The organism is Falsiroseomonas sp., assembly GCF_051859025.1.
Lineage (GTDB): Bacteria > Pseudomonadota > Alphaproteobacteria > Acetobacterales > Acetobacteraceae > Falsiroseomonas.
In genome coordinates this window covers 86,728-141,933 of sequence record NZ_JBHYGL010000007.1, presented here as the reverse complement: position 1 = coordinate 141,933, position 55,206 = coordinate 86,728, and the positions used below count along the sequence as shown (strand labels likewise).

General features: G+C 69.5%; 53 protein-coding genes and 1 other RNA gene (1 of these 54 only partly in view). 32 read left to right on the top strand and 22 right to left on the bottom strand.

What is annotated here, in order from left to right; genetic code table 11:
• On the top strand, positions 1–1,298 hold the 3' portion of the coding sequence (bchE, locus tag ACTIE5_RS09800; RefSeq protein WP_439549513.1) for a magnesium-protoporphyrin IX monomethyl ester anaerobic oxidative cyclase. The gene continues 415 nt to the left of window position 1, outside the view; 1,298 of the gene's 1,713 nt are visible here — the last part of the coding sequence; the start codon falls outside the window, past its left edge; its stop codon occupies positions 1,296–1,298.
• 4 nt (positions 1,299–1,302) lie between these two features.
• On the top strand, positions 1,303–1,905 hold the full coding sequence (gene bchJ, locus ACTIE5_RS09795; protein WP_439549512.1) for a bacteriochlorophyll 4-vinyl reductase: 603 nt from the start codon (positions 1,303–1,305) through the stop codon (positions 1,903–1,905).
• Between the two features lie 29 nt (positions 1,906–1,934).
• On the opposite strand, the gene ACTIE5_RS09790 is transcribed toward bchJ, so the two are convergent.
• The gene (locus ACTIE5_RS09790) at positions 1,935–2,726 is read right to left on the bottom strand and encodes a DUF2189 domain-containing protein (RefSeq protein ID WP_439549511.1); all 792 of its coding nucleotides are present in this window, start codon (positions 2,724–2,726) and stop codon (positions 1,935–1,937) included.
• 116 nt (positions 2,727–2,842) lie between these two features.
• Entirely contained in the window at positions 2,843–4,222 is a 1,380-nt protein-coding gene (locus tag ACTIE5_RS09785) for an NAD(P)/FAD-dependent oxidoreductase (RefSeq protein ID WP_439549510.1), read from the bottom strand.
• A 207-nt stretch (positions 4,223–4,429) separates the two neighbouring features.
• Here ACTIE5_RS09785 and ACTIE5_RS09780 point away from each other — a divergent pair, with 207 nt between their 5' ends.
• The 13 genes from ACTIE5_RS09780 to ACTIE5_RS09720 all read left to right on the top strand — a co-directional run bounded on the left by ACTIE5_RS09780 (position 4,430) and on the right by ACTIE5_RS09720 (position 17,267).
• A complete protein-coding gene (locus tag ACTIE5_RS09780; protein ID WP_439549509.1) occupies positions 4,430–5,293 on the top strand; it encodes a polyprenyl synthetase family protein in 864 nt (287 codons plus the stop codon).
• An 8-nt stretch (positions 5,294–5,301) separates the two neighbouring features.
• On the top strand, positions 5,302–6,444 hold the full coding sequence (locus ACTIE5_RS09775) for a methyltransferase (RefSeq protein ID WP_439549508.1): 1,143 nt from the start codon (positions 5,302–5,304) through the stop codon (positions 6,442–6,444).
• A 103-nt stretch (positions 6,445–6,547) separates the two neighbouring features.
• A complete protein-coding gene (gene bchC / locus ACTIE5_RS09770; RefSeq protein ID WP_439549507.1) occupies positions 6,548–7,486 on the top strand; it encodes a chlorophyll synthesis pathway protein BchC in 939 nt (312 codons plus the stop codon).
• A complete protein-coding gene (locus ACTIE5_RS09765; RefSeq protein ID WP_439549506.1) occupies positions 7,483–8,502 on the top strand; it encodes a chlorophyllide a reductase iron protein subunit X in 1,020 nt (339 codons plus the stop codon). Before bchC ends, ACTIE5_RS09765 begins: the two co-directional genes overlap by 4 nt.
• A gap of 3 nt (positions 8,503–8,505) precedes the next feature.
• Entirely contained in the window at positions 8,506–10,032 is a 1,527-nt protein-coding gene (gene bchY, locus ACTIE5_RS09760) for a chlorophyllide a reductase subunit Y (RefSeq protein ID WP_439549505.1), read from the top strand.
• A 4-nt stretch (positions 10,033–10,036) separates the two neighbouring features.
• The gene (gene bchZ, locus ACTIE5_RS09755) at positions 10,037–11,548 is read left to right on the top strand and encodes a chlorophyllide a reductase subunit Z (RefSeq protein ID WP_439549504.1); all 1,512 of its coding nucleotides are present in this window, start codon (positions 10,037–10,039) and stop codon (positions 11,546–11,548) included.
• Positions 11,549–11,711: 163 nt separating this feature from the next.
• On the top strand, positions 11,712–11,891 hold the full coding sequence (locus tag ACTIE5_RS09750) for a hypothetical protein (protein ID WP_439549503.1): 180 nt from the start codon (positions 11,712–11,714) through the stop codon (positions 11,889–11,891).
• A 66-nt stretch (positions 11,892–11,957) separates the two neighbouring features.
• Complete coding sequence (gene pufA, locus ACTIE5_RS09745; RefSeq protein ID WP_092954578.1) at positions 11,958–12,137, top strand: light-harvesting antenna LH1, alpha subunit; 180 nt, start codon at positions 11,958–11,960, stop codon at positions 12,135–12,137.
• Positions 12,138–12,257: 120 nt separating this feature from the next.
• The gene (gene pufL / locus ACTIE5_RS09740) at positions 12,258–13,082 is read left to right on the top strand and encodes a photosynthetic reaction center subunit L (RefSeq protein WP_092954581.1); all 825 of its coding nucleotides are present in this window, start codon (positions 12,258–12,260) and stop codon (positions 13,080–13,082) included.
• An 18-nt stretch (positions 13,083–13,100) separates the two neighbouring features.
• Complete coding sequence (gene pufM, locus ACTIE5_RS09735; protein ID WP_439549502.1) at positions 13,101–14,081, top strand: photosynthetic reaction center subunit M; 981 nt, start codon at positions 13,101–13,103, stop codon at positions 14,079–14,081.
• Entirely contained in the window at positions 14,078–15,145 is a 1,068-nt protein-coding gene (pufC, locus tag ACTIE5_RS09730) for a photosynthetic reaction center cytochrome PufC (protein WP_439549501.1), read from the top strand. Before pufM ends, pufC begins: the two co-directional genes overlap by 4 nt.
• Before the next feature lie 129 nt (positions 15,146–15,274).
• Complete coding sequence (locus ACTIE5_RS09725) at positions 15,275–15,712, top strand: YqaA family protein (protein WP_439549500.1); 438 nt, start codon at positions 15,275–15,277, stop codon at positions 15,710–15,712.
• A gap of 22 nt (positions 15,713–15,734) precedes the next feature.
• The gene (locus ACTIE5_RS09720; RefSeq protein WP_439549499.1) at positions 15,735–17,267 is read left to right on the top strand and encodes a phytoene desaturase; all 1,533 of its coding nucleotides are present in this window, start codon (positions 15,735–15,737) and stop codon (positions 17,265–17,267) included.
• Here the strand turns inward: ACTIE5_RS09720 and crtD are convergent.
• On the bottom strand, positions 17,260–18,741 hold the full coding sequence (gene crtD, locus ACTIE5_RS09715) for a 1-hydroxycarotenoid 3,4-desaturase CrtD (RefSeq protein ID WP_439549498.1): 1,482 nt from the start codon (positions 18,739–18,741) through the stop codon (positions 17,260–17,262). The two genes, ACTIE5_RS09720 and crtD, sit on opposite strands and share 8 nt — an antisense overlap.
• 5 nt (positions 18,742–18,746) lie before the next feature.
• Positions 18,747–19,493, bottom strand: coding sequence for a hypothetical protein (locus ACTIE5_RS09710; protein WP_439549497.1), 747 nt, complete (start codon positions 19,491–19,493; stop codon positions 18,747–18,749).
• A gap of 73 nt (positions 19,494–19,566) precedes the next feature.
• Here ACTIE5_RS09710 and ACTIE5_RS09705 point away from each other — a divergent pair, with 73 nt between their 5' ends.
• Both ACTIE5_RS09705 and ACTIE5_RS09700 read left to right on the top strand, forming a co-directional pair.
• Positions 19,567–20,946, top strand: a complete 1,380-nt coding sequence (locus ACTIE5_RS09705; RefSeq protein WP_439549496.1) for a cytochrome P450 — start codon at positions 19,567–19,569, stop codon at positions 20,944–20,946.
• Positions 20,943–22,073 carry an ATP-grasp domain-containing protein gene (locus tag ACTIE5_RS09700; protein ID WP_439549495.1) on the top strand — a complete coding sequence of 377 codons (1,131 nt, stop codon included), beginning with the start codon at positions 20,943–20,945 and terminating at the stop codon, positions 22,071–22,073. The genes ACTIE5_RS09705 and ACTIE5_RS09700 overlap by 4 nt, the downstream gene beginning before the upstream one ends.
• Here the strand turns inward: ACTIE5_RS09700 and ACTIE5_RS09695 are convergent.
• The 5 genes from ACTIE5_RS09695 to phnC all read right to left on the bottom strand — a co-directional run bounded on the left by ACTIE5_RS09695 (position 22,066) and on the right by phnC (position 26,144).
• On the bottom strand, positions 22,066–22,344 hold the full coding sequence (locus ACTIE5_RS09695; protein WP_439549494.1) for a hypothetical protein: 279 nt from the start codon (positions 22,342–22,344) through the stop codon (positions 22,066–22,068). The two genes, ACTIE5_RS09700 and ACTIE5_RS09695, sit on opposite strands and share 8 nt — an antisense overlap.
• 47 nt (positions 22,345–22,391) lie before the next feature.
• Positions 22,392–23,255, bottom strand: a complete 864-nt coding sequence (gene phnE / locus ACTIE5_RS09690) for a phosphonate ABC transporter, permease protein PhnE (RefSeq protein WP_439549493.1) — start codon at positions 23,253–23,255, stop codon at positions 22,392–22,394.
• Between the two features lie 5 nt (positions 23,256–23,260).
• Complete coding sequence (gene phnE / locus ACTIE5_RS09685) at positions 23,261–24,187, bottom strand: phosphonate ABC transporter, permease protein PhnE (protein WP_439549492.1); 927 nt, start codon at positions 24,185–24,187, stop codon at positions 23,261–23,263.
• Positions 24,188–24,189: 2 nt separating this feature from the next.
• Positions 24,190–25,173, bottom strand: coding sequence for a phosphate/phosphite/phosphonate ABC transporter substrate-binding protein (gene phnD / locus ACTIE5_RS09680; protein ID WP_439549491.1), 984 nt, complete (start codon positions 25,171–25,173; stop codon positions 24,190–24,192).
• 143 nt (positions 25,174–25,316) lie between these two features.
• Positions 25,317–26,144, bottom strand: a complete 828-nt coding sequence (gene phnC, locus ACTIE5_RS09675; RefSeq protein ID WP_439549490.1) for a phosphonate ABC transporter ATP-binding protein — start codon at positions 26,142–26,144, stop codon at positions 25,317–25,319.
• A gap of 168 nt (positions 26,145–26,312) precedes the next feature.
• Between phnC and ACTIE5_RS09670 the strand changes: the two genes are divergently transcribed.
• A complete protein-coding gene (locus ACTIE5_RS09670; RefSeq protein ID WP_092954618.1) occupies positions 26,313–26,642 on the top strand; it encodes an NIPSNAP family protein in 330 nt (109 codons plus the stop codon).
• A 291-nt stretch (positions 26,643–26,933) separates the two neighbouring features.
• Here ACTIE5_RS09670 and recR read toward each other — a convergent pair whose 3' ends face one another.
• The 4 genes from recR to ffs all read right to left on the bottom strand — a co-directional run bounded on the left by recR (position 26,934) and on the right by ffs (position 30,012).
• Entirely contained in the window at positions 26,934–27,533 is a 600-nt protein-coding gene (recR, locus tag ACTIE5_RS09665) for a recombination mediator RecR (RefSeq protein WP_439549489.1), read from the bottom strand.
• 33 nt (positions 27,534–27,566) lie between these two features.
• Positions 27,567–27,893, bottom strand: coding sequence for a YbaB/EbfC family nucleoid-associated protein (locus ACTIE5_RS09660; RefSeq protein ID WP_439549488.1), 327 nt, complete (start codon positions 27,891–27,893; stop codon positions 27,567–27,569).
• Positions 27,894–27,901: 8 nt separating this feature from the next.
• The gene (locus tag ACTIE5_RS09655) at positions 27,902–29,854 is read right to left on the bottom strand and encodes a DNA polymerase III subunit gamma/tau (protein WP_439549487.1); all 1,953 of its coding nucleotides are present in this window, start codon (positions 29,852–29,854) and stop codon (positions 27,902–27,904) included.
• 67 nt (positions 29,855–29,921) lie between these two features.
• Positions 29,922–30,012, bottom strand: an RNA gene (gene ffs / locus ACTIE5_RS09650) — signal recognition particle sRNA small type.
• A 125-nt stretch (positions 30,013–30,137) separates the two neighbouring features.
• Here ffs and nudC point away from each other — a divergent pair.
• The 3 genes from nudC to ACTIE5_RS09635 are packed head-to-tail and all read left to right on the top strand — an operon-like array spanning position 30,138 to position 32,653.
• Positions 30,138–31,067, top strand: coding sequence for an NAD(+) diphosphatase (nudC, locus tag ACTIE5_RS09645; protein ID WP_439549486.1), 930 nt, complete (start codon positions 30,138–30,140; stop codon positions 31,065–31,067).
• A complete protein-coding gene (locus ACTIE5_RS09640; protein WP_439549485.1) occupies positions 31,064–31,354 on the top strand; it encodes a phosphoribosylamine--glycine ligase in 291 nt (96 codons plus the stop codon). The genes nudC and ACTIE5_RS09640 overlap by 4 nt, the downstream gene beginning before the upstream one ends.
• Before the next feature lie 3 nt (positions 31,355–31,357).
• Positions 31,358–32,653 carry a hypothetical protein gene (locus ACTIE5_RS09635; protein ID WP_439549484.1) on the top strand — a complete coding sequence of 432 codons (1,296 nt, stop codon included), beginning with the start codon at positions 31,358–31,360 and terminating at the stop codon, positions 32,651–32,653.
• Positions 32,654–32,660: 7 nt separating this feature from the next.
• Here the strand turns inward: ACTIE5_RS09635 and ACTIE5_RS09630 are convergent, their stop codons facing one another.
• A complete protein-coding gene (locus tag ACTIE5_RS09630) occupies positions 32,661–33,524 on the bottom strand; it encodes a prephenate dehydratase (RefSeq protein ID WP_439549483.1) in 864 nt (287 codons plus the stop codon).
• Positions 33,525–33,747: 223 nt separating this feature from the next.
• Between ACTIE5_RS09630 and ACTIE5_RS09625 the strand changes: the two genes are divergently transcribed.
• The 8 genes from ACTIE5_RS09625 (at position 33,748) to ACTIE5_RS09590 (ending at position 42,400) form a co-directional block, all read left to right on the top strand.
• Positions 33,748–34,284 (top strand): c-type cytochrome, encoded by a 537-nt coding sequence (locus tag ACTIE5_RS09625; protein ID WP_439549482.1) that lies wholly within the window; start codon positions 33,748–33,750, stop codon positions 34,282–34,284.
• Positions 34,284–35,075 (top strand): histidinol-phosphatase, encoded by a 792-nt coding sequence (gene hisN, locus ACTIE5_RS09620; protein WP_439549520.1) that lies wholly within the window; start codon positions 34,284–34,286, stop codon positions 35,073–35,075. Before ACTIE5_RS09625 ends, hisN begins: the two co-directional genes overlap by 1 nt.
• Positions 35,076–35,143: 68 nt before the next feature.
• On the top strand, positions 35,144–37,000 hold the full coding sequence (locus ACTIE5_RS09615; protein WP_439549481.1) for an extracellular solute-binding protein: 1,857 nt from the start codon (positions 35,144–35,146) through the stop codon (positions 36,998–37,000).
• A gap of 14 nt (positions 37,001–37,014) precedes the next feature.
• Entirely contained in the window at positions 37,015–38,136 is a 1,122-nt protein-coding gene (locus ACTIE5_RS09610; RefSeq protein ID WP_439549480.1) for a microcin C ABC transporter permease YejB, read from the top strand.
• Between the two features lie 217 nt (positions 38,137–38,353).
• On the top strand, positions 38,354–39,388 hold the full coding sequence (locus ACTIE5_RS09605; RefSeq protein WP_439549479.1) for an ABC transporter permease: 1,035 nt from the start codon (positions 38,354–38,356) through the stop codon (positions 39,386–39,388).
• Positions 39,385–40,998: an ABC transporter ATP-binding protein gene (locus ACTIE5_RS09600; protein ID WP_439549478.1), complete on the top strand. Its 1,614-nt coding sequence runs from the start codon at positions 39,385–39,387 to the stop codon at positions 40,996–40,998. The genes ACTIE5_RS09605 and ACTIE5_RS09600 overlap by 4 nt, the downstream gene beginning before the upstream one ends.
• The gene (locus tag ACTIE5_RS09595; protein WP_439549477.1) at positions 40,995–41,468 is read left to right on the top strand and encodes a hypothetical protein; all 474 of its coding nucleotides are present in this window, start codon (positions 40,995–40,997) and stop codon (positions 41,466–41,468) included. Before ACTIE5_RS09600 ends, ACTIE5_RS09595 begins: the two co-directional genes overlap by 4 nt.
• A complete protein-coding gene (locus ACTIE5_RS09590) occupies positions 41,468–42,400 on the top strand; it encodes a 2-hydroxyacid dehydrogenase (protein ID WP_439549476.1) in 933 nt (310 codons plus the stop codon). Before ACTIE5_RS09595 ends, ACTIE5_RS09590 begins: the two co-directional genes overlap by 1 nt.
• Positions 42,401–42,474: 74 nt before the next feature.
• Here ACTIE5_RS09590 and ACTIE5_RS09585 read toward each other — a convergent pair whose 3' ends face one another.
• Complete coding sequence (locus ACTIE5_RS09585) at positions 42,475–42,870, bottom strand: MarR family transcriptional regulator (RefSeq protein WP_439549475.1); 396 nt, start codon at positions 42,868–42,870, stop codon at positions 42,475–42,477.
• A gap of 178 nt (positions 42,871–43,048) precedes the next feature.
• A complete protein-coding gene (locus ACTIE5_RS09580) occupies positions 43,049–44,461 on the bottom strand; it encodes a leucyl aminopeptidase family protein (protein WP_439549474.1) in 1,413 nt (470 codons plus the stop codon).
• 192 nt (positions 44,462–44,653) lie between these two features.
• Here ACTIE5_RS09580 and ACTIE5_RS09575 point away from each other — a divergent pair, with 192 nt between their 5' ends.
• Positions 44,654–45,742, top strand: a complete 1,089-nt coding sequence (locus ACTIE5_RS09575) for a glycosyltransferase family 4 protein (protein ID WP_439549473.1) — start codon at positions 44,654–44,656, stop codon at positions 45,740–45,742.
• Here ACTIE5_RS09575 and ACTIE5_RS09570 read toward each other — a convergent pair.
• From ACTIE5_RS09570 to ACTIE5_RS09550, 5 genes are all read right to left on the bottom strand, one after another.
• On the bottom strand, positions 45,729–45,944 hold the full coding sequence (locus ACTIE5_RS09570) for a hypothetical protein (RefSeq protein WP_439549472.1): 216 nt from the start codon (positions 45,942–45,944) through the stop codon (positions 45,729–45,731). The genes ACTIE5_RS09575 and ACTIE5_RS09570 overlap by 14 nt on opposite strands.
• Before the next feature lie 87 nt (positions 45,945–46,031).
• On the bottom strand, positions 46,032–48,914 hold the full coding sequence (locus tag ACTIE5_RS09565) for a hypothetical protein (RefSeq protein WP_439549471.1): 2,883 nt from the start codon (positions 48,912–48,914) through the stop codon (positions 46,032–46,034).
• A gap of 113 nt (positions 48,915–49,027) precedes the next feature.
• On the bottom strand, positions 49,028–50,038 hold the full coding sequence (locus tag ACTIE5_RS09560; RefSeq protein WP_439549470.1) for a class I SAM-dependent methyltransferase: 1,011 nt from the start codon (positions 50,036–50,038) through the stop codon (positions 49,028–49,030).
• Positions 50,039–50,084: 46 nt separating this feature from the next.
• On the bottom strand, positions 50,085–51,293 hold the full coding sequence (locus tag ACTIE5_RS09555; protein WP_439549469.1) for an FkbM family methyltransferase: 1,209 nt from the start codon (positions 51,291–51,293) through the stop codon (positions 50,085–50,087).
• A gap of 144 nt (positions 51,294–51,437) precedes the next feature.
• A complete protein-coding gene (locus ACTIE5_RS09550; protein ID WP_439549468.1) occupies positions 51,438–52,454 on the bottom strand; it encodes a class I SAM-dependent methyltransferase in 1,017 nt (338 codons plus the stop codon).
• Between the two features lie 248 nt (positions 52,455–52,702).
• On the opposite strand from ACTIE5_RS09550, the gene rffA reads away from it, so the two are divergent.
• Together rffA and ACTIE5_RS09540 are read left to right on the top strand one after the other, a co-directional pair.
• Positions 52,703–53,890 carry a dTDP-4-amino-4,6-dideoxygalactose transaminase gene (rffA, locus tag ACTIE5_RS09545; protein ID WP_439549467.1) on the top strand — a complete coding sequence of 396 codons (1,188 nt, stop codon included), beginning with the start codon at positions 52,703–52,705 and terminating at the stop codon, positions 53,888–53,890.
• Positions 53,887–54,606, top strand: coding sequence for a WbqC family protein (locus ACTIE5_RS09540; RefSeq protein ID WP_439549466.1), 720 nt, complete (start codon positions 53,887–53,889; stop codon positions 54,604–54,606). The genes rffA and ACTIE5_RS09540 overlap by 4 nt, the downstream gene beginning before the upstream one ends.
• A 19-nt stretch (positions 54,607–54,625) precedes the next feature.
• Here ACTIE5_RS09540 and ACTIE5_RS09535 read toward each other — a convergent pair.
• Positions 54,626–55,206: FG-GAP repeat domain-containing protein (locus ACTIE5_RS09535; protein WP_439549465.1), on the bottom strand; the 581-nt coding region annotated here is incomplete at its 5' end.

The window sequence follows — 55,206 nt, the reverse complement described above, 5'->3', positions numbered from 1 at the left end:
GCGCCTGGCCGGCGGAACGCGGATCGGTGAAGGGCATCGCCTATCTCCAGGACGGCCAGGTCACGGCGACACCGGCCGCGAAGCCCATCGCGGATCTCGATCTGATCCAGCCGGATTGGGGCATCCTCGACTGGAAGAAATACATCTACATCCCGACGGGCAAGCGCGTCGCCATCCCCAACATGGCGCGCGGCTGCCCCTTCACCTGTTCCTTCTGCAGCCAGTGGAAATTCTGGCGGGACTACCGGGTGCGCGACCCGAAGAAGGTGGTGGATGAGATCGAGACGCTGGTCCGCGACCATGAGGTCGGCTTCTTCATCCTGGCCGATGAGGAACCGACCATCCACAAGAAGAAGTTCATCCAGTTCTGCGAGGAGATGATCGCCCGCGGCCTGCCCGAGAAGGTCCAGTGGGGCATCAACACCCGCGTCACGGACATCCTGCGGGACGAGGCGCTGCTGCCCTTCTACCGCAAGGCCGGGCTGGTCCATGTCTCGCTCGGCACCGAAGCCGCCGCGCAACTCAAGCTCGACCGCTTCAACAAGGAAACCACTGTCGCCCAGAACAAGCGCGCCATCCAACTGCTGCGCGAAGCCGGCATCGTGACCGAGGCCCAGTTCATCGTGGGGCTCGAGAACGAGACGGTGGAGACGCTGGAGGAAACCTACCGGATGGCGCTGGACTGGAACCCGGACATGGCGAATTGGGCGATGTACACGCCCTGGCCCTTCAGCGACCTGTTCCAGGAACTCGGCGACAAGGTGGAGGTCTTCGACTTCTCCAAATACAATTTCGTCACGCCCATCATGAAGCCCGATGCGATGGACCGCGCCACGCTGCTGGACCGGACCATGGCGAACTACCGCCGCTTCTACATGCGCAAGGCGTTTCTCGGTTACCCCTGGGAGAGGGACAAGCGGCGGCGCAGCTACCTCGTCGGCTGTCTCAAGGCCTTTCTCAAATCCGGCTTCCAGCGGACCTTCTACGACCTCGGCAAGGTTGGATACTGGGGCCCGCAATCGAAGAAGCAGGTGGATTTCCACTTCGACGAAAGCCGCACCCTCGCCGCCCGCAACCCCGTCGCCATTCCGCACAACGCCATGTGGAAGACGATGCACCGCCCGAAGGTGAAGCTGCCCGCGGCCAACGCCGCCGACATGACCCGCGCGGCGAACGCCGTGATGGCCTGCGGCGGCGGCAAGGAACAGTTTGAGGAAGACGAGGCGCCGCGCATGAAGGCCTGCGGCGGTGGCACGCAGCAACTGCCGGCATCCGTCCCCTCCGCGGCGCGGGATTAGCGCCATGGGTGGCGGGGTTGCGATGGCGGGCGGGCGAATCGGCCCCAACGCCATCACCCGCATGGCGGAGGCCATGCGCCATTCAATCGGCGATGCCCGCACCCACGCGGTCTTCGCCACGGCGGGGCTGGGAGAACGGCTCGACCACCCGCCCGAGGCGATGGTGCCGGAGCAGGAGGTCACGCTGCTGCACCGCGCGGCGCGCGATGCGCTCGGCACCGCCCATGCCACGCAACTCGCGCGCCGCGCGGGGATGCTGACCGGCCAGTACCTGCTGGCCCATCGCATCCCGAAGCCGGCGCAATGGCTGATGCGCGCCTTGCCCGCGCCCATCGCCGCCAGGCTGCTCGTTGCCGCCATCGCGCGCCATGCCTGGACCTTCGCCGGCAGCGGCCGCTTCAGCGCGCGGCACGGCAACCCCCTGGTGCTGGAGATCGCCGGCGGCCCCATCGCCCTCGCGGGCCCCGCGGAGCAGCCGGTCTGCGATTTCTACACCGCCACCTTCGGCACGCTGTTCCGCGCCCTGATCAACGAGCAGGCGCAGGTCGAGGAAACCCATTGCATCGCCATGGGCGCCCCCGCCTGCATCTTCGAGGTCCGCTGGTAGCGCGCTATCGCGCCGGCACACCCCTCGCGCTATCGCGCGACCACCATCCGATAGAGATGCCAGGTCGCATGCCCCAGCACCGGCAGCACCACCGCCAGCCCGATGAACAGCGGCAGCGACCCCAGCAGCAGCAGCACCGCGACCACCAGGCCCCAGGCCAGCATCGGCACCGGATTCGCCGCGAAGGCCCGCAGCGATGTGCCGACCGCCCGCGCCACCCCGCCATCGCGGTCCAGCAGCATGGGGAAGGACACCACCGTCAGCACCAGCACCGCCATCGCGAAGCCGAGCCCCGCCAGGTTGCCCCACAGCAGCAGCCGGTGCCCCTCCGCCGTGCCGAACACGACCTGCATCGCGCCGGAGAAATCCCCCGGCAGCGTGCCGACCGTGCGGGTGAAGATCATGTCCGCCACCCAGAGCCAGGCGAGAAAGATCGCCGCCAGCAGCAGCGCCAGCGCTGCGATGCTGCCGAGTGCCGGTGATCGCAGCACGTCGAAGGCATTCCGCCACCCCGCCGCCTGCCCTCCTTCGCGCCGCCGGCTGATCTCATAGAGCCCCAGTGCCGCCACCGGCCCCACCAGCGCGAAGCCCGCCGCCATGGGGTAGAGCAGGTGCATCGCATCGCCCCCCGCTGCCAGCGTGCCCGCCAGCAGGCCGATCAGGGGGTACAGCACGCACAGGAAGACAAGCTGCGTGGGTGCGGCCAGGAAATCCGCCCAGCCTCGTCGCAACGCCGTGCCCAGCGCATCCAGGCCGATCCGACGCAATTCGGGACGATCGGCCGCCGTCGGCGCCGTCGCCATGGTCCAAGCCTCAGCCATCGCGTGATCCTCCGGGGGAGGGTTGCGCGGACGGTCCGCTGCCGGAGCACCAGACCCCGCATCCCGGAGATTGGCGCGATTCCGCGCCGCGCCCGTTCAACCCGCCGTGATCGCTGTCAATGCAGCTTCACACCCGGCTCCGCCCGCTGGCTGACCAACCCCGCCAGCGTCCGCCACAGCGTCGGCGCGCCGCCATGCAGCGCCGTCTGGTGCATCTTGTAGAGCGACCGGTACATCAGCCGCGCGAAATAGCCCTCGATGAACATGGATTTGCCGACGAGGAACCCCATCAGGCTGCCGACGGTGCTGTATTTCCCCAGTGAGACCAGCGACCCGAAGTCCCGATAGACGAAGGGCGCCGGCGTGCCTTTGGCGATGCCCCCTTTGGCGATGATGGTCTCCATCTGCGTGAACAGGTGGCTCGCCTGCTGGTGCGCTGCCTGCGCCCGCGGCGGCACCCAGGCGCCATCGCCCCGCGGGCAGGCCGCGCAATCGCCCATGGCGAAGACCGATGGGTCGCGCGTCGATTGCAGCGTCGGCAGGACCACGATCTGGTTGATGCGGTTCGTTTCCAGCCCGCCGACCTCCTTCAGGAAATCCGGCCCCTTCACCCCCGCCGACCACACCACGAGTTCCGCCGGCAGCAGCGCGCCATCGGCGAAGACCACGCCATCCTCCCGCACCTCCGCCACCCGCGTGCCGGTCTTCACCTCCACGCCCATCTGCTCCAGCAGCTTCGTCGTGGCTTCGGAGATCCGTTCGGGCAGCGCGGGCAGGATGCGCGGCGCTGCCTCCACCAGCACGATGCGGATGTCGCGCTCCGGCTTGATACGGTCGAGCCCATAGGCCACCACCGCGCGTACCGTGCGGTGCAGCTCCGCCGCCAGTTCCGTGCCCGTCGCGCCGGCGCCGATGATGGCGATGTGCAGCTGCCCCGGCCGCACCGGCTCCTCCTGCGCATTGGCGCGCAGGCAGGCATTCACCAGGCGGCGGTTGAAGCGGCTGGCCTGTTCGGGCGTCTCCAGCGGGATGGCGTGGCGCGCCGCGCCGGGCGTGCCGAAATCATTCGTCACGCTGCCCACCGCCATGATCAGCGTGTCGTAGCCCAGGCGCGATGCCGGCGTGATCTCCCGCCCCTCATCATCCAGCATGGCGCCGAGTTCGATCGCCTTCGCCGCGCGATCCAGGCCCACCATCTCCCCGTACCGGTAGGTGAAGTGGTGCCAATGCGCCTGGGCCAGGTAGTTCAGCTCATGCTGCGCCCGGTCCATGCTGCCCGCCGCCACCGCATGCAGCAGCGGCTTCCACAGATGGGTCCGCGCCTTCTCCACCAGCGTCACCGTGGCGCGCCGCCCATCCCGGTAGCGGTCGCCGAGCCGGGTGGCGAGTTCCAGCCCCGCCGCGCCGCCCCCCACCACGACGATGCGATGGGGCCCCCCGGGGGGGGCCTCGGGGGGGCCATCAAGAGGCCCGCCGGCCGTGGCACCTGCTTCCATGGGAATGCTCCTCGGATGAAGCGCCACAGGCTGTCGAGCCGAAAGCCGTTGACTTGGGTGTCAGGATAGACTGACAGTGTAGACTGACAAGCAAAGATGACGGTCGGTTGTTTCACGACCCCATCGCCGCCCCGGGACCGCATCCGCGACCCCGCCGGGGGCGGGCAAACGCGCCGCCCGGCGGCCGAAGGATGGAGGATTCCCCGCATGGATGCCATGACGCGGATCGAATCGAGCCTCGCCGACGCGGTCCTCTACGCGGAGGCCGCAGGCGCCCCCCCGCGCCTGGCCGCGGCCCTCCGCCACGCCGTCTTCCCCAAGGGCGGCCGCATCCGCCCGCGCCTCACCCTCGCCGTCGCCGCCGCCTGTGGCGATGACAAGCCGGCGCTCTCCTCCGCCGCCGCCGCGGCGATCGAATTGCTGCATTGCGCCAGCCTGGTGCATGACGACCTGCCCTGCTTCGACGATGCCGCGACGCGCCGCGGCAAGCCCAGCGTCCACCGCGCCTTCGGGGAACCGCTGGCGGTCCTGGCCGGTGATGCGCTGATCGTGCTCGCCTTCCAGACCCTGGCCCGCGCCGCCCCCTGCGCGCCGGAACGACTCGGCGCGCTGATGATCACGGTGGGCGATGGCGTCGGCGTGCCCTTCGGCATCGTCGCCGGCCAGGCCTGGGAATGCGAACCCCGCGCCGACCTCTCCGAATACCAGCGCCAGAAGACCGGCAGCCTGTTTGCCGCCGCCACCATCGCCGGCGCCGCCGCCTGCGCCCATGCGGAGCCCGAGGCATGGCGCCTGCTGGGCGATCGGCTGGGGGAGGCCTACCAGGTCGCCGACGACCTCCGCGACGCCGTGGAGGACGAGGCCACCCTCGGCAAGCCCGTCGGCGTCGACAAGGCGCTGGGCCGGCCGAGCGCGGTGGCCGAATTCGGCCTGATGGGCGCCGTCGCGCGCCTGCGCCGCTTGTCGCAGGACGCGGTGGAGAGCATTCCCGAATGCCGCGGCCAGGCCATGCTGCGCGGCCTGATCCTGCAGGAAGCCGGGCGCCTGGTTCCCCAGAAGCTGGCCGCCTGACACCACGCATGTCGGACGTCATGGCAGCCCCCGCTTCCGGCTGGAGGGACCGCTTCCGCGAATTCCGGGAAGGCGTGACCGCCAATCCGCGCTTCCGCGCCTGGGCGGCCCGCTTCCCGCTGACGCGCCCCATGGCGCGCAAGCGGGCCGGGCAGCTCTTCGACCTCTGCGCCGGCTTCGTCTATTCGCAGGTCCTCTTCGCCTGCGTGCGCCTGCGCCTCTTCGACGTCCTGCACGAATCGGGCCCGATGACGGAAGCGGCGCTGGCGCATCGCCTGTCCCTGCCGCCGGAAGGCGCCTCCCGCCTCCTCAACGCCGCTGCCGCGCTGCAGCTGACGCATCGCCGCGACGATGGGCTCTGGACACTCGGCCCGCTGGGCGCGGCGATGATCGGCAATCCCGGCATCAGCGCCATGGTGGAGCATCATGCGCTGCTCTACGCCGACCTCGCGGATCCCGTCGGCATGCTGCGGCGGGAACGCGGCGGCAACGCGCTTTCCGCCTATTGGGCCTATTCCGGCGCTGACAGCCCGGACCAGTTGGCGCCGGACAAGGTCGCCGACTACTCCGCCCTCATGGCTGCTTCCCAGCCCATGGTGGCGGAGGAGGTGATCGCCGCCTTCGATTTCCGCCGCCACAAGGCGCTGCTGGATGTGGGCGGCGGGGAGGGGGCCTTCCTGGCGCATGTCGCCGCCGCCGCACCCACCCTGCGCCTGATGCTGTTCGACCTGCCGCCCGTTGCCGCCCGCGGCGCCGCGCGCTTCGCGGAAAAAAACCTCGCGACTCGCGCGAAAACCTTCGGCGGCGACTTCACGACGGATGAGCTGCCGCGCGGCGCCGACCTCATCAGCCTGGTGCGCGTGCTGCACGACCATGACGACGACGTGGTGATGGGCCTGCTGAAGCGTGTGCGCGCAGCCCTGCCCCCCGGCGGCCGCCTGGTGGTCGCGGAGCCCATGGCCGGCACCGCGGGGGCGGAGGCGATGGGCGATGCCTATTTCGGCTTCTACCTCCTCGCCATGGGCCGCGGGCGTCCCCGCCGGCCGGCTGAATTGCAGGCGATGCTGGCTTCCGCCGGCTTTGCCACCTCCCGCCTCATCCCGACCGGCACGCCGTTGCTGACGCGCGTGCTGGTGGCGGATGTGGCTTGACCGTCGCGCGTCGTAATTGCTTGACGGTTGAGTGTCAGTTCTTCTTGACATTGCCCACCGTCAATCTACCCTGACAAACAACCAGAGGGAGCGGGCAGTCCAAGTGGACACCGTTGCAGTCATTCTCGAAGCGCCCGAGCGCCTCATCCTGAGCCGCCTCGAACTCTCGCCCCCGGGCGATGACGACGTGGTGGTGGATGTGGAGTGGAGCGGCATCAGCACCGGGACGGAGCGTCTGCTCTGGTCCGGCCGCATGCCGCCCTTCCCGGGCATGGGATACCCCCTGGTGCCGGGCTACGAGACCGTCGGTCGCGTCAGCGCCGTCGGCATCCACGCCGATCGCCGCATCGGCGAACGCGTCTTCGTCGCCGGCGCCAAATGCTTCGGCCAGGTGCGCGGGCTGTTCGGTGGTGCCGCCGCGCGCCTCGTCGTCCCCGGTGCGCGCGCCGTGCCGATCGATGAAAACCTCGGCGCCGATGGCGTGCTGATGGCGCTCGCCGCCACCGCCCGCCACGCGATCGCTGGTGAACACGCGGTGCTGCCCGACCTCATCGTCGGTCATGGCGTGCTCGGCCGCCTCGTCGCCCGCCTGGTCGTCGCTGCCGGCGGCACGCCCACGGTGTGGGAGACGAATCCGACCCGCGCCGATGGCGCCATCGGCTACCAGGTGATGCAGCCGGAGGATGATCCCCGGCGCGACTATCGCTGCATCTGCGACGTCTCCGGCGATGCCGGGCTGATGGACCTGCTGGTGCAGCGCCTGGCCCCGCAGGGCGAGATCGTGTTGGCCGGCTTCTACAGCGCGCCCATCAGCTTCTCCTTCCCGCCGGCCTTCATGCGCGAAGCCCGCTTCCGCATCGCCGCCGAATGGCGGGAGCCCGATCTGATCGCCGTGCGTGACCTGATCGCTGACGGCAAGCTCAGTCTTGAAGGTCTGATCACCCATACGCGTGACGCCGCTGCCGCGCCGGAGGCCTATCGAACGGCCTTCGGAGACCCCGCCTGCCTCAAGATGATCCTCGACTGGAGACAGACGCAATGAACGGCCCCACCGCCATCACACCCGTGCATTCGGCCCAGTCCAGCATGGTGGACGCGCTCCGCGCCGAAGCCGACCAGGGCCCGGATCCCGTGCACACCGCGCCGCCCAAGAAGGAAACGCAGATCATCGCCATCTACGGGAAGGGCGGCATCGGCAAGTCCTTCACCCTGGCGAATCTCAGCTACATGATGGCCCAGCAGGGCAAGCGCGTGCTGCTGATCGGCTGCGACCCGAAGTCGGACACCACCAGCCTGCTCTTCGGTGGCCGTTCCTGCCCGACGATCATCGAGACCTCGTCCAAGAAGAAGGCGGCCGGTGAGCCTGTCGTCATCGGCGATGTCTGCTTCAAGCGCGACGGCGTCTTCGCCATGGAGCTCGGTGGCCCGGAAGTCGGCCGTGGTTGCGGCGGCCGCGGCATCATCCACGGCTTCGAATTGCTGGAGAAGCTCGGCTTCCACCAGTGGGATTTCGACTACGTGCTGCTCGACTTCCTGGGCGACGTGGTCTGCGGCGGCTTCGGCCTGCCGATCGCCCGCGACATGTGCCAGAAGGTGATCGTGGTCGGCTCCAACGACCTGCAATCCCTCTATGTCGCCAACAACGTCTGCAGCGCGGTCGAGTACTTCAAGAAGCTCGGCGGCAATGTCGGCGTGGCCGGCATGGTCATCAACAAGGATGACGGCACCGGTGAGGCGCATGCCTTCGCCGAAGCGGCCGGCATCCCGATCCTTTCCGCCATCCCCGCCGATGACGACATCCGCCGTAAATCCGCCAACTACGAGATCGTCGGCGTCCCCGGCGGCCCCTGGGCCAGCGTCTTCGAACAGCTGGCGACGCAGGTGGCGGAAGCGCCCCCGCTGCGCCCGAAGCCCCTGACGCATGACGCGCTGCTCGGCCTGTTCAAGGGGGAGGCCGTGGGCCGTGGCGTCGTGCTCGACCCCGCGACGATGGAAGACATGTGCGCGGCCGATGTGCTGAACAAGCCTTCCCTCGAAGTGGTCTACGAGGGCGCCTGACCCATGGACCAGCTTCCCCTCACCGCCGTGCCTGAAGCCGCCGCCCCGGTGGCGACCGGCTCCGGCTGCCATGGCGGCCGGGAGACGCTGGACGCCGCGGCGCGTGCCGCCGGCAAGTCGGCGACCATGGACAAGCTGGCCGCGGATTATCCGCAGGGCCCGCATGACCAGCCGCAATCCATGTGCCCCGCCTTCGGGTCGCTGCGGGTCGGCCTGCGCATGCGCCGTACGGCGACGATCCTCTCGGGCAGCGCCTGCTGCGTCTATGGGCTGACCTTCACCAGCCATTTCTACGGCGCGCGTCGCACCGTGGGCTATGTGCCCTTCAACAGCGAGACCCTCGTCACCGGCAAGCTGTTCGAGGATATCCGGGACGCCGTGCACGCCACGGCGAAGCCGGAAGACTACGATGCAGTGGTTATCATCAATCTCTGCGTCCCCACTGCATCCGGCGTGCCGCTGGACCTGCTGCCGAAGCAGATCGACGGCGTCCGCATCATCGGTATCGATGTCCCGGGCTTCGGCGTGCCAACGCACGCGGAAGCGAAGGATGTCCTGGCCGGCGCCATGCTGCGCTACGCCAGGAACGAGGCCGAGGCCGGCCCCGTCGCCCGCCCCCGCCAGATGGTGGATGGCGAACGCACGGTCGCCCTGATCGGTGAGCTGTTTCCCGCGGACCCGATGGGCGTCGGCGCCATGCTGGCCCCGATGGGCCTGGCGCTGGCACCGCAGACCCCGGCCCGCGAATGGCGCGACCTCTATGCCGCGCTGGACTGCGAAGTCGCCGCCGCGGTGCACCCCTTCTATACCGCCTCCATCCGCGAATTCCGCGCCGCCGGCCGGCCCGTCGTCGGTTCCGGCCCCGTGGGCCTGGAGGGCACGGAAGCCTGGCTGGCCGCCATCGGCCGCGCGGCGGGAATCCCCGACAGCGTCGTGGATATCGCCAAGCAGCGCGCGCTGCCCGCCATCAAGGCCGCGCTGGCCGCGTCGCCCATCAAGGCCCGCGTCACCGTCTCCGGCTACGAAGGCTCCGAGCTTCTCGTCGCCCGCCTGCTCAGCGAGGCCGGTGCCGAGGTTCCCTATGTCGGCACCGCCTGCCCCCGTACGGAGTGGAGCGAGGCGGATCGCCAGTGGCTCGAAGCCCGCGGCACACACGTGCAATACCGCGCGAGCCTGGAGCAGGATGTCGCCGCCATGCGCGACGCCAAGCCGGATCTCGCGCTCGGCACCACGCCGCTGGTGCAGAAGGCGAAGGAGCTCGGCATCCCCGCGCTCTACTTCACCAACATGGTCTCCGCCCGTCCCCTGTTCGGCCCCGCCGGTGCCGGTTCCATGGCGGCGATCGTCGCCGCGCAGACCAAGGGGCGCGAACGCTTCTCCCGCATGGTGAGCTTCTTCGAAGGTGTCGGCACGCCGGATGGCGCGGGCTACGGCTTCAAGGACAAGCCCGTCGATCCGCCTGGCTTCCGCGACCGCCAGCGCAAGCTGCGCCTCGCGAAGGCCAAGGCCGAAGAATCGGTGGGGACGTAAGACCATGCTCGTCCTCGACCATGATCGCGCCGGCGGCTACTGGGGCGCCATCTACGCCTTCTCCGCGGTGCGCGGCCTGCGCGTGGTGATCGACGGCCCGGTGGGCTGCGAGAACCTGCCTGTGACGGCAGTGCTCCACTACACGGATGCGCTACCGCCGCATGAGCTGCCGATCGTGGTCACCGGCCTGGATGAGGATTCCCTCAGCAAGAACGGCACCGAAGGCTCCATGCGCCGCGCCGCCGCGACGCAGGATCCCGATCTTCCCGCCGTCGTCGTCACCGGATCGATCGCGGAGATGATCGGCGGCGGCGTGACGCCGCAGGGCAGCAACCTCCAGCGCTTCATCTGCCGCACGATCGATGAGGATCAGTGGCAGGCGGCCGACCGCGCCATCATGTGGCTCTGGACCGAATTCGGCGCCCGCGGCCGCAAGATGCGCGCGCGCAACGCCAAGCTGGGCCCGAAGCCGCGCGTCAACATCATCGGCCCCATCTACGGCACCTTCAACATGCCGTCCGACCTGGCCGAGATCCGTCGCCTGGTCGAAGGCATCGGCTGCGAGATCAACCTGGTCTTCCCGCTGGGCAGCCATGTCGATGACATCGCCAAGCTGCCGGACGCCGACGTCAACATCTGCATGTACCGCGAATTCGGCCAGAAGCTGTGCGAGGAGCTGGAACGCCCCTGGCTGCGCGCGCCGATGGGCCTCTTCGCCACCACCAACTTCCTGCGCAAGCTCGGTGAGATGACGGGCCTCGACCCCGAGCCCTTCATCGAGCGCGAGAAGCACACCACGATCAAGCCGATCTGGGATCTCTGGCGCAGCGTTACCCAGGATTTCTACGCCACCGCCAGCTTCGCGGTGGTGGCGACGGACACCTACACCCGTGGCCTGCAGCGTTTCCTCGGTGAGGAAATGGGCGTGCCCTGCGCCTTCGCCTTCAGCCGCAAGGCCGGCGAGAAGCCGGACAACGCCGCGGTGCGCGACGCCATGAAGAAGACGCCGCCGCTGGTGCTCTTCGGCAGTTTCAACGAACGGATGTATGCGGCGGAGCTTCACAGCCGCGCCGCCTACATCCCCGCTTCTTTCCCTGGGGCGATAATCCGTCGCGCCACCGGCACGCCCTTCATGGGCTATGCGGGCGCGACCTACATCATCCAGGAATACTGCAACGCGTTGTTCGACGCGCTGTTCCACATCCTTCCCCTCGGCACCGACCTCGATCGCGTGGAACCCACGCCGGTCAGGAAGGCGGAGCCCTGGGACGACGATGCGGTGGCGCTGCTGGACGCGCATGTGGATGCCGCGCCCTTCCTGCTTCGCATCTCCGCTTCCAAGCGGCTGCGCGAACAGGTGGAACGCGCGGCGCGCGAGGCTGGGGAGCCGCGCATCGTGCAGGAACGCGTGCTGGCAACGCTGGGGGAGGCACCCGCCGCCCCGACAGCTGCTGGCACCGAGAACAAAGCCGCCGGCGATCCTGCCGCGGCCAGCGTTGCGGAGGGCGTCGCTTGACGGTGCCCCTGCGTCCTTCCGATCCCGTTGTCCCCACCCGAGCGACCGTTTTCGTCGTCGGTACCAGGACCTCGGGTCGGCCATGGCGGTTTCCCGCCACGCCGTACCCTGCCGCGCGGGCAAAGCGCGGTAACGGCCGAAAGGCAAGTTGGAGGTCATCATCATGGCCGAAGGTACCAGGACCGGCCTGACCGAAGGCGAGGCTCGCGAGATCCACAGCCTGTTGATTCAGGGCTGGGCGTTCTCCGTCTTCGCGTCGATGGGCGCGCATATTCTGACGTGGCTGTGGCGGCCGTTGGTTTACGGCAACTCCGTGGTCCCGCCGGATTGGCGCTTCTTCTGAGGCTGAGCCGGGCTAACGGCTCGAGGCCGCAGGCCCGGACACGACGAAACGAAGGAGATAGAATCCATGCATAAGATCTGGATGGTGGTTGACCCCCGCCGATCGCTGTTCCTCGCCATGGTTGGTGTCGTCGCCGTCGCGGCGCTGATCCACATCGTGGTGCTCAGCTCGCCGCGCTACTGCGACCATGTCGGTTGGTGCGCGACGGCGCCGACTTTCACCCCGGGGCAACCCGTGGGGCGATAGGCGGAACGCGCCAGTGTCGCTCCGCGACAGCGGGCGAGGCAAGCACAGCGGGCTTCGCCCGCTGTCGAGGACGGCACGGCACGGCGGGCACTAGTCCCGCCCTGATGGGAGCGTCAAGCGATGGCGATGCTGACTTTTGAGCGGAAATATCGCGTCCGCGGGGGCACCCTGGTGGGCGGTGACCTGTTCGACTTCTGGATAGGGCCGTTCTGGATCGGCTTCTTCGGGATCACCACGGCCTTCTTCACCTTCATCGGTGTGGGGCTGATCCTGATGGGGGCGTCGATCCAGGGTACCTTCAACCCATGGCTCATCAACATCCCGCCGCCGGACCTGGCCTATGGCCTGCGCCTGGCGCCGATGCGGGAAGGTGGGCTCTGGCAGGCGATCACCGTCTGCGCGATCGGGGCCTTCGTGTCCTGGGCGCTGCGCCAGGCGGAGATCTCCCGCAAGCTCGGTATGGGCTACCACATCCCGATCGCCTACGGCGTCGCGGTGTTCGCCTATATCACGCTCGTCGTGTTCCGGCCGATCCTGATGGGCGCCTGGGGGCACGGCTTCCCCTACGGCATCTGGTCGCACCTCGATTGGGTGTCGAACGTCGGCTACCAGCACCTGCATTTCCACTACAACCCCGCGCACATGATCGCCGTGACCTTCTTCTTCACGACCGTCCTGGCGCTGTCGATGCATGGTGGCCTGGTGCTGTCCGCACTGAACCCGCCGAAGGGCGAGCCGGTGAAGACGGCGGAGCATGAGAACACCTACTTCCGCGACCTGATCGGCTATTCCATCGGCACGCTGGGCATCCATCGCCTCGGTCTGTTCCTGGCACTCTCCGCCGGGTTCTGGAGCGCGGTCTGCATCGTCATCAGCGGGCCCTTCTGGACGCGTGGCTGGCCCGAGTGGTGGGGCTGGTGGCTCAACATGCCGATCTGGAAGTGAGGCGAGGAGGAAACAGCCATGCCTGAATATCAGAACCTCTTCACACGGGTGCAGGTCAGGGGTCCCACCCCTTACCCCGGCGTCCCCCTTCCCCGCGGCGACGTGCCGCGGGAAGGCGGCTCCCGCAACGTCACCCTCTTCGGCTACCTTGGTGACGCGCAGGTCGGCCCGATCTACCTCGGCCAGCTCGGCATCCTGTCGATTTTCTTCGGCTTCATCGCCTTCGAGATCATCGGCCTGAACATGCTGGCCTCGGTGAACTGGGATCTCGGCCAGTTCATCCGGCAGCTGTTCTGGCTGGCGCTCGAACCGCCGCCGGCCCATTACGGCCTGCGTATGCCGCCACTCCGCGAAGGCGGCTGGTGGCTGGTGGCCGGCTTCTTCCTGACGCTGTCCATCCTGCTCTGGTGGGCGCGCACCTATCGCCGCGCACGGCAGCTCGGCATGGGCACGCATGTCGCCTGGGCCTTCATGGCCGCCATCTGGCTCTATCTGGTGCTGGGCTTCATCCGCCCGATCATGATGGGCTCCTGGAGCGAGGCGGTGCCCTTCGGCATCTTCCCGCACCTCGACTGGACCGCCGCCTTCTCGATCCGCTACGGGAACCTCTTCTACAACCCGTTCCACGCGCTCTCGATCGTCTTCCTCTACGGCTCCACGCTGCTCTTCGCGATGCATGCCGCGACGATCCTGGCGCTGGGCCGCTACGGCGGCGAACGTGAGATCGAGCTGGTGCTGGACCGCGGCACCGCGGCTGAACGCGGTGGCCTCTTCTGGCGCTGGACCATGGGCTTCAACGCCAGCTTCGAGAGCATCCACCGCTGGGCCTGGTGGTTCGCCGTCCTCTGCCCCATCACGGGCGGCATCGGCATCCTCCTGACCGGCACGGTCGTCGACAACTGGTACCTCTGGGCCGTCGATCGGCACTTCGCACCGTCCTACCCCGCCCTCTGGGCACCGGTGGCCGATCCCGCAGCCCTGCAAGGAGCCCCGCGATGAGGTTCTCCACCCAGGTCCTGCTCGGCTTCGCCGCGCTGGTCTGCACGGTCGTCATCGTGCTGACCTTCGAACGTCCGCCGGTTCACACCACGCAGATCGGCTATCGCGGCGTGGCGATGGAGGATGTCGCCAATCCCCGCACCCTCGCGGTGCGGGTGGCCGCCAACCGGCTGCCGGAAGTGCCGGACGCCGCGGATACCGATGGCCCGAAGGCGCACGAGCTGTATGAGAACGTCCAGGTCCTGGGCGAACTCAGCGCGGCGCAGTTCGGCCGCATCATGCAGGCGATGACCGAATGGATCGCGCCTGCCCAGGGTTGCACCTACTGCCACAACCCCGAGAACATGGCCTCCGACGAGATCTACACGAAGGTCGTGTCCCGGCGGATGCTGCAGATGACGCGTCGCATCAACACGGACTGGACGGCGCATGTCGGCCAGGTCGGCGTCACCTGCTACACCTGCCACCGCGGCCAGCCTGTCCCGGCCGAGGTGTGGGCCACCGCGGTACTGCCGCATTCCGGCCTGCAGGCGCAGCGTGGCCAGAACCACCCGGCGCCGGTCGCGAATGACAGCTCCCTGCCCGGTGATCCCTTCACGCCCTTCCTGCTGCAGGCGAACGAGATTCGCGTGATCAGCACCTCCTCCCTGCCCGGCCGCAACCCGGCCAATGTCATGCAGGCGGAGTGGACCTACTCGCTCATGATGTCGATGAGCGAAGGGCTCGGCGTGAACTGCACGCACTGCCACAACAGCCGTTCCTTCGGTAACTGGGAAACCAGCCCGCCGGCGCGCCTGACGGCATGGCACGGCATCCGCATGGTGCGTGACCTGAACACCGCCTACATCACGCCGTTGCAGCCCCTGTGGGCGGCCAATCCGCGTGGTCCGGCCGATGGCCCGCATGGTGCGCGCCTGGGCCCGGGTGGCGATGCGCTGAAGGTGAACTGCGCCACCTGCCACCAGGGTGCCAACCGTCCCTTCTACGGGGCGCCCATGCTGGAAGGTTATCCGGAACTGCGCCTTATCAGCGCGGGCCCGGCCAGGGCGGCTTCCGCCGAATGACCGGCGCGGCGTCCGGCCGCGCTGGCCGGGCGCCGGATCGGTGCCTCCACTGCCGCGGCCGGTTCCCCCTCACGGGGGGCCGGCCGCAGCGCTTTCCAGGCCATCGGCCGATGGGGCATAGCCAGGCCGATGCCGGAACTTCTCTCCCTCCTCGGGCTCTTTGCCTCCGCCTTCGGCGCGGCCAGCCTGCTGCCGCTACAATCCGAACCCGTGCTGGTCGGCCTGCTGCTGCTGGGCGACATCCCCGCCTGGCTGCTGGTGCTGGTGGCCAGCATCGGCAACACGCTGGGCGCCGTCCTCAACTGGTGGCTCGGCGGCCAGGTGGACCGCTTCCGCGACCGGCGCTGGTTTCCCGTGCCGCCCGCCGCGCTGGATCGCGCCGCGGGCTGGTACCATCGCTGGGGCCGCTGGTCCCTGCTGCTGAGCTGGGCGCCGATCATCGGCGATCCGCTGACCTTGGTGGCCGGCGTGCTGAAGGAGCCGATCGGCACCTTCCTGCTGCTGGTCGCCATCGCGAAAACCGCGCGCTACGTCGCGCTGGCCTGGGCCACGCTCAGCCTGGCCTGAACATTTTCCAGGAAACGTCATCATGATGGACGGCATCGCCTTCCACGGCCGCACCCCGGATCCGCGCCCGCATGCCATCGTCATCGGCTCCGGCTTCGGCGGCCTGGCCGCCGCTATCCGCCTCGGCGCGCGCGGCTGGCGCGTCACGGTGCTGGAGAAGCTGGATGCCCCCGGTGGCCGCGCCTATGTCTACCGGCAGGACGGCTTCACCTTCGATGCCGGCCCCACCATCATCACCGCGCCCTACCTGCTGGAGGAACTCTGGACGCTGTGCGGTCGCCGCATGGCGGACGACCTCGACCTGCGGGCGATGAACCCCTTCTACCAGATCCGCTTCGATGACGGCACGGTGATGAACTGCTCCGCCGACCTCGACGCCACCCGCGCCGAGATCGCGCGCATCGCGCCGGAGGACCTGCCGGGCTTCGAGCGTTTCATCGCCGTCAGCGAACGCATCTTCGACATCGCCTTCGCCAAGCTCGCCGACCAGCCCTTCCACCAGCTCTCCACCCTGCTGGCCGCGGTGCCGGACATGATGAAGCTCGGCGGCTGGCGCACCGTCTATGGCAAGGTCAGCGACTACTTCACCAACGACAAGCTGCGCATCGCCTTCAGTTTTCACCCGTTGCTGATTGGTGGGAACCCGCTGACCACCACGGCCTATTACTGCCTGATCGCGCATCTCGAACGCCTGCACGGCGTGCACTACGCCATGGGCGGCATGGGCGCGGTGGTGAACGGCCTGGTCGGGCTGATCGAGGGCCAGGGCAGCCGCCTGCGCTACCATGCGGAGGTCGAGCAGATCACCGTCAAGGATGGCCAGGCGACGGGCGTGCGCCTGCGCGGCGGCGAACACATCGCGGCCGATGTCGTCGTCTCCAACGCCGATGTCGGCTGGACCTATTCGAAGCTGCTGAGCGAGCATCCGCGCCGCCGCTGGACCGACGCCAAGGTCGCGCGCACGCGCTACTCCATGTCGCTCTTCGTCTGGTATTTCGGCACCAATCGCCGCTTCGACGACGTTTACCACCACACCATGGTGCTCGGCCCGCGCTACCGCGAATTGCTGACGGATATCTTCAAGCGGAAGAAGCTGGCGAAGGATTTTTCCCTGTATCTCCATCGGCCGACGGCGACGGACCCGTCGCTGGCGCCGCCGGGCTGCGACAGTTTCTACGTGCTCTCGCCCGTGCCGCATCTCGGCAGCGGCACCGACTGGTCCGAGCAGGCGGAGCCCTATCGCGCCGCCATCCAGAAGCGGCTGGAGGAGACGATGCTGCCCGGCCTCGGTGATTCCATCGTCACGTCGCGCATGCTGACGCCGCAGGATTTCCGTGACCGGCTGCTGTCGGTGAATGGTGCCGCCTTTTCGCTGGAGCCGCAGCTGTTCCAATCCGCCTGGTTCCGGCCGCATAATGTCAGCGAGGAAGTGGGCGGCTTGTTCCTGGTGGGCGCCGGCACGCATCCCGGTGCCGGCGTGCCCGGTGTGGTGAGCAGCGCGAAGATCCTCGACCAGGTCGTGCCGCATGGCAGCACCCTGGCGAAGGTCAGCTGACGGAATCCTCCAGCAGCCGGGCGGCGGCCAACCGCCCGGACATCGCCGCCATCGGGACACCAGGGCCCGGATGCACCGACCCGCCGGCGAAATAGAGTCCCCGCACGCCGCCCTTGGCACCCGGCCGCGCGAAGGTGCCAGTCGCTCCATGGCTCGCGCGCCCATACAGTGCGCCGCCCGTGCCGGGGAACAGCCGATGAAACCCCGCGGGCGTGGTGGTCACGCTGTTGCGGCTGTCCACCGCGATCTCCAGCCCGCAATCCCGCAGCAGGCCGAGGCTCCGCGCCTCGATATCCCGCAGCACCAGCGGATCGGGCTCCCCGCGATCGCCATCCGCGGGCGCGTTCACCAGCAGCAGCATGCGCTCGGCGTCACCCTCCGCCACCTCTCCATGCCCCCGGTCCTGCGCGCAGAGATAGACGGTCGGCGCCGCCGTCACCTGGCGACGGCGGAAGACCGCGTCGAATTCCTCCGCGTAGTCCTCGGCGAAGAAGACGTTGTGATGCGTCAGGGGAAAGCCGCTGGTCGGCGCCTTCACGCACCAGGTGATGGCGGAGAGCGACCGCGCTTCCCGCGGCGTATCCCGCACCCCGCGCCGCGCGCGTTCCCCCAGCATCCCCTGGCCGAGCGCCGCGACATCGCCGTTGAACACCACCGCATCGGCGTCGATGTACTCGCCATCCATCAGCCGCACGCCGATCACGCGCCCGCCCTCGACGATGATCTCGGCGGCTTCCGTGCCGAAGCGGAACCGCGCGCCTTGCGTCTCCGCCAATTCGCGGATGGCGTCGGCCACGCGCTTCATGCCGCCCTTCACCAGCCAGACGCCGTCCTGCTCCACATGCGCCACCAGCATCAGCGTCGCCGGCGCCAGGAAGGGGGAGCAGCCGCAATAGGTGGCGTAGCGCCCGAACAACTGGCGCAGCCTGGGGTCGGTGAAATAGGTGCCGAGCGCCTGCCACATCGTCGCCCAGGGCATCGTCCGCCACAGCGCATCGATCCGCGACAGCCCGACGCGCCGCACCAGCTCAAGCGGGGAGGGCCGCTGCCCCGCGATGAAGCTGTCCTTCAGCGTCGCGAAGATATCCGTGCTGCGCGCGACGAAATCCCGATACCCCCGCGCATCCGCCGCGCCCGCGAAATCGCCGATGGCATCGGCGCTGCGGGCCACATCCGCGAACAGGTCGAGCCTTCCGCCGCGCCGCCAGGCATGCCGCGCCAGCGTCTCCGCCGCGTGCAATTCGACGAAATCCTCAAGCCGCCTGCCGGCATCCTCAAACAAACCGGAAAAAATCCAGCGCATGGTGAAGACGGTGGGGCCGCCATCGATGCCCGCGCCATCCACCATCACATGCCGGGCCTTGCCGCCAGCACCCGCCGCGCGGTCCAGCACGGTCACATCGGCCCCGCGCCGCGCGAGGTCCGTGGCCGCGGCCAGCCCGCCCATCCCCGCGCCGATCACTACCACCCGCATGGTCGTCAGGCCACGGCCCCCACGCGCCGGGCCCGCATCTGCCGCGCCTTCCGGTCCACATCCAGCCGGTGCCAGATGATGATGGCGAGCCCCACGATCAGCGGCACGCTCCACATCGCGGGATGCAGGGCCAGTTCAGGCAGGATTCGGACCGATCCGAAGGCCATGAAGGCGGTGTAGACGCTGATGCCCGCGCCGACCAAGGCCTTGATATGCTCCTTCAGCCAGTCCGCGCGCTCGACCTTCGGCTTGTGGATGAACCAGAGGTTCGTCAGCCCCGTCGCGACGCCGACCACGGCGATGCCGATCATCAGATATTGCCCGATGAACCAGCCATCCACCGCGCAGGCCAGCGCCGCCGCGATCACCGCGTATTGCAGCCCGACATTCAGGGGAGTCCGGTTCAGCGCGTGCTGACCCTTGTTGCGGATCGCGAGCCAGCCATACCAGGCCAGGTTGATGGTCAGGATGCCGGTATGCAGCATCATCCAGCCGAACAACCCGCGGATGAACTCCGCATCGAAGCGGTCGGCCAGGTGCGGATGCGTGCCGAAGGGGTCCGCCAGCGTCATCAGGCTCATGCACACGGCGAAGCAGCCCGTCGTGACCATCGCATAGGCGAAGACCCGCCCCCAGCGCGCATGGTTCACCCCGCCCTTGCGCCCGATCACCGGCACCCAGAAGGCGATCGCCCCCGTGCTGCCCGTGACGATATGCGCCGCGATGAGGCCATGGAACACCAGCAGCTCCATCCCTCGCCTCCCGTATGACCAAAGTGACAATGCCACTTGACACTTCGTGGTGTAAAGCGAGGGATATGGGGGCATGCTCATCTCGCCGACCGCCCCCTTCATCCCCCCGCATCCGCATCCGCGCTCGCCGGTCGTCTCGCTCTTCCGGGCGCTGCTGCAGGGGGAGGGCAATCTCCTCGGCCTGCTGCCGGCCGAGGCCTATCGGATGCCCATCGGCCCGCTCGGCTATTCGCGCCGCTCCATCGTGGTGGTGAACGAACCGAAGCTGGTGCGGGAGGTGCTGGTGGACCCCCAGGGCATCTTCCCGAAATCCGACCTGATGGTGAATGCGCTGGAGCCCCTGATCGGCGACAGCATTTTTGTCAGTAGCGGCCCCACCTGGAAGCGCCAGCGGGCCATGATGGACCCGGCGCTGAGCCTGATGCGCGTCAACCGCGCCTTCGCCAGCATGGAAGCCGGCGCCGCCGAATACGAGGAAACGCTGCACCGCCAGGCGCAATCCGGAGAAACCTTCTCCCTCGACCTGGCAATGAGCCATCTCACCGCCGACATCATCTGCCGCTCCGTCTTCTCGACCTCGCTGGCCACGACCGTGGCGCATGAGGTCTTCGACGCCTTCACCTTCTTCGAACGCAGCGTCGCGCAGGTGGAAATCCGCCGCCTCATCATGGATCGCGCCTGGACGAAGATCCCCCAGACCCAGGCCGTGCTGGACAGCTGCGCCCTGATCCGCCGCTGCCTGGGCGATCTGCTGGACAGCCACCTCGATGCCGGCCAGAGCTTCGACGACATCGCCAGCGCCGTCGTCGCCGCGCATGACGTGGACGGGAAAGCCTTCACGCGGGAGGAGCTGATCGACCAGCTCGGCGTGCTGTTCCTGGCGGGGCATGAGACCAGCGCCAGCGCGCTGACCTGGTGCTTCTATCTGTTGGCCACGCGCCCGGAACTCGTCGCCCGCATCCGTGCGGAAGTCGCGGAAGTCTGTGGCACCGGCCCCATCAGCTTCGAACACACGAGGCGCCTCGTCTTCACCCGCAACGTCTTCAACGAGACGCTGCGCCTCTATCCCCCCATCACCTTCCTGCCGCGCGTCGCCAACGAAGCCACGCGCATCGGCGACTACAAGGTGAAGCGTGGTGCCCTCATCATGGTGGCGCCCTGGGTGCTGCACCGCCATCGGCTCTACTGGAAGGACCCCAACGTCTTCGATCCCGATCGCTTCACGGCGGAGCGGAAATCGGATCTGGTCCAGGGCGCCTACATCCCCTTCGGCATCGGCCCCCGCATCTGCGCCGGCGCCGCCTTCGCGACGGTGGAGGCGACGCTGCTGATCGCGCGCCTGTTCCGCCATTTCGACTTCAAGGTCGAGAACCCGGAAGCCGTCCGCCCCGCTGCGCGCCTCACCACCCGCCCGACGCGGCAGGTCATGTGCCGGGTGGCCAGCGCGGGATGACCCGTACCGTCGTGCTCACGCTGGGCCGGCTGCCGAAGGCGCTGGACCTTGCCCGCGGCTTTGCCTCGGCCGGCTGGCGCGTCGTGGTCGCGGAGCCCTTCGCACGCCATCTCTGCGGCTCCTCCCGCGACGTGGCGCGGTCCATCCGCATCCCGCCGCCATCCCAGGGCAAGCGTGCCTATCTCGACGCCCTCGCCAAGGTCGTGCGCGACGAATCCGCGGAGCTTGTGGTGCCGGTGTCGGAGGAGACGATGCATGTCGCGCACCTCCCGCCCCTGCTGCCGCCCGGCGCGCGCGTCGCCACCATGCCGCCGGACCGCGTGCTCGCCCTGCACCACAAGGGCAGCTTCGTCGATGCCGGCCTGGCCTACGGATTGACGGTGCCGGAAAGCCTGCCCCTCGGCACGCCCGAAGCGGCCGGGCTCGCGAGTCACAGCGCCGTGGTGGTGAAGCCCGTCCACAGCTGCTCCGGCCGCGGCGTCCGCATCCTGGCCGCGGGCGATGCGCTGCCCGTCGAAGCCGACCCCCATCTCGTGCAACGCTTCGTCCGCGGTGCGGAGTTCAGCACCTGCTCCCTCGCCCACCAGGGCCGCGTGCTCGGCACCACCGTCTATCGCGGCGCGCAGATGTCGGGCTCCGTCGCCGTCTCCTTCGAGCGGGTGGACCACCCGGCCATCGAATCCTGGGCGGCGCGATTCATCGCGGCCAGCCACTGGTCCGGCTTCATCAGCTTCGACCTGATCGTGGATGATGCCGGCACGCCCTGGGGTATCGAGTGCAACCCCCGCACCACCAGCGGCCTGCATTTCTTCGAACCCGCCGATATCGCCCGCAGCCTGGCCGACCCGACAGCACCGCCACCACGGCACCGCCCCGAACGCACCCTCCAGCAATTCTGGTCCTGCCTGACGGAGACGCAGCTTTCCCTGTTCAAGGGCGGCCCCTTCCGCGCGAATCTGAAGCGGCTTCTCACCACGCGCGATGTCTGCTGGCAGGCGCGCGATCCCTGGCCGCTGCTGGCCATGCCCTACACCGCCTGGCCCATCATCCGCGACGCCGCGAAGAAGGGTGTTCCCTTCGGCGAAGTCGCGACGCTCGACGTCGGCTGGTACGACGGCGCTACTTGATCGGAATACCGTTCGCCCGCGCCACCGCGGCCGGATCGACACGGGATTCGTTCGATGCCTGAAGCCGCCCCGGCCGCAGCGGGCGCCGTCCCATCGACCAGTTCGGTGCCATCCGCACTTCCGGATTCGGCACGGTCCAGCAGGACCCGTCCGCATCCATGAAGACCACCCACATCAGGTGGCTTTCCGCGCCATAGTCGATGAGGAAATGCGCGATCCCCTCACCCTTCGGCGTCGTCATCGGCAGCGGCGGGTCGAGTTGCAGGATCATGCGGGCCGCAACGCAGGCTCACGCGCCCCCGTTCCCCGTCATGATTCTCAGCGCTTCGCGATCCCTTCGCGGTCCCCGATCAGCCGCCGGCGGATGCGCGACGACAGCAGGTCGATCACCGCCACCGCCGCGATCATCAGGATGATGATGAAGGCGACCTCGTCCCAGTAGCGGACCTTGATGCGTTCAGCGATCTGCAGCCCGATCCCGCCCGCGCCGACCACGCCGAGGATCGCCGCCGACCGCGTATTGGATTCGAGAAAATACAGCGCCTGCGCCACCATCACCGGCAGCACCTGCGGCAGCAGGCCGAAGCGCGTGCGCAGCAGGCGGTTGCCGCCCACCGCGTCGATTCCCTCCGCCTGGCGCTTCTCCGCATTCTCGATCGCCTCGGCATAGAGTTTTGCGAGTACCGCGATATCCGCGGTCGCGATCGCCAGCACCCCTGCCAGCGGGCCGAGCCCCACCGCCCGCACATAGGCCAGCGCCCAGATCAGCTGGTCCACGCCGCGGAAGCCGTCGAAGACGCGCCGGAGCGAGAAATGCGCCAGCGTGTTCGTCACCACGTTGTTCGCGCCCAGGAACCCCAGCGGCACGGCGATGATCGCGGCGAAGAGCGTGCCGAGGAAGGCCATCGCGATGCTCTCCGCGATGCCCTTCAGGATCTCCACCCATTGTTCGCCCGGTGAGGGCGGGATCATCAGAGTGACGATGACGCCAAGCCCCGACAGCCCGTTCCACAGCCGCTGGGGCGTGATGTCGAACCACCAGAACAGGAACACCAGCCACCCCAGCGCCGCCGCCCCCGCCACGGCGCGGATCGCGCGCGTGCGGGGCGCGGCGCCGAAGGCCCGCGGGTAGCGCGCGCGCAGCGCGGCGATCTGGTCCGGCGTGGGTTGCGCGAGTGCCATCGCCGTCAGCCCGCGCTGCCGCGCGTGGCGGAAGCGTTCAACCCCATGCGCAGCTTCTCCGACACCACATCGATCATGGCGACAGCGATGATGATCAGCACGACGATGGCGCTGATCTCCTCGTAGTAGTTGAAGGCGATCACCTGGTAGAGTTCCGCGCCGATCCCGCCCGCGCCGACGAAGCCGATCACGCTGGCGCCGCGCACATTCACCTCGAACCGCAGCAGCGCGTAGCTCAGGAAATTGGGCGCCACCTGCGGCAGCACGCCGAAGCGGGCGCGGTGGAACCAGTTGCCGCCGGCGGCGCGCACGCCCTCCACCGGCCCGGGCTCCGCATTCTCCACCACTTCCGCGAACAGCTTGCCATTGGCGCCCAGCGTATGGATGGCGATGGCGAGGATGCCGGCCAGCGGCCCGATGCCGAAGGCCCAGACGAAGATCAGCGCGAAGACGATCTCCGGCACCGTCCGGCACACTTCCAGGAAGCGGCGGGAGAGGTGGTAGACCCAGCCATTCGGCGCCATGTTGCGCGCCGCCGGGAAGCACAGCGCCAGCGCCCCCAGCGTGCCCGCCAGCGTCGCCAGCAGGGCCATCTGCGCCGTCTCGAACAGCAGCCAGGCCCATTTGTCGGCGCGGTACATCCAGGAGGCGAAGCTGCCCTCCGTCTCCCAATCCGCGAAGAAGACCTCCCAGCGGAAGGTCGGCAGCGTGCGCCAGAAATACTCGCCGATGCGCGGCAGCCCGGCCAGGATGGCGGCGGGCGACGCCTCGCTCACCAGCGCCGCCACATAGATGCAGACCAGCAGGACGCCACCCCATAGCAGGGTGGCGTTGCGTTGGGTGCGGCGCGCCGCCTGGAAATCCGCCTCGATGCGGGGAACCGCCCCGGAATGGCCAGGCACGGGGCGGTGAAGGGGGAGCGCCGCGGACACGCTCAGCTGCGCCGGCGCCGCTCGGCCGCTTCCTCGCGGCGCAGCTGCACGATCGGCTCGAACTGCTCATGCGTCACGGCGGCATAGCCCTGGCCGCCACCACGCTCGACCTGCGCGTAGATCTGCGGATGCGCGGTGGCCAGCGCCAGGTGGAACTGCGCGAAATCGGCCTTGAAGGCCGCCGGCAGGTCCTTCCGCACCGTCATCGGCCCGTTCAGGATCGGGCGGGACCGCCAGATGACCCGAAGGTCGCGCATGTTCAGCATCCCCTTCTCGACCATGGCGCGAAGGTTGCCGCGGGTGAAGCCCTGCGCCTCGTCGCCCTGGCCGGAGGCCCAGGTCACGGCCGCATCATACTGGCGCTGCAGCACCGCGACCACCGCCTGTTCATGCCCGCCGCCGAAGCCGGTGCGGGAGAAATACTGGCCGCTTTCGGTGCCGATGCCGGCCGCGCGCAGCTCGCTCCGCGGCACCAGGTAGCCGGAGGTGCTGTTCGGGTCCGCCCAGGCGAGCGACTTGCCGCGCAGCTGCTCCAGGCTCGTGATCCCGCTATCCGCCCGCACTACCATGACGGCGATGTAGGAGATGCCGCCATCGGCCTCCCGCGCCACGAACAGCGGCTCCACCGCCCCGTTGGTGTCGAGCCACGCGCCGGCATAGGCGGAAGCGCCCATGGCCGCGCCCTCGATCTGCCGGGCAGAGAATGCCTGCATCACGCCGGCGTAGTCGGAGGCCGGGAACAGCCGGACCGGCACGCCAAAGGTCGTCTCCAGCAGGCCGCGATAGGCTTCGTACCGGCCAAGCCGGTCCGATTCGTTCTCACCGCCCAGCAACCCGATGCGGAGCTGCGGCACCTGCTGCGCCCAGGGGCGGCGCCCCGGCTGGGGCATGGCAGGCCCCTGGGCAGGCCCCTGGGCGGGGGTCTGGGCGAGTGCGGGGAAGGGGGCCGCCAGGGCGGCAGCCATCATCAGGCGACGGGTGATCATGCGGGTCTCTCCCAGTGGGGTTGGAAAAACGCCGCCGATCCCGCCGCCCACGGCCTTTTCAGGCCGGGCTTGAAGCCTCATCCCCGCTGCGGTCGCGGCGCCCATCCGGCGCGTTGACGCTGTCGGGGATGAAGCTGCAAGCCCTAGGCGATGGCGAGACCGGCCTTCGGCGCGCGCTGGGCCTTTGGCTTCACAGCCTCCTCGGCCTGCTCGTCGAACTCGTCCTCGGACACGCCGTAGATCTCGCGCACCTTCTCCCCGGTCAGCATCGCGGGGGGGCCGTCGAACATCACGCGGCCGGCCTGCATGGCGACGATCCGGTCGCAGTAGTGCCTGGCGGTGTCGAGGTGATGGAGGTTGGTCAGCACCGTGATGCCATCCTCCCGGTTCACCTGGCGCAGCGCTTCCATCACCGTCCGCGCATTGCGCGGGTCGAGGCTCGCGATCGGCTCATCGGCCAGGATGAATTTCGGCTCCTGCATCAGGGCGCGGCAGATCGCCACGCGCTGCTGCTGGCCGCCGGAGAGCGTGTCGGCGCGCTGCAGCGCCGTATCCGCCAGGTCGAAGCGGTCCAGCGCCTGGATCGCCAGCGCCCGTTCCGCTGGCGTGAACAGGCAGAGCAGGCTGGTCAGCGTGCCCATGAAGCCCGGCCGGTGGTTCAGCCGGCCGACCAGCACATTGGTCAGCACATCAAGCCGCTGCACCAGGTTGAACTGCTGGAAGATCATGGCGCAGTCGGTGCGCCACCGCCGCAGCGCGGGGCCGCGCAGCGCCGTGATATCCCGGCCATCATGGATGATCCGCCCCTCGGAGGGTTCGGTCAGGCGGTTGATCATCCGCAGCAGGGTCGATTTCCCCGCGCCGGACCGGCCGATCACGCCCACCATCTGCCCGTCCGGGATCGAGAGGCGGACATCATTCACCGCCGTCACGGAACCGAACCGACGTGTCAGACCCTGAAGCTCCAGCATCCCCGCCGCCCTTTGATGAGACGGCCTATACATGCACCGGATGACACGGTTGTTGCAGGGGAATGATGGTCCCGTGTCATCGACACGCCGCGGTTTTCCCGCCCGGGCCTCTTCCGCGCCGGGTCGGGCCGCGCGATCCTCCGCGCCCAACCCAGGGGGAACCGCCCGATGATCGTCGACCTGCGCATCTACACCACGGCACCCGGCAAGCTGGCCGAGTTCGTGTCGCTGTATGAGACCATGGCCTGGCCGCTGCAGCTGAAATACCTGGAGAACTGCCTGGGCTGGTACACGACGGTGGAAGGCGAGTTGAACACCGTCGTCCATCTCTGGGGCTATGCCGACCTGGCGGACCGCGACCGCCGCCGCACCGCCATGGCGGCGGACCCGGCCTGGGGCGCCTATCTGAAGGAGGGTGCGGCGCGCGGGCTGCTGGTGAAGCAGGAGAATCGCTTCGTGCGGCCGACGGGCTTCTACAGCAAGTTCAAGGCGGGCTGATCGGCCCGCGGGGAGCGCTGCTCCCCCCGATACCCCCCTCGCCAGGGTCGAAGGCGACCCTGGACCGCCGGGTATGAAACCGAAGACGGTCCAGGGCCGGTTCGGCCCTGGTGGTGGGGGTCCGGGGGAGGCGAAGCCTTCCCCGGCATGACCCGCGAAACCCCTGGCGTCCTTCCTTGCGTTCCTGATATGTTCATTCCGCCGCCGCCCTTCGGCGCCCCCGCACCCCCGAAAACGGTGCTAAAAGTGCTAAACGGCCATAATCCCTCTAAGAACTAAGCGACTAAAAAGTCACACCGGCCGCCGCGCCCGCAGCGCCGCCGCCAGCGTGCCCTCATCCAGCACATCCAGCGCACCCCCCATCGGCACCCCCTGCGCCAGCCTGGTCACGGCAACATCCGCGGGCTTGAGGCGGTCCGTCAGGTAATGCGCCGTCGCCGTGCCATCGACGGTGGCGGGCAGGGCGATGATGACTTCCGTCACACCCTCCTGCTCCACCCGCCGCAGCAGCGGCTGGATGGACAATTCCTCCGGCCCGATGCCCGCGAGCGGGGAGAGCGTGCCCCCCAGCACATGGTACAGCCCGTGATGCGCATGGGCGCGTTCCAGCGCCCAGAGATCGGCGACGCCTTCCACCACGCAGACCAGGTGCCGGTCCCGCCGCGGGTCCGTGCAGATGCCGCAGGGCGATTGCGCGTCGAGGTTGCCGCAGGCCTGGCAGGGTCGCACGGCCTCGGCCGCCGCTGTCAGCGCTTCCGCCAACGGCAGCATCGTCTCCTCCGGCTTCATCAGCATGCGCAGCACCGCCCGCCGCGCGCTCCGCCGGCCAAGGCCAGGGGTGCGCGCGAGCAGCGCGATCAGCCGCTCGATCGGATCATTCGGTAAGGACAAGCGCGCGCCCTGCTACGCCCTATCCGGCGATGCTCAGAATGGCAGCTTCAGCCCGCCGAGGCCGCCCGGGATGTTCATCCCCGCCGTCGCCTTCTGCATCTCCTCCGCCATCATCGCCTCCACTTTCTGCTTGGCGTCGGCATGGGCGGCGACGATCAGATCCTCCAGCACCTCCCGGTCATCCATCAGGGAGGGATCGATGGTCAGCCGGCGCAGGTCGCCCTTGCCGGACAGCCGCACCTTCACCATGCCGCCGCCGGAGGCACCCTCCATCTCGGAGGCCTCCAGCTTCGCCTGCATCTCCTGCATGCGCGTCTGCATCTGCTGCGCCTGCTTCAGCATGTTGCCGAGGTTCTTCATGGCGTCGCTCAATCCTCCGGTGAGATGTCGTCATCAAGCCCCGCCGGCTCCGCATCCGGCGGCGCGAAGTCGCGTCCAGGATCGGTGTCGTCGAAGGCCGAGGGCGGTGGCAACCCGTAATTGTCGAGGCTGGCATCACGAACCGCCTCGATCGTGGCGCCCGGGAAGGCGTCCAGCACCGCCTGCACCAGCGGGTGGGTGCGTGCCAGGGCGCGGCGGTCCGATTCCGCGACGCGCCCCTGCTCGGCCAGCGTCGGCTCCCCTTCCGCATTGGACAGTGCCACGGTCCAGCGCGCGCCCGTCGTCTCCATCAGCAGCGCGGTGATCTGCTGCGCCAGGTCGCGTGGCGCGTCCGGCTTGGTGCGGAGCTCGATGCGTCCCCCCGCCGGCGCGGTGGGCGTGACCTTCACGGGATGGACGCTGTGGACGAGGTGCGCGTGCAGCATCGGCTTCCGCCCATGCGCCAGCGCCGCGATGTCGCGGTAGTTCGCCACCACCGGCACCGCCGGCGCGGCTGCCACCGCTTCCACGGGCGCCGCCACCTGGGCCACGGCCACCGCCGCGCCGCCCATCCCCCCGCCGGCAATCGCCCGCAGCCCGCCGCCGCCAGGCGGGGGCGCGGCGGGCCCGGCCGGTGCCGAGACGCCCTGTTCCGTCAGCCGCCGCACCAGGTCGCCCGGCGTCGGCAGTTCCGCCACATGGGCGATGCGGATCAGCACCATCTCCGCCGCCGCGCGCCGGTCCACGCCATCCTGCGCGACCTCCTGCAACCCCTTCAGCAGCATCTGCCAGCAGCGCGCCAGCACGGGGATGGAAAGGCGATCGGCGAGCTGCGCGCCCCGCACGCGCTCCGCCTCCGGCAGCGCCGGGTCCTTGCGGAGCGCGGGCACGGATTTCATCCGGCTCAGCAGATGCGTCAGTTCCAGCAGGTCGGACAGCACCACGCCGGGGTCCGTGCCCCGCGCATGCGCCTGCTCCGAAAGCCCGAGCGCGGTCGCCGCATCCCCCGCCATCAGCGCTTCCATGAGCGAGACGGCGAGCCCGCGCTCCGCCAGCCCCAGCATGTCCACCACGGCCTCTGCCGTCACGCCGCCGCCGCCCGCCATGGCGATCGCCTGGTCGAGGATCGACAGGCCATCGCGCACCGATCCATCGGCCGCGCGCGCGACCATCGCCAGCGCCTCGCCCTCCGCCGGCACGTCCTCGGCCGCGCAGATGCGCTCGAAATGCGCCAGCAGCTGGTCCTGCGGCACGCGGCGCAAATGGAAGGTCTGGCAGCGGGAGAGGATGGTGGTCGGCACCTTCCGCAATTCCGTCGTCGCCAGCATGAACTTCACGTCCGGCGGCGGTTCCTCCAGCGTCTTCAGCAGGGCGTTGAAGGCGGCCGTGGACATCATGTGGACCTCGTCCAGGATGATGACCTTGAAGCGGCCCTGGGCGGGGCGGAAGCGCAGGCGTTCGCGCAGCTCCCGCACATCGTCGATGCCGTTGTTGCTGGCGGCGTCCAGTTCCTGCACGTCGGGGTGCCGGTCCGCCAGGATGGCGCGGCATTCCGCGCAGACGCCACAGGGCTCCGGCGTCGGCCCGCCCTTGCCGTCGGGGCCGATGCAGTTCAACGCGCGGGCGATGATGCGGGCGGTGGTCGTCTTGCCCACGCCGCGGACGCCCGTGAGCATGAAGGCGTGGTGCACCCGCCCCTGCGCGAAGGCATTGCGCAGCGTTTTGACCAGTGCTTCCTGCCCGATGAGGTCCGCGAAATTCTGCGGGCGGTATTTGCGGGCCAGGACGCGATAGGGCGTGCCGGAAGCCGCGACCGGGGCGGCAGGAACGGGGGCAGGGGGCGGCGCGGCGGCTTCCGGCGGATCGGGGGCCCCGAACAGCCCCGGGCCTTCCTGCGGCGGGGGCGGCAGCCCCTCCTCCTCGTCAGGCGGTAGCGGGTTGCCGAAGATATCGCTGGCCATGCGGTTCGTCCGGGTTAGCGTGGGCCCGGAGCAAATTGCCCAGAAGGGGCGGGGCCAGGGTCAGGTGGAAGATCGGCGGCCGACCCGCGCGAGAACTCGTTACGGCTGCTTCCTTCCGGACCTGACCGGGTTGGCGAGGAGCACGTCCGTCGCCGACCTTCCGCCCCCAATATCGGGGGTCGGAGCCGCCGCGGCAACACCCCCCCACGCCGCTAGCGGCGATACCCCCCGCCATGATCACCCGCCCTGGACCCGCCGCGGGTCGCGTGGCAGGGTCCGGCCGATGCTCTCCGTCCCCGCCAGCCGTCCCAATGCCTATACGGGCAGCCCCCTCGATCGCGCCGGTCACCGGCGCGACGATGCGGACTGGATCGCCCAGGCCCTCGCCGATCCCGAGACCCTCTTCACCCCCGTCTGGCGCAGTCGCAGCCTGATGAAGGGCGTGGAGGCCGGGACGCCCGAAGCCGTGCTGCTGACCGGCGCCGCCGCGGAAGCCGTGCGCATGGCCGGCGGCCCCTGGGCCTTCCTCGGCTTCTGGGAAGGCCGCCCCGTCTTCACCGTCGATTGCTCCGGCGCCGAGGACCCGCTGCCGCTGCTGCCGGACGGCATGGGCAGCTTCACCGACCTCCGCCAGGTCGCGGGGCTGCTGCCGGCCGGGGAGGCATCGGTGCTGGCCCATGCCCGCGGCCTGATGCATTGGCGCACGCGCCATCGCTTCTGCGGCGTCTGCGGCGCCGAATGCGCGCCGCGCAGCGCCGGCAACGTCATGGTCTGCACCGCCTGCAACGCCCAGCACTTCCCCCGCACCGACCCCGCCGTGATCATGCTGGTGGTGCGCGACGGGAAGGCATTGCTCGGCCATTCCCACCGCTTCCCGAACTCGAAGATGTACTCGACCCTCGCCGGCTTCGTGGAACCCGGCGAGAGCCTGGAGGAAGCGGTGCGGCGGGAGGTGAAGGAGGAAACCGGCGTCGATGTCGGCGATGTCCGCTACCACTCCTCCCAGCCCTGGCCCTTCCCGGCCTCCATCATGCTGGGCTTCCATGCGGAGGGGCTGTCGGATGCGATCACCATCGACCCCGATGAACTGCAGGACGCGCGCTGGTTCACGCGGGAGGAGATGCGCGACGCCGCCGCGCACGGCTTCTCCCTGCCGCGAATCGATTCCATCGCGCGGCGCCTGATCGAGGATTGGCTGGAGCACGGCCCATGAAGCCCCATTTCGCCACGCTTTCCCTGCTGTTCCTTGCGGCCTGCGGCGGCGCTGCGGCCCCGCGCCCGGCGGAGACGCCGGCCATGGCCGAATGCCGGGCGGAGGCCGAGCGGTCCCCGGGCGCGCAGGCCATGTTCAGCCGCATGAACCTGCAGAACCCCAACAACCTCGACCGCGTGGAGCGGGAGCGGGAGGCGGTCGTCAACCGCGCCTATGCGGATTGCCTGACGCGGCGCGGCATCGTGCGCGGCGGCGGCGTGGAGCCGGTTCGCCGCTCCGGCCTCTGATCCGTGTCCGGCGCCACCCCCCCATCCCCGCCATCCCGCGGCCTGGCCGGCTTCCTGGATGCGCTGCGGGATGGCTGCCTGGTGGTGGGCTGGGCCGCCGATCCGCAGGACCCCGCGGTGCGCCCCACCATCCGCCTGATGCGGGGGGTGGAGGTGCTGGCGGAAGGCACCGCCGACATCCAGCGCGATGACGGCAACCCCGGCTTCCGCCTGCGCTCCCCCACGCCGCTGACGGCGCGCGATTTCCTTGAGGGAAGGGTGCGCGTGCGCGCCGTGCTGCCCGGCCGCCCCGTCGCCACCACCCTGGCCATGACGCGCCGGATGCGCGATGCGCTGGAAGCCGAGGCCGAGGGCGCCGCAACCCCGCCCGCGCCGCTACCCGCACCGCCGCCACCACCGGCGGTCCCCGCACCGCCCGCGCCGCCGCCACTACCGGCAGCCCCCGCGCCAGCCGTACCGCCGTCGCCGGCAGTCCCCACGCCACCGCCGCCGCCGGCAGCCCCCGCGCCACCACCGGCCGCGCCCGCGTCACCCTCCGCACCCGGCGCCGCCGCCTTGCCCGCGCCCCTCGGCGCCCTGCTCCGCATCGCCCACGGCCTCGCTGCCGGCCCCGTCGCCACGCTTCACCTTGTGCTGCCGCGCCGTCAGGGCGTGCTGGCCGCGCAGGCCGATCCCGCCCTGACGGCGCTGGAACGGGCGGCCGCGGCGGAGCCCGCCCTGGCCGCCGGCTGGGTGCCGTTGCGCCAGGCCTTCGCCCGGCTGCCCAATCCGGCGCCCCTCTGGCGGCAGGATGGGGAGAGCCTGGCGATCGAGGGCAGTCTGGCGCTGGTGGAGACGCTGCTGGCCATGCTGCGCGCGCTGCGGCCGGAGGCCGCGGACCAGATCGCCCGCGCCGCCGCCATCCTCGCCCGCGCCGACCTGGCCGCCCTGCCGCGGCGGGAGGTCGAGGAGGGTTCCGCCCAGGCGGCGGGCCCCGCCTTCATGGGTGTCGCGATGCGGGAGACGGAGCCGGCGCTGACCGCCGACATCTTCTACGACCAGCCGCCGCCCCGCCCCATGGGGCCGCCTTTGCCGGGGCTGGAGGCCTGGGCCAGCCCCGGCGCGCCGCTGCCCTGGCGGGTCGTGGTGATGACCGAGGCCGGCCTCGGCGGCAGCGCCACCCCCGCCGCCCTGGGCTGGTGGCTGCGCCAGTTGTTCGCGGAATGCGTGGTGAGCGAGGCGCTGGCGACGGTGGACCCCGCCGCCATCCTCGCCACCCAGCCCGGCCTGGTGCTGACGCTGGCGCGGGAGCCGGGCTGAGTCCCCCTCAGTTCCCCTCGCGCTGCGCCAGCCGGTAGGGATGGGCGCGGTAGGTGCCGAGGATGCGCACATCGGCCGAGAAGAAGGCCAGCTCCTCCAGCGCCCGCGCCAAGGCGGGATCGTCCGGCCGGCCATCGACATCGGCCAGGAACTGCGTCGCCGTGAAGGCGCCGCCGACCATGTAGCTCTCCAGCTTGGTCATGTTCACGCCATTCGTCGCGAAGCCGCCGAGCGCCTTGTAGAGTGCCGCGGGGATGTTGCGGACGCGGAAGACGAAGCTCGTCACCCAGTCCCCGGCCTCGAACGGCCCTTCCAGGGGGGTGGTGCGGCAGACGTAGAAGCGCGTCGTGTTGTGCGCCGCGTCCTCCACATTCTTCCGCAGGATCTCGAGGCCGTAGATCTCCGCCGCCAGCTCGCTGGCGATGGCCGCGTCCTCGATGCCGCCGCGCTGGGCGATCAGCTCCGCCGCGCCGGCGGTATCGGCCTCGATCACCGGCTGCAGCGACAGCTCCTTGATCAGCTTCAGCACCTGGCCGAGCGCCACCGGATGGCTGTGCGCGCGCTTGAGCGTGGCGATCGAGGCTCCGCGGGGGGCAAGAAGACAATGCTCCACGCGCTCGAAATGCTCACCGACCACATGCAGGCCGCTGTCGGGCAGCAGGCGGTGGATGTCGGGCACCCGGCCCGCCAGCGAATTCTCGCAGGGCAGCATGGCCAGCCCCGCGCGGCCGTCCCGCACCGCATCCATCGCCGCTTCGAAGGACGGGCAGGGCAGGGTGGCCCAGCCGGGATAGGCCTTGCGGCAGGACAGATCCGAATAGGCGCCGGGCAGGCCCTGGAAGGCAATGATACCGGTGGAATTGTTGGGCATGCGGGGGCGTTGTCCTGCCTTGGGCGTGCCAGCCGGGTTGTCGTTGCCGGCGGCGGCCTATATGTTCCGGCGGGTTTTACGGCAGGCCGGGCAGGGTGCAAGCCCGGCCTCGTCGCACAGTTTTAACGGTTATCAGGCATTGCATCGTCCATGCCCTGTCGCAGCGCCGCCCCGCGGCCGCGCGCCATGGTTGGCGAAGCGCTTCGGAAGGGTCCATTCCAGGATGAGTCTGGAAGTCAACAAGGTCGCCGCCGCCGTGCTGACGGCCGGCATCGCCTTCATGGTCACCGGCCTGATCGGCGACCTGGTCGTGCATCCGCGCAAGCTGGAGACCAGCGCGCTGGCCACTCCGGCCGCTGCGCAGCCGGCCGCCACGGCCGCGCCCGCCGCGCCGACGCTGGAGCCGATCAGCCCGCTGCTGGCCGCCGCCAATGCCGATGCCGGCCGCGCGCTCGCCAGCCGCCTCTGCGCCTCCTGCCACAATTTCGTGCAGGGCGGCCCGAACGGCGTGGGCCCCAACCTCTACGGCATCGTCGGCAAGGGCCATGCGCAGGTCGCGGGCTTCAACTACTCCGCCGCGAACCGCGCCCTGGCCGACAAGCCCTGGGATTTCGAGGCCCTGAACGCCTTCATCGCCCGCCCCTCCGCCGCCATGCCCGGCACGCGCATGGCTTTCGCCGGCGTCAGCAACCCGGCGCAGCGCGCGGACCTGATCGCCTTCCTGCGCACCCTGTCGCCCAACCCGGTGCCGCTGCCCTGATACCGCCCACGCTGATACCGGGATCGTTCCGGGAAACCGCTGAAGCGGCGGCGGATGCGGCAGGCGCCGTCATCCGCCCGCTCTTCCGGTCCCAGCTCCTGGTGGAAGCGAAGGGCGATGCCAGCCCGGTGACGGAGGCCGACAAGGCCGCCGAACGCACCATCCGGGCCCTCATCGCCCAGCGCCACCCCGATCACGGCGTGATCGGGGAGGAATACGGGGAAACCAACCCGGGCGCCGATTGGGTCTGGGTGCTGGACCCCATCGATGGCACCCGCGCCTTCGTCACCGGGCGTCCCCTGTTCGGCACGCTGATCGGGCTGCTCCACAAGGGCGTTCCCGTGCTCGGCCTGATCGACCAGCCCGCCACGCGCGAACGCTGGATCGGCATCAGCGGCCAGGCGACCGAATTCCGCTCCGATTTCGGCGGCACGCCGCGCTGCCGGCCCTGCGCCACCCTGGCGGAGGCCGAGCTTTCCTGCACATCGCCAGACATGTTCGATGCCGAAACTGCCCCCCGCTTCGCCGCGGCCAAGGCGGCGGCGCGCCGCACGACCTGGGGCGGCGATTGCTACGCCTATGGCCTGCTCGCGCTCGGCCTGGTGGATGCGGTGGTGGATGCCACCATGAAGCCCTGGGACTGGGCCGCGCTGGTGCCCGTCATCGAAGGCGCCGGGGGACGCTGCACGGATTGGGCCGGCCGGCCGCTGCGCCTGGACAGCGACGGCACCGTCCTGGCCGTTGGTGACCCTGCCCTGCTGCCGGAAATCTCCTGCCTTCTGGCCGGCTGAGGCCGGCCGCGCGGCTTCCGCCGCAGGCGGACGTTGCGGCGAACAGGGCGAACCCCCAAACTGTGGGCATGCGCCGCCGCGACCTGATGTCCTTCTCCGCCGCCCTGGGCCTTGCGCCCGGGCTTTCGCATGCCGCCACCCCCGCCGGCGGCAGCACCGCCCCGGGCCAGGCCGTGCGCACCCATGCGCTGTCCCTGCTGGGAGAGCCTGCGCTGCCGGCCGACTTCACCCATTTTCCCTGGGTGAACCCGAGCGCGCCCAAGGGGGGCGAGATCGCGCTCACCGCGCTCGGCAGCTTCGACAGCTTCAATGGCTTCGTCATCCGCGGCACGGCGGCCGTGGGCCTCAACCTGCTCTACGACACGCTGCTCAAGGAAAGCGCGGACGAGGCCAGCACCGAATACCCCTACCTCGCGCAATGGGTGGAACTGCCGGCGGACCGGAAGGGCGTCAGCTTCGACCTTAACCCGGCCGCTCGCTGGCATGATGGCCGCCCCGTCACCGCCGCCGATGTGGTCTGGACCTTCAACACGCTGCGCCAGCACGGCCGCCCGGGCTTCCGCGCCTACTATGCCGATGTGACGGAGGTGGTGGCCGAGTCCGAGCGCCGCGTCACCTTCCGCTTCAAGGACGATCAGAACCGCGAACTGGCCCTCATCCTCGGCCAGATGGTGGTGCTGCCGCAGCATTGGTGGCAGGGGCGGGACTTCGCCCGCCCGCTGCTGGACCCGCCGCTGGGCTCCGGCCCCTACCGGATCGAGCGTTTCGAGGCCGGGCGCAGCATCGTCTATCGCCGCGTCGCCGATTGGTGGGCGAGGGACATTCCCTCCATGCGCGGCCAGCACAATTTCGACGTCCGCCGCTTCGAGTATTTCCGGGACAACACCGTCTCGCTTGAGGCCTTCAAGGCCGGGCAGATCGATTTCCGCACGGAGAATGTCGCCCGCGACTGGGCGACCGCCTACGACTTCCCCGCCCGCCGCCGCGGCCTGGTGAAGCTCGACGAGATCCGCCACGAACTGCCGACCGGCATGCAGGCCTGGGCGATGAACCTGCGCCGGCCGATCTTCCAGGATGCCCGGGTCCGCCGCGCGCTGGTGGAAGTCTTCGACTTCGAATGGCTCAACGCCAATGTGTTCTTCGGCGCCTATGCGCGGACCAACTCCTACTTCTCCAACTCCGAGCTCGCCTCCTCCGCCCTGCCGCAGGGGCGGGAACTGGCGATCCTGGAAGGCTTCCGTGGCCGTGTGCCGGCGGAGGTCTTCACCAGCGAATACCGCCTGCCCGTCACCGACGGGTCCGGCAACAACCGCGATGGCCTGCGCCGCGCCCTCACGCTGCTGCAATCCGCCGGCTGGCAGGTGCGCGACCGGCGCCTGGTGAATGCGCAGGGGCAGCGCTTCGAGTTCGAGATCCTGCTCCAGGGCGCCACCTTCGAACGCGTGGCCCTGCCCTATGTACAATGGCTGGAACGGCTCGGCATGGCGGTGCGCGTCCGCACCGTCGATCCCGCGCAGTACCAGAAGCGCATGGACGAATTCGACTACGACATGACCATCGACAGCATCGGCCAGTCGCTGTCACCGGGCAATGAGCAGCGGGACTACTTCACCTGCGAGAAGGCACGCGAGCCCGGCAGCCAGAACGTCGCCGGCATCTGCGACCCCGCGATCGACGAACTGGTCAACCTGGTCGTCACGGCGCCGGACCGGGATGAACTGGTGGCCCGCACCAGGGCGCTGGACCGCGTGCTGCTGGCCCACAACTACGTCGTGCCGCACTGGCACAGCCGCACCTTCCGCATCGCCTTCTGGGACAAGCTGGTGCGGCCGGAACGCAACCCCCGCTACAACCTCTCCCTGGATTGGTGGTGGGTGGATGCGGAGCGGGAACGCGCGCTGCCCGACGCGCGTCGCGCCCTGTAGCACCAGAACCCCCGATGGCCGCCTACATCCTTCGCCGGCTGCTGCTGGTGATCCCGACGCTGTTCGGGATCATCGTCATCAACTTCGCCGTCGTGCAATTCGCCCCCGGCGGCCCCGTGGAGCAGATGCTCGCGGAACTGCGCGGTGAAGGCCAGGTGCTGGGCCGCCTGACCGGGGAAGGGGGCGGCGAGACGCGCCAGCCCGGCAGCGCCGGACCCTCCATGGGCTCTGGCGAAAGCGCCGGCGGGCCTGTCGGCAACTACCGCGGCGCCCGGGGGCTGGACCCCGCCATCGTGCGGGACATCGAGAAGATGTTCGGCTTCGACAAGCCCGCCCATGTCCGCTTCCAGGAGATGATGCTGGGCTACCTGACCTTCGATTTCGGCCGCAGCCTGTTCCGCGACCGGCCGGTGGTGGACCTCATCATCGAGAAGATGCCCGTCTCCATCAGCCTCGGCCTCTGGTCCACGCTGATCATCTACCTGGTCTCCATTCCCCTCGGCATCCGCAAGGCGGTCAGGGACGGGTCGCGCTTCGACCTCTGGACCTCCGGCGTCGTGCTGGTGGGCTACGCCATCCCGGGCTTCCTGTTTGCCATCATGCTCGTCGTCTTCTTCGCCGGCGGGTCGTTTCTGCAGTGGTTCCCGCTGCGGGGGCTGGCCACCTCCGGCTCCGAAACCTGGCCCTTCTGGCAGCGGTCGCTGGACTATGCCTGGCACATGGCGCTGCCGACTTTGGCGCTCGTCATCGGCGGCTTCGCGGGCCTCGTCATGCTCACGAAGAACTGCTTCCTCGATGAGATCGGCAAGCAATACGTCGTCACGGCGCGGGCCAAGGGCAACAACGAGAACCGCGTCCTCTATGGCCACGTCTTCCGCAACGCGATGCTGCTGATCATCGCGGGCTTCCCCGCAGCCTTCATCGGTATCCTCTTCACGGGCGCGCTGCTGGTGGAGATCGTCTTCTCGCTGGATGGACTCGGCCTGCTGGGCTTCGAGGCCGCGATCCGCCGCGACTACCCCATCATGTTCGCCACGCTCTACATCTTCACCCTGCTCGGACTGCTCATGCAGATCGTCGGCGACGTCATGTACACCATCATCGACCCCCGCATCGACTTCGAGGCACGGCGGTGATGGCGGTGTGCGTGGGTAGCCTTTCCGGGGGCGCTGCCCCCGGGCCCCCGCCGGGGGGCGTGGCCCCCCCCGGACCCCGCCGGGCCTTTATATGCCGGGAAGGAGGGGGGCACTTCGGCCCCCCTCCCTTCCGGCATATATTGCCTGTGGTCCAGGAGGCCGCTGCCTCCTGGTGGGGGTCCAGGGGGCAAAGCCCCCTGGAGAGGGCCACACGCGCATGACCCCCATCACACGCCGCCGCCTTGCCAATTTCCGCGCGAACCGGCGCGGCTTCTGGTCGCTCTGGGTCTTTCTCCTGCTGTTCTTCCTGACCCTCTTTGCCGAGTTCATCGCGAATGACCGTCCCCTGGTCGCGCATGTCGACGGCAAGTGGTTGTTCCCGGTCGCGATCGGCTATGCGGAGGAAGACGTCCTGCCGGATGGCCTGCCGGTGACGATGGACTGGCATGACCCGGAGTTGCGGAAGGAATTCGCCGATCGTGGCGGCTGGGCCGTCTGGCCGCCCATCCCCTATCGGCACGACACGGTGGTGAGGGATCTCGGCCGGCCGTCCCCGGCGCCGCCTTCCGCGCGCAACTGGCTGGGCACCGATGACCAGGGCCGGGACGTGATGGCCCGCGTGATCTACGGCTTCCGCATTTCGGTGCTGTTCGGCTTCGCGCTGACGCTGGTGAGCTCCGTCATCGGCATCGCGGCGGGGGCGGTGCAGGGGTATTACGGCGGCTGGGTCGATCTCGGCTTCCAGCGATTCATCGAGGTCTGGTCGGGGATGCCGCAGCTGTATCTGCTCATCATCCTGGCCAGCGTGATCGAGCCGAGCTTCTGGACCCTGCTGGTCTTTCTGCTGCTGTTCAGCTGGATGGGGCTGACCGGCGTGGTGCGGGCGGAATTCCTGCGTGGCCGGAACCTGGACTATGTACGCGCCGCGCGGGCGATGGGTGTCTCCGACACGTCGCTGATGGTCCGCCACATCCTGCCCAACGCCATGGTCGCGACCCTGACCTTTCTTCCGTTCATCCTGTCCGGGTCGGTGACGGTGCTGGCGAGCCTCGATTTCCTCGGCTTCGGCCTGCCGCCTGGCAGTGCCTCGCTCGGGGAGTTGGTGTCGCAGGGCAAGAACAACCTCCAGGCCCCCTGGCTCGGCATCACCGCCTTCTTCGTCCTCGGCGGCGTGCTGACCCTGCTGATCTTCGTGGGAGAGGCCGTGCGCGACGCCTTCGATCCCAGGAAGTTACCGGGAGGCGGTCGATGACCGGACCCATCCTCGACGTCCAGGACCTTTCCGTCGCCTTCCGCGGCAAGCCGGTGGTGGAGGGCGTGTCCTTCCAGGTCCATCGGGGGGAGACGGTGGCGCTGGTCGGCGAATCCGGCAGCGGCAAGTCGGTGACGGCGCTGTCCTGCCTGCGGCTCCTCGGCCCTGGCGGCAGCAACCCCGCCGGCCGCATCACCATGGATGGCGTCGATGTGCTGTCGGCGGAGGGCGAGGCGCTGCGCCACCTGCGTGGCGGCGTCGCCGGCATGGTGTTCCAGGAACCCATGACCTCGCTCAACCCGCTGCACAGCGTGGGCCGCCAGGTGGCGGAGGCCGTGACCCTGCACCGCCCGCTATCCGGCACGGCGCTGGACCAGCGGGTGATCGAATTGCTGACCCGCGCCGGCTTCCCCAAGGCGGCGGACCGGCTGGGCGCCTTCCCGCACCAGCTCTCCGGCGGCCAGCGCCAGCGCGTGATGATCGCGGCGGCGCTCGCGAACGACCCGGCGCTGCTGATCGCGGATGAACCGACGACGGCGCTGGACGTGACCATCCAGGCGCAGATCCTGGAATTGCTGCGGGACCTCAAGCAGCGCCTGTCCATGGCCCTGCTGCTCATCACGCACGACCTGCAGATTGTCCGCCGCAACGCCGACCGTGTCGTGGTCATGCGCCACGGACGCGCGGTGGAGGCCGGGCCGGTCGCGGAGGTCTTCGACCATCCGAAGCATGACTACACGAAGATGCTGCTGGCGACGGAACCCCGCGGCCGCCCCGCACCGGTGGAGCCGGCTGCACCGGAAATCCTCCGCGGCGACGGCATCAAGGTCCATTTCCCCATCAAGCGCGGCATCCTGCGGCGCACCGTCGCCACGGTGAAGGCCGTGGACGGCGTCTCCGTCTCGATCCGGGAGGGGGAGACGCTGGGCCTGGTCGGCGAATCCGGCAGCGGCAAGACCACGCTCGGCCTGGCCATGCTGCGCCTGGAGACCTCCGAGGGGCCGATCAGGTTCGAGGGCAAGGACATCCAGGGCCTCGACCGCGCCGCGCTGCGGCCGCTCCGCCGGCGGATGCAGATCGTCTTCCAGGACCCCTATGGCAGCCTGTCGCCGCGCATGACGGTGGGGGAGATCGTGGGTGAGGGGCTGCGCGTGCACGAAACCCTCTCCGCCATGGACCAGGCGGCGCGGGTGGCGGAGGCGTTGAGGGAGGTGAACCTCGACCCCTCCATGATCGAACGCTACCCGCATGAATTCAGCGGCGGCCAGCGCCAGCGCATCGCCATCGCCCGCGCCCTGGTCCTCAAGCCCCGCCTGGTGGTGCTGGATGAGCCGACCAGCGCGCTCGATGTCTCCGTCCAGGCGCAGGTGGTGGAGTTGCTGCGGGACCTGCAGGCGCGCCACCGCCTCGCCTACCTCTTCATCTCCCATGACCTCCGCGTGGTGCGGGCGCTCGCGCACCGCATCGTGGTGCTGAAGGATGGGAAGGTCGTGGAGGAAGGGGAGGCCGAGGCGGTTGTCGGCGCCCCGCGGGAAGCCTACACGCGCGCCCTGATGGCGGCGGCCTTCGACCTGAGTGCCGCCGGGGGAGAGGGCCACGTCCGCACATGAGTGAAGCCGAAGATCCGGCGGAGACGCAGGGGGAGGATGCCGATCCGCGTCCGCCGCTGATCCTGCTGCGCGCATTGCTGGACAGCCAGGCGGTCAAGCTCGGCGTCCATATCCGCAAGATGAATTCGCCGGGCAGCCCCGTCTATTTCTACGGGGAGAATATCTGGCCCGCCGCCGCGATCCTGACGGGGTCCTTCGCCGGCACGTCGCTGGTGCATTGGTATCTCGGCGCCGCGATCCTGGCCGTCGGCTGCTACTGGTGGCTCTTCAAGATACAGCCGCGCATCCGCGACGGCGTCTTCGAACGCACCACCGCGCTCGCCATCCTGTCGGAGCAGAACTTCGACGCGCTCTGGGCCAAGGGCGTCCTCAGCCTCTATGCCGAACTGCCGGATGGCCGGAAATTCGCCGCCACCAGGCGGGATGACTGGCGCACCTTCGTGCGCCTGCTGACCAGGGAAACCGCGTGATGGCCGTGCTGCTCTCCACCAAGGCCGCGACGATGGATTGGTGGCGCCGCGCGCTGCTGGCCGTGGACCCGACCCTGACCATCCGCCTGTTCCCCGATGCCGGCGACCCGGCGGAGATCGAGGCCGCGGTGGTGTGGACGGCGCATGACATGGCGGAGCTGCGCCGCTACCCGAACCTGAAGCTCATCGTCTCCATGGGCGCCGGCGTGGACCACCTGCTGCGCCCGCCGGGACCGCCGCCGGGCATTCCCGTGGCGCGCTTGGTGGATCGCATGCTGACCACGCAGATGGGCGAATGGGTGCTGCTGAACGTGCTGCGCTTCCACCGGCAGGATCTGGACTATCGCGCGCTGCAGGCCGCGAAGCGGTGGGAGGAGCTGCCCGCCCCGGTCACGGCGGAAACCCGCATCGGCATCCTCGGCCTGGGTGAACTCGGCAGCCATGCCGCCGGGCTGCTCACGCGCCTCGGCTTTCCGGTCATGGGCTGGACCCGTCGGCCGAAGGCGGTGGAGGGCGTGGAGACCTACCACGGCGCGGATGGCCTGGCCGCCATGGCGGCGCGGGCGAACATCCTGATCTGCCTGCTGCCGCTGACGCCGGAGACGCGCGGCATCGTCGATGCGCGGCTGCTGTCCCTGCTGCCGAAGGGCGCCTTCGTCATCAACGGGGCCCGCGGCGGGCATGTGGTGGATGCGGACCTGTTGGCGGCGCTGGATAGCGGCCAGGTGGCGGCCGCGGCGCTCGATGTCTTCCAGCCGGAACCGCTGCCGGTGGACCACGCCTACTGGTCGCATCCGAAGGTGGTGATGACGCCGCATGCCGCGAGCATCACCATCCCCGAAAGTGCCGCACCCCAGGTGGTGGAGAATCTCCGCCGCGCGAGGGCCGGGGAGCCGCTGATGAACCTGGTGGATTTCTCCGCGGGCTACTGACCGGGTAAGGCCGGCACGGAAAGGCCGGGCACGGGAAGGCCGGGAGCCGCCCCCACCGGGGGCGGCACGCGGGATCAGCCGGCGCGACGCGCCTCGGCCGGCGCTTCGCCCGCCGGGGCGCTTTCACGCGCCGTCTGCTCGGCCTGCGCCATGATGCTGCGCATGTCGCGCAGGAAGGAAGCGCCCTTCAGCGTGCGCTGCACCAGCACGCTGCGCCGGTCCATCGGGTCCACCTTGCGGCGGGCGAGGTCGAGTTCGCCCAGCCGGTCCAGCGCCCGCGTGATGGCAGGTTTGGACACGTTCAGTTCGGCCGCCAGGCCACGGACGGTGTGGGGGCCGTCGGTCAGGTAGACCGTCAGGAACACGCCAAGCTGTCGGGCGGACAGGTCTGGTCCATCACGACGAACGAGGGCGACGACGGTGTCGCGGAGAATCCCGACAAGCTGGTCGGGCGATGATTGCGTTGCCATGGTCTCAAATCCTTCCTCGGCGCGCTTCCGGCTGCCTGGCGCCGCCTTGGACGCGGCGCTCTGGCGGCCCTTGGCGCGCCCTTCCGATGAATCGCTCTGTGAAAGGTGCTGCCGCTGTATGCTCTTCTGAGAGCGTTTTGAGGCAGAAAGTTCCCGTTTCATCTCGATTTCGTTACCGTCAAGGGTTGTCGCGGTGAAGAAGAAGCGCGGTCACCGCACGGCTGAGCGCGCGCGCGGTCTGGATTTCGCCGCCTTCAGGGCGGCCGGGGCGGGTGTGGTCGTTCCAGGCGTAGAGATCGATGTGGGCCCATGGCAGCTCGTCCGGCACGAAGCGACGGAGGAACAGGGCGGCGACCACCGCGCCCGCCATCGGCTTCGTTGCCACGTTGTTGAGATCAGCGACGTTGCTGTCCAGCCAAGAAACGTAACTTCTATGTAATGGCAGCTGCCACAAAGGATCATGCACGTCCAAGCCGAAACGAAGAATGGTATTCGCCACCTGCGCGTCGTCGGAGAACAATGCCGGCAAATCAGGGCCGAGTGCGACGCGCGCTGCTCCCGTCAGGGTTGCCGCGTCCAGAATCAGGGCCGGCGCCTGTTCCGCCGCGAAAGCCAGGAGGTCGGCCAGCACCAGCCGCCCTTCCGCATCGGTGTTGCCGATCTCGACCGTCAGCCCCTTCCGAGTCGCGATGACATCCATCGGCCGGAAGGCGGTGCCGGAGACCGAATTCTCCACCGCGCCCACCAGCAGCAGCAGCCGGATCGGCGCGCCGGACGCCATCAGCATCTCCGCGAGCGCGATCATGGTGGCGGCGCCGCCCATGTCCTTCTTCATGCGCAGCATCGCGGCGGCGGGCTTCAGGTCCAGCCCGCCCGTGTCGAAGCACACGCCCTTGCCGCACAGCGTGACCAGCGGCGCATCCGCCGCGGCGCCCGGCCCCTGCCAGCGCAGCACGGCGACGCGCGGCGCGCGCGGGCTGCCCTGGCCGACGGCGGCGATAGCGGGGAACCCGGCTTCCAGCGCCGCGCCGTCGATCACCTGGAACGTCGCGCCATGGGCCGCGGCCAGGGTGCCGACCGCGGCGGCCAGCTCCTCCGGCCCCAGATGCCCGGCGGGGGTGTTGATCAGGTCCCGGCCCCGGCAGATGGCCCGGGCCTCCGCGATCGCCGTCTCCGTCCCCGGCGGCGTCACCAGCCGCGCCGGCTGCCGGGCGGGCGCCTTGAAGCGGGTGTAGCGATAGGCGCCGAGGCACCAGCCCAGCACCGCGGCGCTGGCCTCGGCTTCCCCTTCCAGGCGCCAATCCGTCCCTTCCGGCAGCGCCATCGGCAGGCCGCCATAGGCCCAAGGGGAGGCCGCGTGGGTCGCCGCATCATCGCCGAGCCCCGCCACCGCGCCATCGATCCCGGACCCACCGGTAGCCGACAGGCTGGGCAGCAGACGCCATTCCTGCGCCTTGGCCGAGAAGCCGCTGGCGCGCAGGAAGGCCGCCTGGCCGGGGGGCAGGCGTTGCAGAAGCGCTTCCAGGCCGCCCCGGGTCACCAGGTGCAGCGGAAGGGCCTGCGCATCGCCAGGGATCAAGCAATCAAGCATCGTGTCTCCGGTGGCGGCTGGACCGCCAGGATTGTCCAGATTCCCCGATGGACTCTGAACGATGTGTTAACATACTCGATGATTGCAACCCATGATGGTGTGATCACGGTTGCGATACAGCCAGAGGTGAGGGGGGTACGGCGCGTCGCGTGCCGCCCTTCCAGCCTGTCCGCCGGGGTGGTAGGGCGGGGCATGCGGATCCTGCTCTGGTATTGGGGGCGGCGGGGCGGCGGCGCGCAATTCACGCTCGGCCTCGCCAGCGAACTGGCGGGCCGGGCCGGCATCGGCCTGAGCCTGTCCTTGTCCGCGCAGGGCGAGTTGGTGGATGGATTCCGCGCCCTGGGCGCGCCGATCGACATGGTGCAGACCTATCGCGGCCTCGGCGGATTCGCCACCGGGCTGCTGCGCGTGCCGGGCCTGGCGCGGCGCCTGGTGGACCAGGCGCGGGGCGCCGATCTCGTGATCTCCGGCATGACCCACACCTGGACCCCGCTGGTGGCGCCGGCCCTGGCGAAGGCGGGCATTCCCTTCGTCCCCGTGGTGCATGATGCCGCGCCCCATCCCGGCGATCCCACCCTCGCCTGGGGGTGGCGGCTGCGGCGCGAACTGGGTGCGGCCCGCGCCGCGGTCGCGCTGTCCGACGCCGTGGCGGGGACGCTGGCGCGGGTGGCGCCGGGCCTGCCCTTGGTGCGCATGGCGCTGCCCGCGCTGCTGCAGGGCGCCGCGGTGCTGCCCCGTTCGCGGGGTGCCGGTTTCCGGCTGCTCTTCTTCGGTCGTCTCCGCGCCTACAAGGGTCTCGACCTGCTGCGCGATGCCTTCCGCGCCTTCCGCGCCACGCATCCCGGCGCCACGCTGCGCGTGGTGGGCGAGGGGGATGCCGAATCCTGCGCGCCCGGCCTGTCCGCCCTGCCCGGCGTGACGGTGGAAAGCCGCTGGGTGGCGGAGGATTCCATCGCGGCGCTGCTGGCGGAGGCCGATGCGGTGGTGCTGCCCTATCGGGAGGCCAGCCAATCCGGCATCGCCCCGCAGGCGCTGGCCATGGGCGTGCCGGTGGTGGCGACGCCGGTGGGCGGGCTGCTGGAGCAGGTGCGGGACGGGCAGGGCGGCGTGGTGGCGGCGGCCGTCACGGCGGCGGCCTTCGCCGATGCCCTGGCGCGCCTGGCGGAACCCGGCGCGCTGGAGAGGCTCGGCGCCGAGGCGCGCGCCGCCGGCGGGCCCGACTGGAAGGCGGAGGTCGATCGGCTGCTCGCGGGGCTGCGCCCCGTCCTCAGCGCGGGATGACGATCCCGCTGCTCCACTGGAGGATGCCGAGCCCGAAGACGATGGCGCCGATGCCATAGACAACGGAATCCGGCACCGGCGTGACCCGCAGCGCCACCAGCGCCAGCGTGCCGAACAACGCGCGCCAGAAGGATGCCCCCAGCATCAGCAGCCCGGCGAAGGTGAAGCCGAGGAAGCACAGAATCCGCAGCGCCTTGGTCATGCCTGGCCTTCCCATCCGATGCGCCGTTCTGGCCCATGGCGTGCGGCCGGGCAAGCTTGAGGCCAAGGCGCCAACACCCCTGGAGCGCTATCCCAGCACCTCCGGTGCGGAAGATCGTTCCACATCCGCCTGGTGGACGCCGGCGATGCCGAAATCATCCCATTCATCGCCATCCCAGGCGAAGTCGTATTCGCTGCCGAAGCCGGCGCGGCCGCTCGGCAGGCCATCGTAGAAGCCGTAGTAGTGGGTGGTCAGCCAGGTGACGGAACCGGCGTCGTAATAGGCCGCGGTCCAGATGGTGCCGATGCCGTAATCCGTGCGGGTCGTGTCGGTCTCGGACTGGATGGTGTAGGTGCCATTGGGGCGGACGATGGTATCGCCCGGGGCGTAGGTCTCCGCATCCTCCAGCAGCAGCCCGGTATAGGCATCGCCGCTGGTGGCGCGGAAGATCCAGCTGATCATGACGGGGCGTTCCACCTTCACCTGGTGGACGCCGCCGACGCCGAAATCATCCCATTCGCGGCCGTCCCAGACATAGTCGTATTCGCTGCCGAAGCCGCCGCGGCCGCTGGGCTGGCCGCCGATCGTGTTCCAGAAATAGGTCTCGAAGGTCCGGTTGCTGCCGGCATCGAAGTAGCTGGTGGTCCAGATCGTGTCCTTGCCGGCCGTGCCGCCCCAGGGGCCTTCATGGGTGATGCGGTAGCTGCCCTGGCTGGTGGCGATGGTGTCGCCGACGGCGTAGCGGGTGTCGTCCTGGATCAGCCATCCCGTGTAGCGGTCGCCGCTGGTGGCGGTGAAGGTGTAGCCGAACAGCGTGTTGACCGTGACATTGGCCTGGTGGATGCCCCCCACCCCGAAATCATCCCATTCGTCGCCATCCCAGATGTAGTCGTATTCGCTGCCGAAGCCGCTGCGCCCGCTGGGTTGCGCGCCCAGGGTGCCCCAGAAATAGGTCGCGAAGCTGCGGCCGCTGCCGGCGTCGAAGTAGCTCTCGGTCCAGATGCTGCCCGCCCCCTGGCTGCCGCCCCAATCGCCTTCCCAGGTGATGCGGTAGCTGCCCTGGCTGGTGGCGATGGTGTCGCCGACCGCGTAGCGCGTGCTGTCGTCCACCAGCCACCCCGTGTAGCGGTCGCCGCTGGTGGCGGTGAAGGTGTAGGCGTGCAGCGTGTTGATGGTGAAGGTCGACCGGTGGACACCGCCGACGCCGAAATCGTCCCAGGCGGTGCCGTTCCAGATGTAGTCGTATTCACTGCCGAAGCCGCCCTGGCCGCTGGGGCGCCCGCCGCCGACTGTCCAGGTGTAGGTCCCGAAGCTGCGGCCCGATGCCGAATCGAAATAGCTGTCGGTCCAGATGGCGCCGCGCCCCTGGGTGCCGCCCCAATCGCCTTCCCAGGTGATGCGGTAGCTGCCCTGGCTGGTGGCGATGGTGTCGCCGGCGGCGTAGCGCGCGCTGTCTTCCACCAGCCAGCCCGTGTAGCGGTCGCCGTCATTGGCGGTGAAGGTGAAGGCGTGCAGCGTGTTGATGGTGAAGTTCGCCTGGTGGACGCCACCGACGCCGAAATCATCCCATTCGCTGCCGTTCCAGATGTAGTCGTATTCGCTGCCGAAGCCCCCGCGCCCGCTGGGCTGCCCGCCGATCGTGCCCCACCAGTAGGTCTCGAAGCTCCGGCCCGATCCGGCATCGACATAGCTGGTGGTGTAGATCGTGCCCGCCCCGGCGGAGCCTCCCCACGCCCCTTCGGAGGTGATGCGGTAGCTGCCCTGGCTGGTCGCGACCGTATCGCCCACCGCATGGGCGTCGTCGCGCGCGATCAGCCAGCCGGCGTAGCGGTCCCCCGAATTGGCGGTAAAGGTCCAGCCGAACAGGTTGTTCCGCTCGATGCTGGCCAGGTGGACGCCGCCCACCCCGAAATCGTCCCATTCATCATCGTCCCAGGCATAGTCGTATTCGCTGCCCAGGCCGCGCGTGCCGCTCACCGTCGCGGCGACGCTGTTCTGGTAGGTCGTCATCCAGGTATCGAGCGAGGAATCGTAGTAGCGGAACACCCAGACCAGCCCCTGCGCGCTGGCCGGGCCGCTGTAGGCGTTCTCCTGCAGGATGTCGTAGTGGCCGTGATCGGTCTCGATCCGGTCGCCCTGGGCCAGGGCGCTACTGTGGCCGACCATGGAGCCCACATACTGGTCGCCATTGTCGGCGGTGAAGCGCCAGCTGAAGACACGGTCCGGCAGCCGGTCCGCCTGCAGCGCGCCGCCCTGGCCCACCGGCGCCCAGGCGGTACCCGTCCAGGCGCGGTCCCATTCGCTGCCGAAGCCGCCATAGCCCGCGGGGCCCGATGCCCCCGTCTCCAGCGTGAACTGGATGTCGGCGAAGAAATCCGTGTAGCTGATGATGGTGATCGTGCCTTCCACCCCCGCACTGCCGAGGTCGCGCCCATGGGGCGTCTCGGTATCGATGCGGTATGTGCCGAAGGCCGTGCGCAGCGTGTCGCCCGGGTTCCAGTTGCGCGTGTCGTCCAGCAGCGTGCCCTGGATGATGTCGCCGCTATCGGCCGTGAAGGTCCAGGTGAAGAGGCTGTCCGCCAGCTCCCCCGGATCCGCCTGGTCCGTCCCCCCCAGGCCGAAGCTGTCCCAGGCCGTGCCGTTCCAGGCGGCATCGATTTCCGACCCCAGCCCGGCCGTGCCGGAAGCGGTGCCCGCCCCGTTCCGCGTCACCATGAAGACGCCGCCGGCATCCCGGTACCAGGAGACGGCGATCCAGCCCTCATTCATCCCGAAGGCGGAGAGATCCACGCCCTGCGGCGCCGCGCCCACGATGGTGTAGCGCCCGGCGGCGGTATTGAGGATGGAGCCGACGACATAGCGCGTGCCGTCATCGACCAGCGTCCCCCCCCAGCTGTCGCCGGAATTGGCCGTGAAGGTCCAGGTGAAGATGCTGTCGGTGACGTTGTCGCCCGAAAGCGTCTGCGACATCCAAGGGGGCTCCGTGGCCCCTGTTGGGCCCTGGGCAACCCCTACCGCAGTGCGGTGAAACCGGCGTTAAGCCGGCCACCGGGAAGGCCGCTGGCCTCCCCCTGGGCGCCGGATCAGGCGATCTTCTCGAACCACATGGACCCGCCGCCCCGCCAGCCATCGTTCTGCGCACCGAGGTCCACCGGCGGCGTCGCGAACCAGTCGGCGAAGGCGGGGTCGCGGCAGACCCAGGCGGTGGGCAGCACCGGGCGCAGCTTGTCCGCCGCCCCGATGATGTAGGCCGCCAGGATGTAGGCCTCGCTCCAGTACCAGTTGGTGAACATGTCCGGGTAGTCCCAGGGCAGCTGGATGTCGTGCACATGGATCAGCACGCCGGGCTTCACCCGCGGCAGCACGTCCAGCATGAAGACCGTGACGTCGCTGTTCATGAAGACGCGGTGGGAGCCATCCAGGAACAGGATGTCCCCGGCCTCCAACTGGTCGAACACCGAGAGGTCGCAGGTCTCGAGCCCCGCGCGCACCACCTCGTCGCAGATGCCGTCGATCGCGGCGCGCGGTTCCGGGTCGATGGAGACGATGCGGGTGGACAGGCCATGGTCCTTCACCGACCGCCAGGCGAAGGCGGTGGTGATGCCGGACCCGATCTCCAGGTACAGCTTCGGCTTGCGTTCCCCCACCAGGGTGTAGAGCGCGGCGCTGTCGAAGGGCGCGATCGGCACGCCGCACCAGGCGGGTTCGGGCAGCCGGGCGGCGTCGAAATCCAGCGCGATCCGCGCCAGCGCCGGTGCCCGCGCGCGGATCGCGGCCAGCACCTTCCGGTACTCCGCCTCATGCGGCTTCACCCAATCGACGATCGGCTGCAGGGGCGGGCGCGTCTCCCCCCAGCGGGGCCGCATGTCGCGGGAAGGCGGGTATTCCATCGGGATCGCGACGGTCGAGTAGGGCGTGCCGGGCAGTTGCGGCAGCGGCGGCTTGAGGGCGGCCAGCGTCGCTTCCGCCGCGGCGGTGGCGCGGTTCGCCACCTCCCGCAGCCCCGCGACCTCCGCCCGCAGGCTGTCGACTTCCCGGATCAGGTGCCCGGTGCCGGCAATCCGCCGCAACTGGTCGAGTATCATGCGGCGCATGCGCGTGCCTGCCTGTGGATCGGGGTGGGCGGGAAGAACCGGCCGGTCAGAATACCAGGGGGCCGGCGACGCGGTCGAAGCCCGGCAGGCGGATCACCTCCACCCCGCGCCAGTCGAGCGTCGGGTCGGACCCGTTCAGGAAGCGCAGGAAGGGCGCGACCTTCGTCGGCCGGTCCAGCTGCACCACCCATTCGCGGTAGCATTCCGCCAGGAAGGCGGTGTGGGTGTGGTAGCGGAAGACCACCTCCCCATCCGCTTCCAGCCCGGCGAAGACCTCGTTCTGCTTGCCGCTGGCGGAGAAATCGGCCCGCACCACGTAGCGGCCGGGCTGCAGCAGCGGCGGGTCCGCCAGGCTGGCGCCGCCGGCGGCATCGCGGGTGAAGCGCGCGCCCGGGATGGCCATCACCACCTCCTGCCGCTCATCGCAATAGGGGTTGGTGGCGGCCTTTTCCTCCGGCACGAAAAGCACGTTGACCACCCCGGTGGGGGAGGAGAAGTCGGAGGCCTGGCGGATGCGCTTGCCGGTGGACAGGTCCACCGCGACGTAGCCGGCGGCCACCAGCAAAGCGTGGCAGCGCATGTCGTCGGGGGCCTGTTCCAGCGCCATCACCGGCCGGCCTTCCGCCAGCAGCCGGGGGCAGCCCTGCAGCGCATCCAGCTCCGCGCCCTCGATGTCCATCTTCACGAAGCTGGGGCTGAGGCCGGTGGCGGCGATGAAATCGTCCAGCGCCAGGGTCGGCACCGGCACGCCGCCCGCGCCTTCCGCCACGCGGTCATTCAGGTGGGACCCGGCCTCGATATGCACGAAGTCGCCGCTGCGGTGCCAGATCGCGCGGTGATAGAGCGTGACGTTGTTCGCCCCCGCCTGCACCAGATTGTGCTGGGTGCGGCCGATGATGCGCGGGCTGGCCTCGAAGGCGCAGATGATGCCGCGCGGGCCGGCCTGGCGGGACATCTGCACCGCGAAGGCGCCGGCATTCGATCCCACGTCGAAGGCGATGTCGCCGGGCCGCACATGGTCCCGGATCGCCATTTGCACCACGGGTTCCCAGTAGGACCGTTCCCACCACGCCTGCAGGGGGAAGTCGCCGACGCGCACCAGGCGCTCCATCACCTCCCGCCGCTTCGCCACCTCGCTCCCCGGCCCCTGGGTGCCGAGCAGCAGCGAAACCTCCGTGGCCAGCGCGTCCACGGTGCCGCGGAGCTGCTTCGTGCCGGCGGCGCGACGGAAGGTGTCGAGGATCAGTTGGCGCATCAGGTCCTGCATCCGTTCTGGCGGCGGGCCGGCCCGTCGGCCGGGTCGTCCAGCGGAGGCTTGTGGAGAAATGTCGAGCGACTGTCCAGCGAACAGCCGCCCCGCTTTGGCCCTTGCCCGGGCCTTGCCCCGGGGGCTGGTGCCTCAGCCCGCCGGCTTCCGGCAGACCATCAGGTCCTGGAAACTGTCCTGGTGCTGCGGCGGCAGGACATCGATCACCTCCAGGTACCGGCCCCAGAAGCGGCGCGCGACCTCCGCCTTCCAGAAGGCCTGGCTGATGCCGATGTCGCCGCGATGGATCCAGTCATGCGGCATCGCCTCATGCTCCAGGATCGCGGGCGGCAGATGCTGCATGATGCCGGGCACATCCTTGTGGCGCCGGTAGAAGGCCCAGGCATTCTCCGTGTGGATGGTCTGCAGCAGCAGCCCGCCCGGCTTCAGCACGCGCTTCAGTTCCAGCAGCCAGGCGTCCCACAGGTATTTCACATGGGTGAAGACGCTGATGCCGTAGATCACGTCCAGGCTGTTGTCGGGCAGCGGCAGGTGCGGCAGGACCGTGCCGGTGAAGACCTGGTAGTTCTGCGGGAAATGCAGCCGCAGCCATTCGATGCAGGTGGCCTGCACATCCACCCCATGCAGCGTCCAGCCGAGGTCGCGGCGCTCCGGTTCGAAATGCCGCAGCACGCGGCCGACGGAGCAGCCGAAATCCAGCACCGCCAGCCCGTCCCGCCGGGTGGCATGGCGGGCGATCTGCGCCTTGAACATGTCGGCGTCGAGTCGCCCCATCGACAGGTAGGTCGCATCATCGGCGGGGTAGCCGTAGCGATCCGCGGCCGCGGGCAGGGGCAGGGCCTCCCCCGGCACCGAAACGGGCGGGCCGAAGGTGGGGGGGACGGTGGTCTCCAGGTAGTCGATGGGCTGGTGGAAGCCGAAGCGCGGCATCACCGTGTATTCGGCGCGCACCATGGTCAGCGCCTGCTCGATCGTGGCGCGGGGCATGCTTGCCGCCAGGCTGTCCAGCCGGCTTGTGGACGCCGCACGCCCCTCCTCCAGCGCCCGCGCCAGATCCTCGACCGCCTTCGACAACTCGGCCTGCCGGTCGCGCATCCGGCGGAGCGGCGGGATGGCCTGCACGAGGCCGCGGAGCAGGGGATTCGTCACCAGGAGCCTCCGGCGTGGCGGGAAGGGGGCGCATCAAAGTGGCGGCGGTACGGATCGTCAACCGAATCGGCAATGTTCCGGATCGCGTTCATCCGGCCCGTGCCGCATGCCGTCTTGTCACCGCCCGGCGCCGATCTGGCAACCGCGGGGGTGGAGAAGGCCCCCGATTTCTCTACGCTTGCGGCAGGAGCGGCCCGAAATCACCACTCCGGGTTGACGCTGCCGCGCCCGTGCCCGACACGCCTTCCATGACCGACGCCTTCGCCCCAGCCGGGGATCCGGCCCCAGGACCGGTCCCGGGGAAGATCCCCTTCGGCCGCCCGACCATGGTGGGCCGCGAACTCGCCTATATCGAGGAGGCGATCCGCAACGGCACCATCGCCGGCGGCGGCCCCTTCATGAAGCGCTGCGAGGCTTGGCTGGAGCGCGAACTGCCCGCCCGCCGCGCGCTGATGGCCCATTCCTGCACCGCTGCCCTCGAAATGGCCGCGATGCTGGCGGATGTGGGGCCGGGGGATGAGGTCATCATGCCCTCCTTCACCTTCTCCTCCACCGCCACCGCCTTCGTGCTGCGCGGCGCGACGCCGGTCTTCGTCGATGTCCGCCCCGATACGCTGAATATCAATGAGGCCCTGGTCGAGCCCGCCATCACGCCCCGCACCCGCGCCATCGTCCCGGTCCACTATGCCGGCGTGGCGTGTGAGATGGACGCGATCATGGCCATAGCGGACCGCCACGGGCTGCTGGTGGTGGAGGATGCGGCCCAGGCGCATCTGTCCCACTACAAGGGCCGCGCGCTGGGCACGATCGGCCACCTCGGCTGCCTGTCCTTCCATGAGACGAAGAACATCATCTCCGGCGAGGGCGGCGCCCTGCTGGTGAATGACGAGGCGATGATCGAGCGGGCGGAAATCCTGCGGGAGAAGGGCACCGACCGCAGCCGCTTCTTCCGCGGCGAGATCGACAAATACACCTGGCGCGACATCGGCAGTTCCTACTGCCCCGGGGAGATCGTCTCCGCCTTCCTCTACGCCCAGTTCGAACAGGCGGAGGCGATCATCCAGGCCAGGCGCGGGAGCTACGAGGCCTATCGCACCGGGCTGGCCGGCCTGGCCCGCGCCGGCCATGTGACCCTGCCCGCCGCCACGGCGGATGAGGCGAATGGCCATATCTTCTGGCTGCTGGCGAAGGATGCCGCGACGCGCACCGCGCTGCTGGCGCATCTCGGCGCGCGCGGCATCCACGCGGTCTTCCACTACGTGCCGCTGCATTCCGCCCCCGCCGGGCTGCGCTACGCCCGCGCCCATGGCGACCTGGCCGTGACGGACGACATCAGCAGCCGCCTGGTGCGCCTGCCCATGTATCTCGGCCTGGGGGATGGGGAGGTCGCGCGCGTCATCGACGCCATCGCCGCCTTCTACGGGAAGAACGCGTGACGAAGCCCGTGAAGCGGGTCGCCATCGTCCAGTCCAGCTACATCCCCTGGCGCGGCGCCTTCGCCATGATCGCGCAAGCGGATGCCTTCGTGTTCCTGGACAGCGTGCAGTTCACGCGGCGGGACTGGCGCACGCGCAACCGCATCAAGACCGCGCAGGGCCCCCTCTGGCTCACCATCCCCGTGAAGCAGAAGGGCAACTACCTGGCGCCCATCGATGCGATGGAGATCGCGGAGCCCGGTTGGGCCGCGAAGCACCTGCGCAGCATCGAGGGCGCCTATCGCCGCGCCCCCGGCTTTCCTTCGGCCATCGAGGCCATTCGCGCCGCCTATGCCGGTGTGGCGGACCAGCCGATGCTGTCGGCCGTGAACCAGCATCTGACGCAGGCACTCTGCGCCGCGCTCGGCATCAAGACGCCCTTCCTGCGCGACGTCGATTTGCTGCCGCGCGAGAGCCTGGACGCGCTGGACCCGACGCAGCGCCTGGTCGAACTGGCCGCCGCGGTGGGGGCCAGCCACTACATCTCCGGCCCCTCCGCCCGGTCCTACCTGGATGAGGGTGCCTTCGCCGCCCGCGGCATGGCGGTGGAGTGGATGAGCTATTCGGGGCTGCCCGAGTACCCCCAGCTCTGGGGGGGCTTCGAGCCGGCGGTCTCCATCCTCGATCCCCTGCTGACGCTGGGGCCAGGGGCGGCGGCGGGCCAGATCCTGCCCTGACACCGCCCCGCGCGGCGCATCAGCCCCAGATATTGCCGGATTCCGCCACGAAGAGCCCGGCATTGCCGAACCCCGCGATATCGGCGCGCCCATCGCCATTCACATCGGCGATGGTGCGCGCATAGGCATTGTCATTCGCCCAGCCCGCGTCGACGCCGAACTGGTCGGTGCTGAGCGTGGCGGCGGCGAAACCGCCGCTGGCATTGCCCAGCGCGACGAAGGCGCCGGCATTGCCGAAGCCCACGATATCGGCGCGCCCGTCGCCATTCACATCGGCCAGGTGGCGGGAGAGGACATTCTCGTTGTTCCAGCCCGCATCGACGCCGAACTGGTTGGTGGCGAGGGTGGCGGCGCTGAAGCCGCCGTTGGCATCGCCGAGCGCGACGAAGGCGCCGGCATTGCCGAAGCCCACGATATCGGCGCGCCCATCGCCATTCACATCGGCGAGGTGGCGGGAGAGCACATTCTCGTTGTTCCAGCCCGCATCGATGCCGAACTGGTCGGTGGCGAGCCTGGCCGCGGCGAAGCCACCGCTGGCATCGCCCAGCGCGACGAAGGCGCCGGCATTGCCGAAGCCCACGATATCGGCGCGCCCGTCGC

What these genes read in the sequence shown, in the direction of transcription:
- bchJ (WP_439549512.1), top strand. Translation starts at nt 1,303, where the DNA reads ATGGGTGGCGGGGTTGCGATGGCGGGCGGGCGAATCGGCCCCAACGCC.
- ACTIE5_RS09790 (WP_439549511.1), bottom strand. Translation starts at nt 2,726, where the DNA reads ATGGCTGAGGCTTGGACCATGGCGACGGCGCCGACGGCGGCCGATCGT.
- ACTIE5_RS09785 (WP_439549510.1), bottom strand. Translation starts at nt 4,222, where the DNA reads ATGGAAGCAGGTGCCACGGCCGGCGGGCCTCTTGATGGCCCCCCCGAG.
- ACTIE5_RS09780 (WP_439549509.1), top strand. Translation starts at nt 4,430, where the DNA reads ATGGATGCCATGACGCGGATCGAATCGAGCCTCGCCGACGCGGTCCTC.
- ACTIE5_RS09775 (WP_439549508.1), top strand. Translation starts at nt 5,302, where the DNA reads ATGTCGGACGTCATGGCAGCCCCCGCTTCCGGCTGGAGGGACCGCTTC.
- ACTIE5_RS09765 (WP_439549506.1), top strand. Translation starts at nt 7,483, where the DNA reads ATGAACGGCCCCACCGCCATCACACCCGTGCATTCGGCCCAGTCCAGC.
- bchY (WP_439549505.1), top strand. Translation starts at nt 8,506, where the DNA reads ATGGACCAGCTTCCCCTCACCGCCGTGCCTGAAGCCGCCGCCCCGGTG.
- bchZ (WP_439549504.1), top strand. Translation starts at nt 10,037, where the DNA reads ATGCTCGTCCTCGACCATGATCGCGCCGGCGGCTACTGGGGCGCCATC.
- ACTIE5_RS09750 (WP_439549503.1), top strand. Translation starts at nt 11,712, where the DNA reads ATGGCCGAAGGTACCAGGACCGGCCTGACCGAAGGCGAGGCTCGCGAG.
- pufA (WP_092954578.1), top strand. Translation starts at nt 11,958, where the DNA reads ATGCATAAGATCTGGATGGTGGTTGACCCCCGCCGATCGCTGTTCCTC.
- pufL (WP_092954581.1), top strand. Translation starts at nt 12,258, where the DNA reads ATGGCGATGCTGACTTTTGAGCGGAAATATCGCGTCCGCGGGGGCACC.
- pufM (WP_439549502.1), top strand. Translation starts at nt 13,101, where the DNA reads ATGCCTGAATATCAGAACCTCTTCACACGGGTGCAGGTCAGGGGTCCC.
- pufC (WP_439549501.1), top strand. Translation starts at nt 14,078, where the DNA reads ATGAGGTTCTCCACCCAGGTCCTGCTCGGCTTCGCCGCGCTGGTCTGC.
- ACTIE5_RS09725 (WP_439549500.1), top strand. Translation starts at nt 15,275, where the DNA reads ATGCCGGAACTTCTCTCCCTCCTCGGGCTCTTTGCCTCCGCCTTCGGC.
- ACTIE5_RS09720 (WP_439549499.1), top strand. Translation starts at nt 15,735, where the DNA reads ATGATGGACGGCATCGCCTTCCACGGCCGCACCCCGGATCCGCGCCCG.
- crtD (WP_439549498.1), bottom strand. Translation starts at nt 18,741, where the DNA reads ATGCGGGTGGTAGTGATCGGCGCGGGGATGGGCGGGCTGGCCGCGGCC.
- ACTIE5_RS09710 (WP_439549497.1), bottom strand. Translation starts at nt 19,493, where the DNA reads ATGGAGCTGCTGGTGTTCCATGGCCTCATCGCGGCGCATATCGTCACG.
- ACTIE5_RS09705 (WP_439549496.1), top strand. Translation starts at nt 19,567, where the DNA reads ATGCTCATCTCGCCGACCGCCCCCTTCATCCCCCCGCATCCGCATCCG.
- ACTIE5_RS09700 (WP_439549495.1), top strand. Translation starts at nt 20,943, where the DNA reads ATGACCCGTACCGTCGTGCTCACGCTGGGCCGGCTGCCGAAGGCGCTG.
- ACTIE5_RS09695 (WP_439549494.1), bottom strand. Translation starts at nt 22,344, where the DNA reads ATGATCCTGCAACTCGACCCGCCGCTGCCGATGACGACGCCGAAGGGT.
- phnE (WP_439549493.1), bottom strand. Translation starts at nt 23,255, where the DNA reads ATGGCACTCGCGCAACCCACGCCGGACCAGATCGCCGCGCTGCGCGCG.
- phnD (WP_439549491.1), bottom strand. Translation starts at nt 25,173, where the DNA reads ATGATCACCCGTCGCCTGATGATGGCTGCCGCCCTGGCGGCCCCCTTC.
- phnC (WP_439549490.1), bottom strand. Translation starts at nt 26,144, where the DNA reads ATGCTGGAGCTTCAGGGTCTGACACGTCGGTTCGGTTCCGTGACGGCG.
- ACTIE5_RS09670 (WP_092954618.1), top strand. Translation starts at nt 26,313, where the DNA reads ATGATCGTCGACCTGCGCATCTACACCACGGCACCCGGCAAGCTGGCC.
- ACTIE5_RS09660 (WP_439549488.1), bottom strand. Translation starts at nt 27,893, where the DNA reads ATGAAGAACCTCGGCAACATGCTGAAGCAGGCGCAGCAGATGCAGACG.
- ACTIE5_RS09655 (WP_439549487.1), bottom strand. Translation starts at nt 29,854, where the DNA reads ATGGCCAGCGATATCTTCGGCAACCCGCTACCGCCTGACGAGGAGGAG.
- nudC (WP_439549486.1), top strand. Translation starts at nt 30,138, where the DNA reads ATGCTCTCCGTCCCCGCCAGCCGTCCCAATGCCTATACGGGCAGCCCC.
- ACTIE5_RS09640 (WP_439549485.1), top strand. Translation starts at nt 31,064, where the DNA reads ATGAAGCCCCATTTCGCCACGCTTTCCCTGCTGTTCCTTGCGGCCTGC.
- ACTIE5_RS09630 (WP_439549483.1), bottom strand. Translation starts at nt 33,524, where the DNA reads ATGCCCAACAATTCCACCGGTATCATTGCCTTCCAGGGCCTGCCCGGC.
- ACTIE5_RS09625 (WP_439549482.1), top strand. Translation starts at nt 33,748, where the DNA reads ATGAGTCTGGAAGTCAACAAGGTCGCCGCCGCCGTGCTGACGGCCGGC.
- ACTIE5_RS09615 (WP_439549481.1), top strand. Translation starts at nt 35,144, where the DNA reads ATGCGCCGCCGCGACCTGATGTCCTTCTCCGCCGCCCTGGGCCTTGCG.
- ACTIE5_RS09610 (WP_439549480.1), top strand. Translation starts at nt 37,015, where the DNA reads ATGGCCGCCTACATCCTTCGCCGGCTGCTGCTGGTGATCCCGACGCTG.
- ACTIE5_RS09605 (WP_439549479.1), top strand. Translation starts at nt 38,354, where the DNA reads ATGACCCCCATCACACGCCGCCGCCTTGCCAATTTCCGCGCGAACCGG.
- ACTIE5_RS09600 (WP_439549478.1), top strand. Translation starts at nt 39,385, where the DNA reads ATGACCGGACCCATCCTCGACGTCCAGGACCTTTCCGTCGCCTTCCGC.
- ACTIE5_RS09595 (WP_439549477.1), top strand. Translation starts at nt 40,995, where the DNA reads ATGAGTGAAGCCGAAGATCCGGCGGAGACGCAGGGGGAGGATGCCGAT.
- ACTIE5_RS09590 (WP_439549476.1), top strand. Translation starts at nt 41,468, where the DNA reads ATGGCCGTGCTGCTCTCCACCAAGGCCGCGACGATGGATTGGTGGCGC.
- ACTIE5_RS09585 (WP_439549475.1), bottom strand. Translation starts at nt 42,870, where the DNA reads ATGGCAACGCAATCATCGCCCGACCAGCTTGTCGGGATTCTCCGCGAC.
- ACTIE5_RS09580 (WP_439549474.1), bottom strand. Translation starts at nt 44,461, where the DNA reads ATGCTTGATTGCTTGATCCCTGGCGATGCGCAGGCCCTTCCGCTGCAC.
- ACTIE5_RS09575 (WP_439549473.1), top strand. Translation starts at nt 44,654, where the DNA reads ATGCGGATCCTGCTCTGGTATTGGGGGCGGCGGGGCGGCGGCGCGCAA.
- ACTIE5_RS09570 (WP_439549472.1), bottom strand. Translation starts at nt 45,944, where the DNA reads ATGACCAAGGCGCTGCGGATTCTGTGCTTCCTCGGCTTCACCTTCGCC.
- ACTIE5_RS09565 (WP_439549471.1), bottom strand. Translation starts at nt 48,914, where the DNA reads ATGTCGCAGACGCTTTCGGGCGACAACGTCACCGACAGCATCTTCACC.
- ACTIE5_RS09560 (WP_439549470.1), bottom strand. Translation starts at nt 50,038, where the DNA reads ATGCGCCGCATGATACTCGACCAGTTGCGGCGGATTGCCGGCACCGGG.
- ACTIE5_RS09555 (WP_439549469.1), bottom strand. Translation starts at nt 51,293, where the DNA reads ATGCGCCAACTGATCCTCGACACCTTCCGTCGCGCCGCCGGCACGAAG.
- rffA (WP_439549467.1), top strand. Translation starts at nt 52,703, where the DNA reads ATGACCGACGCCTTCGCCCCAGCCGGGGATCCGGCCCCAGGACCGGTC.